The 56,534-nt window shown below is 59.9% G+C and carries 52 protein-coding genes, 1 tRNA gene and 2 pseudogenes; 34 read left to right on the forward strand and 21 right to left on the reverse strand.

Features of this window, described 5'->3' with window-relative positions; translation table 11 throughout:
- Window positions 1–245: 245 nt before the first annotated feature.
- Window positions 246–605: a PilZ domain-containing protein gene (locus A462_RS25850; RefSeq protein WP_008432342.1), complete on the forward strand. Its 360-nt coding sequence runs from the start codon at window positions 246–248 to the stop codon at window positions 603–605.
- A 16-nt stretch (window positions 606–621) separates the two neighbouring features.
- On the opposite strand, the gene A462_RS25845 is transcribed toward A462_RS25850, so the two are convergent.
- The 6 genes from A462_RS25845 to A462_RS25820 are packed head-to-tail and all read right to left on the reverse strand — an operon-like array spanning window position 622 to window position 7,277.
- Window positions 622–1,953: a DUF58 domain-containing protein gene (locus tag A462_RS25845; RefSeq protein ID WP_008432344.1), complete on the reverse strand. Its 1,332-nt coding sequence runs from the start codon at window positions 1,951–1,953 to the stop codon at window positions 622–624.
- A gap of 7 nt (window positions 1,954–1,960) precedes the next feature.
- The gene (locus A462_RS25840) at window positions 1,961–2,941 is read right to left on the reverse strand and encodes an AAA family ATPase (RefSeq protein ID WP_008432346.1); all 981 of its coding nucleotides are present in this window, start codon (window positions 2,939–2,941) and stop codon (window positions 1,961–1,963) included.
- A complete protein-coding gene (locus A462_RS25835) occupies window positions 2,938–4,095 on the reverse strand; it encodes a DUF4350 domain-containing protein (protein ID WP_008432348.1) in 1,158 nt (385 codons plus the stop codon). Before A462_RS25835 ends, A462_RS25840 begins: the two co-directional genes overlap by 4 nt.
- Window positions 4,092–5,621 carry a DUF4129 domain-containing protein gene (locus A462_RS25830; protein WP_008432350.1) on the reverse strand — a complete coding sequence of 510 codons (1,530 nt, stop codon included), beginning with the start codon at window positions 5,619–5,621 and terminating at the stop codon, window positions 4,092–4,094. Before A462_RS25830 ends, A462_RS25835 begins: the two co-directional genes overlap by 4 nt.
- Window positions 5,608–6,588 (reverse strand): stage II sporulation protein M, encoded by a 981-nt coding sequence (locus A462_RS25825; protein ID WP_003214164.1) that lies wholly within the window; start codon window positions 6,586–6,588, stop codon window positions 5,608–5,610. The genes A462_RS25830 and A462_RS25825 overlap by 14 nt, the downstream gene beginning before the upstream one ends.
- The gene (locus tag A462_RS25820) at window positions 6,585–7,277 is read right to left on the reverse strand and encodes an RDD family protein (protein WP_003214165.1); all 693 of its coding nucleotides are present in this window, start codon (window positions 7,275–7,277) and stop codon (window positions 6,585–6,587) included. Before A462_RS25820 ends, A462_RS25825 begins: the two co-directional genes overlap by 4 nt.
- A gap of 189 nt (window positions 7,278–7,466) precedes the next feature.
- Between A462_RS25820 and sbcB the strand changes: the two genes are divergently transcribed.
- Complete coding sequence (gene sbcB, locus A462_RS25815) at window positions 7,467–8,894, forward strand: exodeoxyribonuclease I (protein WP_003214166.1); 1,428 nt, start codon at window positions 7,467–7,469, stop codon at window positions 8,892–8,894.
- Between the two features lie 90 nt (window positions 8,895–8,984).
- On the opposite strand, the gene mvaT is transcribed toward sbcB, so the two are convergent.
- Complete coding sequence (gene mvaT, locus A462_RS25810) at window positions 8,985–9,359, reverse strand: histone-like nucleoid-structuring protein MvaT (protein ID WP_008432352.1); 375 nt, start codon at window positions 9,357–9,359, stop codon at window positions 8,985–8,987.
- A 349-nt stretch (window positions 9,360–9,708) separates the two neighbouring features.
- Between mvaT and purU the strand changes: the two genes are divergently transcribed.
- Together purU and A462_RS0132320 are read left to right on the forward strand one after the other, a co-directional pair.
- Complete coding sequence (gene purU, locus A462_RS25805; RefSeq protein ID WP_003209762.1) at window positions 9,709–10,557, forward strand: formyltetrahydrofolate deformylase; 849 nt, start codon at window positions 9,709–9,711, stop codon at window positions 10,555–10,557.
- Window positions 10,558–10,641: 84 nt separating this feature from the next.
- Window positions 10,642–10,842, forward strand: a complete 201-nt coding sequence (locus A462_RS0132320; protein ID WP_023659227.1) for a hypothetical protein — start codon at window positions 10,642–10,644, stop codon at window positions 10,840–10,842.
- A gap of 10 nt (window positions 10,843–10,852) precedes the next feature.
- Here A462_RS0132320 and A462_RS35175 read toward each other — a convergent pair.
- Window positions 10,853–11,616: pseudogene (locus A462_RS35175) on the reverse strand (methyl-accepting chemotaxis protein).
- 141 nt (window positions 11,617–11,757) lie between these two features.
- Window positions 11,758–12,741: pseudogene (locus A462_RS35180) on the reverse strand (HAMP domain-containing protein); the annotation flags it as partial.
- A gap of 196 nt (window positions 12,742–12,937) precedes the next feature.
- On the opposite strand from A462_RS35180, the gene A462_RS25800 reads away from it, so the two are divergent.
- Window positions 12,938–14,416, forward strand: a complete 1,479-nt coding sequence (locus A462_RS25800; RefSeq protein ID WP_008432355.1) for a helicase HerA-like domain-containing protein — start codon at window positions 12,938–12,940, stop codon at window positions 14,414–14,416.
- A 122-nt stretch (window positions 14,417–14,538) separates the two neighbouring features.
- Here A462_RS25800 and A462_RS25795 read toward each other — a convergent pair whose 3' ends face one another.
- A complete protein-coding gene (locus tag A462_RS25795) occupies window positions 14,539–14,994 on the reverse strand; it encodes a DUF721 domain-containing protein (protein ID WP_008432358.1) in 456 nt (151 codons plus the stop codon).
- A gap of 305 nt (window positions 14,995–15,299) precedes the next feature.
- Between A462_RS25795 and secA the strand changes: the two genes are divergently transcribed.
- From secA to A462_RS25780, 3 genes are all read left to right on the forward strand, one after another.
- Window positions 15,300–18,035: a preprotein translocase subunit SecA gene (secA, locus tag A462_RS25790; protein WP_003209775.1), complete on the forward strand. Its 2,736-nt coding sequence runs from the start codon at window positions 15,300–15,302 to the stop codon at window positions 18,033–18,035.
- Window positions 18,036–18,157: 122 nt separating this feature from the next.
- Window positions 18,158–19,375: a bifunctional glutamate N-acetyltransferase/amino-acid acetyltransferase ArgJ gene (argJ, locus tag A462_RS25785; protein WP_008432361.1), complete on the forward strand. Its 1,218-nt coding sequence runs from the start codon at window positions 18,158–18,160 to the stop codon at window positions 19,373–19,375.
- A gap of 41 nt (window positions 19,376–19,416) precedes the next feature.
- On the forward strand, window positions 19,417–20,361 hold the full coding sequence (locus tag A462_RS25780; RefSeq protein WP_003209779.1) for a Nudix family hydrolase: 945 nt from the start codon (window positions 19,417–19,419) through the stop codon (window positions 20,359–20,361).
- Between the two features lie 148 nt (window positions 20,362–20,509).
- Here A462_RS25780 and A462_RS25775 read toward each other — a convergent pair whose 3' ends face one another.
- From A462_RS25775 to A462_RS25765, 3 genes are read right to left on the reverse strand one after another with little or no spacing between them, the layout of a single operon-like run.
- The gene (locus A462_RS25775; protein WP_008432363.1) at window positions 20,510–21,088 is read right to left on the reverse strand and encodes a cob(I)yrinic acid a,c-diamide adenosyltransferase; all 579 of its coding nucleotides are present in this window, start codon (window positions 21,086–21,088) and stop codon (window positions 20,510–20,512) included.
- Between the two features lie 2 nt (window positions 21,089–21,090).
- Window positions 21,091–23,127, reverse strand: a complete 2,037-nt coding sequence (locus A462_RS25770) for a sensor histidine kinase (protein ID WP_003209782.1) — start codon at window positions 23,125–23,127, stop codon at window positions 21,091–21,093.
- Window positions 23,128–23,173: 46 nt separating this feature from the next.
- Window positions 23,174–24,091 carry a putative 2-dehydropantoate 2-reductase gene (locus tag A462_RS25765; protein WP_008432365.1) on the reverse strand — a complete coding sequence of 306 codons (918 nt, stop codon included), beginning with the start codon at window positions 24,089–24,091 and terminating at the stop codon, window positions 23,174–23,176.
- Window positions 24,092–24,217: 126 nt separating this feature from the next.
- Here A462_RS25765 and A462_RS25760 point away from each other — a divergent pair, with 126 nt between their 5' ends.
- Both A462_RS25760 and A462_RS25755 read left to right on the forward strand, forming a co-directional pair.
- Entirely contained in the window at window positions 24,218–24,703 is a 486-nt protein-coding gene (locus A462_RS25760) for a YajQ family cyclic di-GMP-binding protein (protein WP_003209785.1), read from the forward strand.
- Between the two features lie 135 nt (window positions 24,704–24,838).
- Window positions 24,839–25,681 (forward strand): mechanosensitive ion channel family protein, encoded by an 843-nt coding sequence (locus A462_RS25755; RefSeq protein WP_008432369.1) that lies wholly within the window; start codon window positions 24,839–24,841, stop codon window positions 25,679–25,681.
- Window positions 25,682–25,872: 191 nt separating this feature from the next.
- Here the strand turns inward: A462_RS25755 and A462_RS25750 are convergent, their stop codons facing one another.
- Entirely contained in the window at window positions 25,873–27,144 is a 1,272-nt protein-coding gene (locus A462_RS25750; protein ID WP_003209790.1) for an OprD family porin, read from the reverse strand.
- An 883-nt stretch (window positions 27,145–28,027) separates the two neighbouring features.
- On the opposite strand from A462_RS25750, the gene A462_RS25745 reads away from it, so the two are divergent.
- Together A462_RS25745 and A462_RS25740 are read left to right on the forward strand one after the other, a co-directional pair.
- A complete protein-coding gene (locus A462_RS25745) occupies window positions 28,028–28,453 on the forward strand; it encodes an HIT domain-containing protein (RefSeq protein ID WP_008432371.1) in 426 nt (141 codons plus the stop codon).
- A 3-nt stretch (window positions 28,454–28,456) separates the two neighbouring features.
- Complete coding sequence (locus A462_RS25740; RefSeq protein ID WP_003209796.1) at window positions 28,457–28,663, forward strand: SlyX family protein; 207 nt, start codon at window positions 28,457–28,459, stop codon at window positions 28,661–28,663.
- 85 nt (window positions 28,664–28,748) lie between these two features.
- Here the strand turns inward: A462_RS25740 and A462_RS35045 are convergent, their stop codons facing one another.
- Window positions 28,749–29,351 (reverse strand): cold-shock protein, encoded by a 603-nt coding sequence (locus tag A462_RS35045; protein WP_003209798.1) that lies wholly within the window; start codon window positions 29,349–29,351, stop codon window positions 28,749–28,751.
- Window positions 29,352–29,779: 428 nt separating this feature from the next.
- Here A462_RS35045 and A462_RS25730 point away from each other — a divergent pair, with 428 nt between their 5' ends.
- The 18 genes from A462_RS25730 to A462_RS25645 all read left to right on the forward strand — a co-directional run bounded on the left by A462_RS25730 (window position 29,780) and on the right by A462_RS25645 (window position 43,668).
- The gene (locus A462_RS25730) at window positions 29,780–30,253 is read left to right on the forward strand and encodes a Dps family protein (protein WP_003209800.1); all 474 of its coding nucleotides are present in this window, start codon (window positions 29,780–29,782) and stop codon (window positions 30,251–30,253) included.
- A 209-nt stretch (window positions 30,254–30,462) separates the two neighbouring features.
- Window positions 30,463–30,816, forward strand: coding sequence for a ribbon-helix-helix domain-containing protein (locus A462_RS25725; protein WP_032898965.1), 354 nt, complete (start codon window positions 30,463–30,465; stop codon window positions 30,814–30,816).
- Between the two features lie 218 nt (window positions 30,817–31,034).
- Window positions 31,035–31,256 carry an FmdB family zinc ribbon protein gene (locus A462_RS25720; protein WP_003209804.1) on the forward strand — a complete coding sequence of 74 codons (222 nt, stop codon included), beginning with the start codon at window positions 31,035–31,037 and terminating at the stop codon, window positions 31,254–31,256.
- 108 nt (window positions 31,257–31,364) lie between these two features.
- Complete coding sequence (aspS, locus tag A462_RS25715) at window positions 31,365–33,140, forward strand: aspartate--tRNA ligase (RefSeq protein WP_003209808.1); 1,776 nt, start codon at window positions 31,365–31,367, stop codon at window positions 33,138–33,140.
- A gap of 151 nt (window positions 33,141–33,291) precedes the next feature.
- Entirely contained in the window at window positions 33,292–34,038 is a 747-nt protein-coding gene (locus tag A462_RS25710) for a YebC/PmpR family DNA-binding transcriptional regulator (RefSeq protein WP_003209810.1), read from the forward strand.
- Window positions 34,039–34,193: 155 nt separating this feature from the next.
- The gene (gene ruvC / locus A462_RS25705; protein ID WP_003209812.1) at window positions 34,194–34,718 is read left to right on the forward strand and encodes a crossover junction endodeoxyribonuclease RuvC; all 525 of its coding nucleotides are present in this window, start codon (window positions 34,194–34,196) and stop codon (window positions 34,716–34,718) included.
- Between the two features lie 115 nt (window positions 34,719–34,833).
- On the forward strand, window positions 34,834–35,445 hold the full coding sequence (gene ruvA, locus A462_RS25700; protein ID WP_003209814.1) for a Holliday junction branch migration protein RuvA: 612 nt from the start codon (window positions 34,834–34,836) through the stop codon (window positions 35,443–35,445).
- Window positions 35,446–36,504, forward strand: a complete 1,059-nt coding sequence (ruvB, locus tag A462_RS25695) for a Holliday junction branch migration DNA helicase RuvB (protein WP_003209815.1) — start codon at window positions 35,446–35,448, stop codon at window positions 36,502–36,504. It begins immediately after the preceding gene.
- Between the two features lie 138 nt (window positions 36,505–36,642).
- Window positions 36,643–37,098 (forward strand): tol-pal system-associated acyl-CoA thioesterase, encoded by a 456-nt coding sequence (ybgC, locus tag A462_RS25690; protein ID WP_008432379.1) that lies wholly within the window; start codon window positions 36,643–36,645, stop codon window positions 37,096–37,098.
- A 1-nt stretch (window position 37,099) separates the two neighbouring features.
- Complete coding sequence (gene tolQ, locus A462_RS25685) at window positions 37,100–37,795, forward strand: protein TolQ (RefSeq protein ID WP_003209819.1); 696 nt, start codon at window positions 37,100–37,102, stop codon at window positions 37,793–37,795.
- 23 nt (window positions 37,796–37,818) lie between these two features.
- A complete protein-coding gene (tolR, locus tag A462_RS25680; RefSeq protein ID WP_161635741.1) occupies window positions 37,819–38,271 on the forward strand; it encodes a protein TolR in 453 nt (150 codons plus the stop codon).
- The gene (tolA, locus tag A462_RS25675) at window positions 38,271–39,344 is read left to right on the forward strand and encodes a cell envelope integrity protein TolA (RefSeq protein WP_003209823.1); all 1,074 of its coding nucleotides are present in this window, start codon (window positions 38,271–38,273) and stop codon (window positions 39,342–39,344) included. Before tolR ends, tolA begins: the two co-directional genes overlap by 1 nt.
- 17 nt (window positions 39,345–39,361) lie before the next feature.
- On the forward strand, window positions 39,362–40,642 hold the full coding sequence (gene tolB / locus A462_RS25670; RefSeq protein ID WP_032868196.1) for a Tol-Pal system beta propeller repeat protein TolB: 1,281 nt from the start codon (window positions 39,362–39,364) through the stop codon (window positions 40,640–40,642).
- A gap of 55 nt (window positions 40,643–40,697) precedes the next feature.
- Window positions 40,698–41,198: a peptidoglycan-associated lipoprotein Pal gene (gene pal, locus A462_RS25665; RefSeq protein WP_003209827.1), complete on the forward strand. Its 501-nt coding sequence runs from the start codon at window positions 40,698–40,700 to the stop codon at window positions 41,196–41,198.
- Between the two features lie 6 nt (window positions 41,199–41,204).
- Window positions 41,205–42,038, forward strand: a complete 834-nt coding sequence (gene ybgF, locus A462_RS25660; protein ID WP_023659229.1) for a tol-pal system protein YbgF — start codon at window positions 41,205–41,207, stop codon at window positions 42,036–42,038.
- Window positions 42,039–42,202: 164 nt separating this feature from the next.
- Window positions 42,203–42,850 carry a 7-carboxy-7-deazaguanine synthase QueE gene (gene queE / locus A462_RS25655; RefSeq protein ID WP_003209831.1) on the forward strand — a complete coding sequence of 216 codons (648 nt, stop codon included), beginning with the start codon at window positions 42,203–42,205 and terminating at the stop codon, window positions 42,848–42,850.
- Window position 42,851: 1 nt separating this feature from the next.
- Window positions 42,852–43,529 carry a 7-cyano-7-deazaguanine synthase QueC gene (queC, locus tag A462_RS25650; protein WP_008432387.1) on the forward strand — a complete coding sequence of 226 codons (678 nt, stop codon included), beginning with the start codon at window positions 42,852–42,854 and terminating at the stop codon, window positions 43,527–43,529.
- Window positions 43,530–43,592: 63 nt separating this feature from the next.
- Window positions 43,593–43,668: transfer RNA gene (locus tag A462_RS25645), tRNA-Lys, on the forward strand.
- A gap of 118 nt (window positions 43,669–43,786) precedes the next feature.
- Here A462_RS25645 and pstB read toward each other — a convergent pair.
- The 5 genes from pstB to lldD form a co-directional block, all read right to left on the reverse strand.
- Window positions 43,787–44,566, reverse strand: coding sequence for a phosphate ABC transporter ATP-binding protein PstB (gene pstB / locus A462_RS25640; protein WP_003209835.1), 780 nt, complete (start codon window positions 44,564–44,566; stop codon window positions 43,787–43,789).
- Window positions 44,566–45,438 (reverse strand): phosphate ABC transporter permease PstA, encoded by an 873-nt coding sequence (pstA, locus tag A462_RS25635; protein ID WP_003209837.1) that lies wholly within the window; start codon window positions 45,436–45,438, stop codon window positions 44,566–44,568. Before pstA ends, pstB begins: the two co-directional genes overlap by 1 nt.
- The gene (gene pstC / locus A462_RS25630) at window positions 45,435–46,430 is read right to left on the reverse strand and encodes a phosphate ABC transporter permease subunit PstC (RefSeq protein ID WP_003209839.1); all 996 of its coding nucleotides are present in this window, start codon (window positions 46,428–46,430) and stop codon (window positions 45,435–45,437) included. Before pstC ends, pstA begins: the two co-directional genes overlap by 4 nt.
- A gap of 66 nt (window positions 46,431–46,496) precedes the next feature.
- A complete protein-coding gene (gene pstS, locus A462_RS25625; RefSeq protein ID WP_003209841.1) occupies window positions 46,497–47,513 on the reverse strand; it encodes a phosphate ABC transporter substrate-binding protein PstS in 1,017 nt (338 codons plus the stop codon).
- 169 nt (window positions 47,514–47,682) lie between these two features.
- Window positions 47,683–48,825 carry an FMN-dependent L-lactate dehydrogenase LldD gene (lldD, locus tag A462_RS25620; RefSeq protein ID WP_003209842.1) on the reverse strand — a complete coding sequence of 381 codons (1,143 nt, stop codon included), beginning with the start codon at window positions 48,823–48,825 and terminating at the stop codon, window positions 47,683–47,685.
- A 107-nt stretch (window positions 48,826–48,932) separates the two neighbouring features.
- On the opposite strand from lldD, the gene A462_RS25615 reads away from it, so the two are divergent.
- Complete coding sequence (locus tag A462_RS25615; protein WP_003209844.1) at window positions 48,933–49,838, forward strand: LysR family transcriptional regulator; 906 nt, start codon at window positions 48,933–48,935, stop codon at window positions 49,836–49,838.
- On the opposite strand, the gene A462_RS25610 is transcribed toward A462_RS25615, so the two are convergent.
- Entirely contained in the window at window positions 49,835–51,793 is a 1,959-nt protein-coding gene (locus A462_RS25610; RefSeq protein WP_008432392.1) for a hybrid sensor histidine kinase/response regulator, read from the reverse strand. The genes A462_RS25615 and A462_RS25610 overlap by 4 nt on opposite strands.
- 359 nt (window positions 51,794–52,152) lie before the next feature.
- Between A462_RS25610 and A462_RS25605 the strand changes: the two genes are divergently transcribed.
- From A462_RS25605 to nadA, 3 genes are all read left to right on the forward strand, one after another.
- Window positions 52,153–53,439, forward strand: a complete 1,287-nt coding sequence (locus A462_RS25605) for an OmpP1/FadL family transporter (RefSeq protein ID WP_008432395.1) — start codon at window positions 52,153–52,155, stop codon at window positions 53,437–53,439.
- Between the two features lie 128 nt (window positions 53,440–53,567).
- Window positions 53,568–55,139 carry a lactate dehydrogenase gene (locus tag A462_RS25600; RefSeq protein WP_238544215.1) on the forward strand — a complete coding sequence of 524 codons (1,572 nt, stop codon included), beginning with the start codon at window positions 53,568–53,570 and terminating at the stop codon, window positions 55,137–55,139.
- Window positions 55,140–55,358: 219 nt separating this feature from the next.
- Window positions 55,359–56,417, forward strand: coding sequence for a quinolinate synthase NadA (gene nadA / locus A462_RS25595; RefSeq protein WP_003209852.1), 1,059 nt, complete (start codon window positions 55,359–55,361; stop codon window positions 56,415–56,417).
- Window positions 56,418–56,534 lie beyond the last annotated feature (117 nt).

A 56,534-nucleotide genomic window follows, 5' to 3' on the forward strand; every position in this document is an offset into this window, starting at 1 on the left:
TCGAGGTCATGACCGAGCTGATGGCCAAGCATCACGAGGCTCCCGCCTCAATCCAGTAACTGTGTTGCACTCAGCTCCTGCAACCGCCGTTTCTATTCAAACGGATGGCGTTCCCGGATTTGGCAGCTGTAAAAGTGGCAACCCGTTTGCGGTTGTCGCACCGATATCCGGGGAGAGCGGGCCTTCAGGCTCGTTTCGAATCACTGGAGCGGCCACATATATGGCCATTGGATGGCGACCTCATCATGTTTACTCACCGACGGATCGAGCGGCATCAGTTACCTTGCTTCCTTCAAGTGTTCAATCGCCTGACGGACAAGCCAATCGGCTATCTGGGCAATGTTTCCGAGCAGGGCCTGATGTTGATCAGCCAGTTACCCATGATGGTCGATGTGGAGTTCGAGCTGCGCTTGAAGATCCCCGGGCCTGAGGGTGAGGTGCAGGCGGTAGACCTCACGGCCACCTGCCTGTGGTGTCATGAGGATATAAACCCCCAGCATTACGATTCCGGGTTCAGCATATCCCAGGCCCCTGCCGAATATGGGGAGGTGATCAGCGCGCTGCTGGATTACTTCAGCTTTGATCCGTTGCAGGCCTCTGCCTAGGTGCTGCATCCGGCGTTCATAGCGCGCCGGCTTTTTTCCAGCCCAGGTAGCGGGTCACCAGGGCGGCACCCAGGTCCGAAGGCAGTGTGTCCAGTACCGACAGCCCGTGGGCGTTCAAGCGGTCGTGGAGCTCGTCCCGGGTATTGAGATAGTTGATCGTGCCGCAGTAGGCCAGGGCTTCGGGCAGGGTTTGCACGGGAGCCTGGCGTAACTGGTCAAGGACCTCCTCCCGCAGGCTTGCGACCATTACCCGGTGCTGGCGGCTGATGCGCTTTACGGCGCTGAGTAACTCTTCATCTTCCTCATCCCGCAAATTGGTCACTACGATCACCAGCGAGCGACGTTTCTGCCGGGCCAGCAGTTGGCTGGCGGCCGCCTGGTAATCGGCCGTACGCCGGGACGTGTCCAGGTCATACACCGCATTCAGCAACAGGTTGAGCTGGCCACTGCCCTTGACCGGCGCCAGGTAGCGCGGCTGGTCGCAGGCAAATGTGCACAGCCCTACGGCATCGCCCTGGCGCAAGGCTACATAACTGAGCAGCAGGCAGGCGTTGAGCGCGTGGTCGAAGTGCGACAGTTCGGCGTCCTGGCTGCGCATACGGCGGCCACAATCGAGCATGAACATGATCTGCTGGTCGCGCTCGTCCTGGTACTCCCTGGCAATGGGCGTGCGTTGCCGGGCGGTGGCTTTCCAGTCGATCTGGCGCAGGCTGTCACCTTCGCGAAACTCACGCAGCTGGTGAAACTCCAGGCCCAGCCCACGCCGTTGCCGCTGGCGTACGCCCAGCTGGTTGAGCCAGTTGTCCACCGCCAGCAACTGCGCGCCATACAGGCGTGCGAAGTCCGGGTAGACCCGGGTGGCGTCGCTGACGTCGATCAGGCGCCGGGCCGACCATAGCCCCAGGGCGCTGGGCAGATGCACTTCACAGCGGGTAAAGCTGAAATGCCCGCGCCTTTGGGGCCTTAGCCGATAACCCAGTTCACTGTGCTCGCCGGGCCGCAGTTCGATGGACTGCGGCAGGTCCTCCACCGCCAGGCCGTCAGGCACATGATCGAATACCTGGACCACCAACGGCTGGGGATAGTTGTGCTCCAGGGTTACCCGCACTTCCCCCCAGCGCCCCAGTGCCAGGCTGCCGGGCATCTGCCTTCGCACGCGCGGGGACGGCCGGCGGCGCAGGCGGCTGGCATCCAGCAGGGCCAGCAGCAACAGGGCCAGCAGCAGGCCCCACGTCACTGAGTGCAGGGCGTCTGGCACCTTGACCTGTAGCGCCACCAGTGCGCCGAGCAGGATACTCAGGCCCAGCAGTACACCGAGCCAGGTCAACAGCAGGCGGGTTGGTCTCATGGGCGTCTCATTGGCGTGGCGCCGGGACTTGGTCCAGCAATTGCCGGAGCACCTGGTCGACTTCCAACCCGTCGATATCCAGCTCCGGGGCAATACGCACCCGATGGCGCAACACTGCCAGGGCGCAGCCCTTGATGTCGTCCGGGGTCACGAACTCGCCCCCGCGCAGCAAGGCCCGCGCCCGTGCACCGCGAACCAGGGCGATGGAGGCCCGGGGCCCGGCGCCGATGGTCAGGCCCGGCCAACTGCGCGTAGTGCGGGCCAGGCGCACGGCGTAGTCGAGCACCTGCTCATCCAGCGCCAACTCGCTGGCAATCTGTTGCAACAGCAGCACGTCTTCGGCTTGCAGCACCGTGCGCAGCGGCTGTACGTCGAGCATGTCGGCTCGGGACGAGCGGGTGACTTCGCGCACCATGTCCAGTTCCTGCTGTGCCTCGGGATAGTCCATGCGCACCTTGAGCATGAAACGGTCCAGTTCGGCTTCGGGCAACGGGTAAGTACCTTCCTGCTCGATGGGGTTCTGGGTGGCCAGTACCATGAACGGCTGGCCGATGGGCAGCGCCTCGCCTTCAAGGGTTACCTGGCGTTCCTGCATGGCTTCCAGCAACGCTGCCTGGGTTTTCGCCGGGGCACGGTTGATCTCGTCAGCCAACAGCAGGTTGGTGAACAACGGTCCCTTGCGCAGCTTGAACTGTTCGGTATGCAGGTCGTATACGGCATGGCCGGTCACGTCGCTGGGCATCAGGTCCGGGGTGAACTGGATGCGCGCGAACTCGCCTCCAAAACAGCGTGCCAGCGCGCGTACCAGCAAGGTCTTGCCCAGGCCGGGAACCCCTTCAAGCAACACATGGCCGCCCGCGATCAACGCCGTGAGCACGTCATCGATCACCGGGTCCTGACCGATAACCGCCTTGCGCAGTTCGACGCGCAAGGCCTGGGCCAGTTGGCTGGCGCGCTGAATCGGGTCAGTGGCGGGAAATTCGCTCATAGGGCATTCCTGAGGGTTTGCAGGCAGGCCACCTGGCGGCTGAAATCGGCGCTGGAGAGCCGTTTCGTCGCAGGTGGGCCAAGGGCCTGGCTGATAACAAGGGAGGGTTGGCGGGTCAGGCGTTCAAGCACCCGCAATTGTTCGGCTGTATCGAGGTGTTCGAACCCGGGATGACGGCGCCGAGCGGTGCGCTGGATGTCGCGCTGCAAAGCTTGCAGCAAGCTGTCTTGCCCGCTGCGGCGCAACAGGAAGTCGGCACTGGCGTTCAAGTGTTCCTGCAATTGCCGCCGTGCCTTGGGCGCCGGTTGCCGGATCGGACCCTGGCGCAGGCTGGCGTGCCAGAGGCCCAGGGCGATCAGTGCGGCAAGTGCCACCAGTGCCTGGGGGAAGTAGCGCAACAACAGGCTGAACAGGTCCTCGACATCAGTGTTGAACAGCAGTGTGACCTGGGTGCCCTGGCTCAGGTACCAGAGCAGCCACGCGTTATCGTGCAGGCCGATGCCCGGGTTTTTCCACAGGTCGCTGTCGGTGACCACGGTCACACGCCCTTGCCCGAGGTTGACCTGCATCAGGTGCGTCGACCGGGCGCTGTTGGCCGAGAATTGTGCCAGGTGCCTGGGGTCGGTGAGGTTGAAGTCGGTGTCGAAGCTGAAATAGGCCGGCGCTGTTTCGTTGTCCACATAGAGTTTGGTCAGGTCCGGCGTTGTCTTTTTACGCGCGGGTGCCGGAGCGTCGAATTCTTCACTGAAGGATTGGTGTATCTGCACACGATCCAGCAACAGGTCGCCACTTTCACCGGTGTCCTCATCCCACAGCGCTTCGGCTACCAGCAGTAGATGGCCGCCAGCCCGGGTCCACTGCAGCAATTGATCAATCTGGGGCGGGCTCATGTTGCTGCGCTCGCCCAGCAACAGCAGGCTGTTGCCCTTGGGCGAAAGGCTGGCCAGCCGTTCGAGGCTGTTGGCATGTTCCACCACCAGGCCCTGCTGGCGCAGAAAGTGTTCAGCTGCCAGGTAGGGGTTGGCCAGGGCTTCGGGTGAAGGGCCGCGATCGACCACTTCCTGATAAGGAATCGCCGTGTGCCAGGCATAAAAACCGCCTGCTGCCAGCAAGCCCGCGACCAGCAGCCCGACCCACAGCAACGGCCGGTTCATTGCGCCGCTCCCGAGCCGAACAGGGTTCGCCAATCGCTGCATAGCTGTTGTTGCGCCAAGGCAGGCGGCAGGCGATGGCCATAGGCAAGGTTTTGCCAGTAACGGGTCAGCTCACCGCTGAATGCCAGTAGCTGCGGTTGTTGCAGTTGGCGGATACGTTCCAGGACTTCACCTTCCGTGTCGGCACTTTTCAGCGGCAGGTTGAAGTCGTGCAGCAAGCGGCTGAGCAACCCACGGTAGAGCAGGCCGAGGGCTTCCCGGGGCTGTGTTGCCCACAGCTGTTCGGCGGCGTCTGCGATGTCTTCGGGCAAGGTGTCAGCCCCCAGTTCAAGGCCGAACAGCTGCGAAGGCACGGGTTTGGCAGCCTTGGGTTTGCGCGGGCTGCGGCGGCTGACAAAGGCATGCAGCCAGTCGCGGTAGCGCCAGATCACCAGTGCCAGGCCACCTGCCAGCAATCCCCAGAGCAGTACTTCAAGGCCCTTGGCGATGTGCTTGAACGAATCACTGTTGAGGTTTTTCAGCAATGCTTCCAGCCAGGCTGGCAGCTTGGCATCACCTGCCGCTTTGTTTTTGTCGGCTGCTTTATCCTCGCCGAAGCGGTAGCGAGTGAGCGTTTCCGGGTTCTTGAACGGTGGCTGCTCCAACAGCGTCTTGATCGAGTGACTGGCCGATTGTGTAGTCAGCGGCGTTTGGGGAACCGGTTCATCAGCCCATGCCGATGGGATCGGCGGAATCAGCGTCAGCCCGGCCACCAGCAACAGCAGCGACGCCACACCGCTCAGGCGCTGGCGCATTCGGCGGAACACCAGTTCCAGGTCCCAGGCTTCCAGCACCGTGCGGCGGTTCAGGTAAAGGCTGAAGCCACAGGCGACATAGATCGGCTCCCAGAACACCAGGATCAAGGCGTAGAACATGTTGGTCAGGTGCTCCAGCCAACGCCAGTCGTGGCCGGCGGTGAGCGCCAGTTGCTGCCAATCCCAGTCGCGTTCGACCTCTTGCGGCAGGAAGAAATAGAACACGGCCATCAACCCGAACCACAGGGCGATTTCCAGGTGCACCCCGATCAGGGTCAGCCAGCGCGCGGCGCCTGCGTTGCGCTGCTGCAACACCCCGAGACGTTGTTGGCGCGCCTGGCCTTGCAGCCCTTCGAGCTGGACCACCGGCATCTCGAAGCTACGGCTGAGGCTGAAGCGCCGCCAGGTCAGGCTGGCCAGCAGTTGGCCCTTGAGCAGCCGCGGCGATTGGCGCAGCGCTTGTTTCAGGCTGGGTGTTTCGCCGAACAGGGCCTTGGACAGGATATACAGTGGCAGGCGGTCGAATGCCGGTTTCAACCACCAGAACAGCAACAGCGCGGTGGTGGGGTGATTCCACAGGAGCACGCTGAACAGGGCGAAGACCGGCAAGGTCACGATGGCCCAACTGCTCATCAACAGCAGCCGGTGTTCCCGGGCCAGCAGGATGCCGAGGTCCATGGCCTCCCAGGAGGTACGCGGGCGGATCACGACGCTGGCATCACTCAGGCGCATGGCGATTCCGTCCGGCAAACAGCAGGTAGGCCGCCATCAGCAACCACAGGGCGGTGCCGACCAGGTACTTGACCCACGGCGCCACGGCATTGGTGGACGACCAGTACGCCTCGATAAACGCGGCGATCAGCAGGAACACCATCACACCACAAATCATTTGCACACTTTTGCGCGCGGCCAGGCGCAGGGATTCGCCTCTGGTGAGGGGCCCCGGTGCAATCAGCGCCCAGCCCAGTTGCAGGCCAGCCGCGCCAGCCAGGGCAATTGCGCTGAGCTCGAAGGCGCCATGGCCGATGACAAATGACCAGAACGTTTGCCCGTAGCCGATTTGCGTCAGGTGCCCGGCAACGGCGCCAATGATCAGGCCATTGAAGAACAGGAAAAATACGCTGCCCAGGCCGAACAGCAGCCCGGCGGCAAAGGTCTGGAAGGCGATACCGATGTTGTGCATCACGTAGTAGCCGAACATCATCCAGTCTTCGCTGGAAGCGCGTTCGGCTGCCCGGCCCAGGCGGCTGGCATCGGGGTTGTACATGGCCTGCATCTCGGCCACCTGCCGAGGGCTGACGATGCTGTAGATCAAGTCCGGAAACAGGTACACCAGCAAGGCAATGCCGAGCAGGCTGCCAAAGAACAGCAGGCCGGCAGCCAGCACAAATGGCCATTGCGCGCGAACCAGCCTGGGGAAATCGGCCAGCAGGAAGCTCAGCACGTTTGCCCCCATCCGGCTGCGATGACGATACAACTGTTGATGGCCGCGCAAGGCAAGCTGCTGCAACGGGTCCACCAGGTAGCTGCTGTAGCCGCGCTCCTGGGCCAGGGCCAGGTGCTGGCACAACTGCCGGTATTGATGAGGGAAGTCGACGAAGTCGGCGCCTTTGGCTTTGCCTTTCTCCAACTGCGTCAATTGCTCGGCAAAGGCTTGCCATTGTGGCTGATGGCGGCTTTCGAAAAGACTCTGTTTCATGCTGGCCCCAACAATCCGCGGGCCACACCGTTGAGTTCTGCCACGGCGCGGGCAGGGGAGACCTGCAGGGGCGTGGCCAGGATAGCGGCCAGTTCGTTGACCCGTTCGGCCGACAGTTCGCCCTGGCGTTCGGCGAAGCTGAGAATCGCCCGTTGTTCGTTCAGCTCAAGGGCGAACGGCAGGCGCAGCGCCGGGGCCTGGGGCACTTGCGGGCGGGAAAGCGGTTGTTCGCGGTAGATCACCAGAGTCCCGGCCGCCAGGTCGCCCAGGCGCTTGAAGTTGGGGTGTTGCAGGCAACTGATGGCGCCGAGGAAATAGCCGAAGGGCAGCATGTCGACAAAGCGCAACAGGTTACGGATCAGCGAGGCGGACCAGCCGATGGGCGTGCCATCGTCCTGTACCACCCGCAGGCCCATGACCTGTTTGCCGGGCGAGCAGCCCTGGTTGAGCACTTCGAAAAGCACCATGTACCACCAACTGACGAGGAACAGCAGCAGCGAACCCAGGCCAATGCCCAGGTTGCCGAGAAAGGCCAATGCGATAAACAGGATGCCGAGAATCAGGCCGCGCAAACCCAGGTCGAAGGCAAAGGCCAGTGAGCGTACCAGCAGGCCGGCCGGGCGCAGGGGCAGGTCGATACCCTCCGGGGTCTCGATCTGGTAGCGGGTATCCAGTGGCGCAGGTGGCATCGCGGTCCTTGGCAGTGCGGCGCTGGCGCCTGGGCGGCAGCGGCGGGGTTGGAAAGACCGATGCTAGCAGTGTCGACGGTGGAAGCAACCACTCAACGATTTACTGAATATTTGTACAGGCAACACAGCGCTGGCCCCCGATGCCTGCAAGCGCCTAGACTTTGCCGGTCTTCAGCACAGGAATAGCCCGTGACCACCATTTTCTGGTACGACTATGAAACCACCGGCATCAATCCGCGTACCGACCGCCCGCTGCAGGTAGCCGGTATTCGCACCGACCTCGAGCTTAACGAGGTCGGGCCGCCGGTCAATCTCTACTGCCACCCCAGCGACGATATCCTGCCGCATCCGGCAGCGTGCGCGATCACTGGCATCACTCCCGGCGTGCTGGCGGAAAAAGGCCTGGCCGAAGCCGACTTCATGACCCGGGTGCACGCCGAGCTGGCCACCCCGGGCACTTGCGGGGCCGGCTACAACACCTTGCGTTTTGACGATGAGATGACGCGCTACAGCTTGTACCGCAATTTCTTCGATCCCTATGCCCGGGAATGGCAAGGCGGCAACAGCCGCTGGGACCTGATCGACGTGGTGCGCACTGCCTACGCCCTGCGCCCTGACGGGATCGTCTGGCCGGAACAGGACGGGCGCGTCACCCTCAAGCTTGAGCGGTTGACGGCCGCCAACGGCATCGACCACGGCCAGGCCCACGACGCCTTGTCCGATGTGCGCGCCACCATCGCCCTGGCCCGGTTGATCCGCGAGAAGCAACCCAAGCTCTATGACTGGCTGTTTCAACTGCGCAGCAAACAACGGGTCATGGACCAGGTGCGGTTGTTGCAGCCGATGGTGCATATTTCCGGTCGTTTTTCTGCCGAGCGTCATTACCTGGGGGTGGTGCTGCCGCTGGCGTGGCACCCGCGCAATCGCAATGCATTGATCGTCTGCGACCTGGGGCTCGATCCGCAAGGGCTGTTGGACGAGGACGCCGATACCTTGCGCCGGCGCTTATATACCCGCCGCGACGAACTGGCCGAAGGTGAGTTGCCGGTACCGCTCAAGTTGCTGCACATCAATCGTTGCCCGGTGGTCGCACCGTTGAGCGTGCTTCGGCCGCAAGACCGCGAGCGTTTGCAGCTGGATATGGATGAGTGTGATGCGCGGGCCCTGCGGCTAAGCGACGCACAGGAACTATGGCGCGATAAACTGGCGGCGATTTACGCCGAGGAAGATTTTGCGCCAAGCGCCGATCCCGAGCAGCAGCTATACGATGGTTTTATCGGGGATCGTGATCGACGTTTATGTGAGCAAGTGAGAGTCGCCGAGCCGGCGCAACTAGCGCGCCAGCAATGGCCTTTCGATGATGAACGTTTGCCTGAATTATTATTTCGCTATCGTGCACGCAACTTTCCAGACACCTTGAATAGTGAAGAGCAACAACGCTGGAGAGTTTTCTGTCAGCAACGTTTGTCAGACCCTCAATGGGGCGCGCCAAACACCCTTGAGGGTTTTAAGCAGGCGTGTCTTGAGTTGGCTGTTAGTGCCACACCGTTTCAGCGCCAGGTGCTTGATGAATGGCAGGAGTATGTTGATGCCTTAGCGACTCGAATGAGTCTGTAATCAGCTTCCCGGTAAAATACGGACAATAAAAAACGCCAGCAAGCTGGCGTTTTTTATTGCGTTGCGTATCACGCAGCGTCCTGGCGAGGCTTAGCCCAGCAGGGTAGCCCAGCCTTCAACCACGTCGCCGCCCCACTTGGCTTTCCACTCTTTCAGAGTCTTGTGGTTGCCACCTTTGGTTTCAATCACTTCGCCGTTGTGCGGGTTTTTGTATTGTTTAACCTTGCGTGCACGCTTGGTGCCGGTAGTTTTTACGGCGCCACGTGGAGCCTTAACTTTCGAATCCGGATCCAGCAGCGCGATGATGTCACGCAGGGATTTGGAGTATTCGCCCATCAGGGTGCGCAATTTGCCTTCGAATTCCAGCTCGGTTTGCAGTTTGTCGTCTTGGGACAGGTTCTTCAAACGGGCTTGCAGCTCTTTGATAGCTTCTTCGGTGGCGCGATATTCGTTGATCAGGGACATGGGGACTACCTTATGCAGGGCGCTGGGTGAAAGGGGATAGTGGCTCAATAATAGTCAGACAGTTTGCCCAAGTAAACATTTAAGGCCGCATTTATGTAATTTACTTTGGTTGTTTGTGGCAAAAGCGTGGAATTGAGTTAATTAGTAAGGGGGATGGCCTAAAGATACTCTGGTTAAGTCTTGGCGTACTGCCGGAGTCCACGCGTTTGCACACATAGTGGGGAAAAACCTTACGCTATTAAGGGGCAGGGTTGACGCAGCCGATCAGAATAAGCGTTGAGGAATACTGCAGTTTTTCTGCGCAATCGCTAGAATGGCGGCCTTTGCGAAGTTCTGGAGTTTCCCCCTAATGCGCACTTTTCGGCTGGTGATTGCTTGCCCGGACCGGGTTGGCATCGTTGCCAAGGTCAGTAACTTTCTGGCTTCCCACAACGGTTGGATCACCGAAGCGAGCCATCACTCGGACAATCTCAGCGGCTGGTTTTTCATGCGTCACGAAATTCGTGCCGATACGCTGCCCTTTGGTCTAGAGGCATTTCGCGAGGCATTTGCGCCGATCGCTGAAGAGTTCTCGATGACCTGGCGCATCACCGACACGGAACAGAAAAAACGCGTGGTCCTGATGGCCAGTCGTGAGTCCCACTGCCTGGCAGACCTGCTGCACCGCTGGCACAGCGATGAACTGGACTGCGAGATCTCCTGCGTGATCTCCAACCACGACGACCTGCGCAGCATGGTCGAGTGGCATGGCATTCCGTACTACCACGTCCCGGTCAACCCGCAGGACAAGGAGCCGGCCTTTGCCGAGGTCTCGCGCCTGGTCAAGCAGCACGATGCGGACGTCGTGGTACTGGCGCGCTACATGCAGATTCTGCCGCCGGAGTTGTGCAGTGAATACGCTGGCAAGGTGATCAATATTCACCACAGTTTCCTGCCATCGTTTGTGGGTGCCAAGCCGTATCACCAGGCATCCCTGCGTGGCGTGAAGCTGATCGGTGCAACGTGCCACTACGTCACCGAAGAGTTGGACGCCGGTCCCATCATCGAGCAGGACGTGGTGCGTGTCAGCCATAGCGACAGCATCGAAGACATGGTCCGTTTTGGCCGTGACGTCGAGAAGATGGTGCTGGCTCGCGGCCTGCGCTATCACCTGGAAGACCGGGTGCTGGTGCACGGCAACAAGACTGTCGTGTTCTGATTGAAGTGTTTTGATTGAAGAATGAAGGGCCTGGGCGTTAAATCGCTACAGGCCCTTTTTTTGAGCGCGGGTGAGGACTGGAGCATGAGCGATCCACTGGACAAGGCGACTTCCAAAGCCCCCGCGACGCTGGGAGAGGGTTGTTTGAGTCGATATGACCCGGATGACCTGAGCAGTGAGGACGGCACCGAGTTTCCAGGCGCCGCCGAGTTGTGGGAACAATTGCAGGACACATCCGAATTGCCTGAAGAAAAGGCGTCAGCGGCTGTGCAAGGCAGCCGCTGACCCGGCGGGATCAAATCCGGAAACTACCCACCAGTTGTTTCAAGCGCGCCGCTTGCTGTTCCAGGTCGGAACAGGCCCGCAAGGTTGATTGCAGGTTTTCCACACCTTCCTGATTGAGGGTGTTGATCTCGGTGATGTCCATGTTGATTGACTCCACCACCGAGGTCTGTTCCTCGGTAGCGGTGGCTACCGACTGGTTCATCCCGTCAATTTCGCCGATACGCTGGGTCACGCTGTTCAGACGCTCGCCCGCCAGGTTGGCGATTTCCACACTGTCCTGGCTGTGCCGCTGGCTTTCGCTCATGGTGCTGACCGAATCCCGGGCGCCGACTTGCAGCTCCTCGATCATCTTCTGCACCTGCTGCGCCGACTCCTGGGTGCGGTGCGCCAGGTTGCGCACTTCATCGGCCACCACCGCAAAGCCGCGCCCGGCTTCCCCGGCCCGTGCGGCTTCAATCGCCCGTTGAGGGCCAGCAGGTTGGTTTGCTGGGAAATGCTGGTGATCACTTCCAGAATCTGCCCGATGTTCACTGTCTTGCTGTTAAGCGCTTCGATATTGGTGCTGGAGGCGCTGATCATCTGCGACAACTGGTTCATCGCCTTGATATTGCGTTCCACCACTTGCTGACCGTCTTCGGCCAAGTGCCGGGCATCGCTGGCCTGGTTGGAGGCCTGTGCGGCGTTGCGGGCGATTTCCTGGGCGGCGGCCCCCAGCTCGTTGATCGCGGCCGCGACGCTGTTGGTCCGGTTGGCCTGCTCGTCGGAATTGACCATCGAGGAATTGGAGGCGCTGACCACCCGCAGGGCCACTTCATTGACCTGCTCGGTGGCCGAGGAAACTTCGCGAATCGAGGTGTGAATCCGCTCCACGAAACGATTGAAAGCGCTGCCAAGCACGCCGAATTCGTCGTGGTTCTGGATGGTCAGGCGGCGGGTCAGGTCGCCTTCACCGTCGGCGATGTCTTCCATGGCGCGGGTCATGACGTGCAGTGGCTGCAGGAGGATGCGAATCAGCATGCCCAGCAGGGCGATGATGATGACCACGGCGATGATCGTGGCGATGATCGCCGAGGTGCGGAATTCGCTGAGCATGGCGAAGGATTTATCTTTATCCACCGACAGGCCGAGGTACCAGTTCACCGAGGGCAGGCCCTTGATCGGGGTAAAGGTGACGATACGTGTCTTGCCGTTTACCTCGACTTCACTGAAGTCGCTGCTGATCCTGGGGGTGTTGTTCGGATAGACGTCGGCCAGGGTTTTCATCACCAGGCCCTTGTCCGGGTGTACCAGCACTTTGCCGTCGGCACTGACCAGGAAGGCATAACCCATGCCGCCGAAGTTCAGGGCACCGATGTTGTCTACCAGGGTTTGCAGGCTCAGGTCGCCGCCCACCACGCCGACACTCTGGCCGGCCTTGGTGCTGGGGGTGGCGATGGAGATGATCAACTGGCCGGTGGCCGCGTCAATGTAGGGTTCGGTCAGGGTTGAGCCGTTGCTGCCCTGCGCGCCCTTGTACCAGGGGCGTACCCGTGGGTCGAAGCCGTCGGGCATCTTGGTATCGGGGCGGATGACGAAGCCGCCCTTGCTGTCGCCAAGGTATGTGGCCATGAACGAGGACGTCAGGGCCTTCTGTTCCAGGAGGCTGGCGACGCTGGTTGAATCCGGGTTGATGGCGATGTTCTGTGCGGCGCTTTCTATCAGCACAATGCGCCCGGTAAGCCAGGTCTGGATGTTGCTGGCAGTGACATCGCCCATTTCATGCAGGTAGTTGTTCAGGTCGTCGCGAATCGCATTACGCTGCAAGTAGTCGTTGTAGAGGGTAAACAACGCAAAGGCGGCAATGACGACAAGAGCGGCGGCAAGCAGGATTTTATGGCTGAAACGCAGATTTTTATTCATGGCTTGTGGGGTCCGCTATGGTCTTAATATCCGATGCACGTCCTTCTGGGGCGCGCGGAATGGCTGCGTCAAAAAAAGTGTGATATTTCCATCTGCTCCTGCAGGAATTATCCGGCCTGTTTTTCCAAGACTTTTTGGGTCTCTCGCTTTATCTGTATCGACCATTCAGCGCCAAAGATTAACCATGGGTGACAAAATGCCTGACTCCTCGCAACTCATTATTGGTGCAGATCTTCAGGGCCAGCCGATTGCCCAGTCGATGCGCCTGGCCAACCGCCACGGCCTGATCGCAGGCGCCACCGGCACCGGCAAGACCGTGACCTTGCAGCGCCTGGCGGAAGCCTTCAGCGACGCCGGCGTCGCGGTATTTGCCGCCGATATCAAGGGTGACCTGTGTGGCCTGGGCGCTGCGGCCAACCCTCAGGGCAAGGTCGCCGAGCGCATAGCCGGCATGCCTTTCCTTAATTACACGCCCAAGGCGTATCCGGTGACGTTGTGGGATATCCACGGCCAGTCCGGTCATCCGTTGCGCACCACCATGAGTGAAATGGGCCCGCTGTTGCTCGGCAGCCTGTTGGAGCTCACCGACAGCCAGCAATCGGCCCTCTACGCAGCCTTCAAGGTGGCCGATCGTGAAGGCCTGTTGTTGCTGGACCTCAAGGACCTCAAGGCGCTGCTGAACCATTTGCGCTATCACCCGGAGTTGCTCGGGGAAGACGCGGCCTTGATGACCACCGGTTCCAGCCAGGCGCTGTTGCGGCGCCTGGCGGTGCTGGAGCAGCAGGGTGCCGAAGCGTTGTTCGGCGAGCCGGCGCTGCAACTCGAAGACATCCTGCAACCGGCCAGTGACGGCCGCGGGCGTATTCATCTATTGGACGCCAGCCGGCTGGTGCATGAGGCGCCGAAGGTCTACGCGACCTTCCTGCTTTGGCTGTTGGCCGAACTGTTCGAGCAACTGCCGGAACGTGGCGATGCCGACAAGCCGCTGCTGGCGCTGTTTTTCGATGAGGCGCATCTGTTGTTTGCCGACACCCCCAAGGCCCTGCAGGATCGCCTGGAGCAAGTGGTGCGGCTGATTCGCTCGAAAGGCGTCGGTGTGTATTTCGTCACCCAGTCTCCCGGGGACTTGCCGGACACCGTGCTGGCGCAACTCGGCTTGCGCATCCAGCACGGGCTGCGGGCGTTCACCACCAAGGAGCAGAAGTCCCTGCGGGCGGTGGCCGATGGTTTCCGGCCCAATCCGGCATTTGATGCGCTGGCGGTGCTGACCGAGTTGGGTACAGGTGAGGCATTGGTGGGAACCTTGCAGGAAAAGGGGACGCCTGAAGTAGTCCAACGCGTACTGGTAGCACCGCCGCAATCGCGGATCGGGCCACTGAGCGAAGCTGAGCGGGCAGCACTGATTGCCAGTTCGCCATTGCAGGGGCGTTATGACAAGCCGATTGACCGTGAGTCGGCGTACGAAGTGCTGATGGCGCGCAAGGACTTGGGCCCGCAAGAGGATTCGACGCCCGCCGCTGAAGAGCCAAGCTTTACCGACAAGGCCGGTGCGTTCCTCGGTACTACGGCAGGCAAGGCACTGAAATCGGCGATGCAACAGGCGGCCAATCAGATGGGCCGGCAGTTGGTGCGCGGGTTACTGGGGTCTTTGTTAGGCGGCAGCAAACGTAAATAACGATGGGATCAAATGTGGGAGCGGGCTTGCTCGCGAAAGCGGTGGATCAGTCAATATATCCAGTGACTGACACGCCACCTTCGCGAGCAAGCCCGCTCCCACACTTGGTTCTGCGCCGGGTCTCAGGTTTTGGGTTTGGCGTGAGCGGCCAGCCGCTCCAGCGCAGCGCGTAAGTTCGGATCGGTAATCCCGTCTGCCGTGGCCTGAATGGTTTCGGCGGCGATTTCCGACAAATCCATCGTATGCCCCACCGCACCTTGCGGCACGGTCGGCGGTTGCACCTTGAACTGGATGCGCGTCAGGCTGGCGAATTCGTCGAAGGCCATCAATTGGCGCTGCAAACGTTTCTGCTGGTAGCGCAGGCGCGTCGCCCAATGGCCGTCGGTGACGATCAGCAGCAGATTGCCTTCGCGCCACGAGGCCACATGGCAGTGTTCGCGGGCGGCGGGCTGCAGTTGGCTTTCTACCAGGCGTTGCAGATGACCAAGGCGTTGCGCATGGCCGAAGATGGCTTTTAAAGGCTTGGCTTCGCGAAGCAACACGGCGGGAGCTCGGGCCGTAAGAGGGCGAAATGCCATGACTAGACACCTTAAGTAACAGAGAGGCCATGGTAGCAGAAAGCGTCTGCGACACCGCCGCCATTGCATTACCGGCAGTTTATCCATTAAATCAACGAGTAACTTATTGCCCGAATGGGTTGAAGTTCAGCAAAAAGCCCTTATTTTAAACAAGCCCTCTGAGAGCGCCGTGCCTGCATCGTGGAATAACGCCACTTTCCTCACCCACGTTTCCGGGTAGAATGCTCGTTCGCATGCGGCCGTGAGGGCTGCTCGGGCGACTCACGGGGCGCCCTCCATCCCTATGTGTGGAAGAACCTGCCGATATGTTTGCGCCTTTGTTAAAGAAACTTTTTGGAAGCAAGAATGAGCGCGAAGTCAAACGCATGCTCAAGACGGTGCAGCTGGTCAATGCCTTCGAAGAGCAGATGGTTGCCCTTTCGGACGAGCAATTGCGCGCCAAGACCGAAGAGTTCAAGGCCCGCATAGCCAAAGGTGAAACCCTCGACAAGCTGCTTCCCGAAGCCTTTGCGGTCGCCCGTGAAGCCGGTAAGCGTGTCATGGGCATGCGCCACTTCGACGTCCAGTTGATCGGCGGCATGACCTTGCATGAAGGCATGATTGCCGAAATGCGTACCGGTGAAGGCAAGACCCTGGTAGCTACCCTGGGCGTTTACCTCAACGCATTGTCCGGCAAGGGCGTGCACGTTGTGACAGTGAACGACTACCTCGCCCGCCGGGATGCCAACTGGATGCGTCCGCTGTACGAATTCCTCGGCCTGACGGTCGGCGTTGTCACGCCGTTCCAGCCGCCGGAAGAGAAGCGCGCCGCCTACGCTGCCGACATCACCTACGGTACCAACAACGAATTCGGTTTCGACTACCTGCGCGACAACATGGCGTTCAGCATGGAAGAAAAATTCCAGCGCGAACTCAATTTTGCCGTGATCGACGAAGTCGACTCCATCCTGATCGACGAAGCCCGTACCCCGCTGATCATCTCCGGTCAGGCAGAGGACAGCTCGCGCCTGTACACCGAGATCAACAAGCTGATCCCGCGCCTTGAGCAACACATCGAGGAAGTGGAAGGCGTGGTGACCAAAGAAGGTCACTTCACCATCGACGAGAAGACCCGCCAGGTCGAACTCAACGAAGCCGGTCACCAGTTCGTCGAAGACATGCTGACCCAGATCGGCCTGCTGGCCGAAGGCGAGAGCCTGTACTCGGCGCACAACCTGGGTCTGTTGACCCACGTGTATGCCGGCCTGCGCGCCCACAAGCTGTTCCATCGCAACGTTGAATACATCGTGCAGGACGGCCAGGTCGTACTGGTCGACGAACACACCGGTCGTACCATGCCGGGTCGCCGTTTGTCGGAAGGCCTGCACCAGGCGATCGAAGCCAAGGAAGCCCTGAACATCCAGGCTGAAAGCCAGACCCTGGCCTCGACCACCTTCCAGAACTACTTCCGTCTGTACAACAAACTGTCCGGCATGACCGGTACAGCCGACACCGAAGCGTTCGAATTCCACCAGATCTACGGTCTGTCGGTGATGGTTATCCCGCCGAACAAGCCGCTGGCGCGTAAAGACTTCAACGACCTGGTGTTCCTGACCGCCGACGAGAAATACGCTGCAATCGTCGCCGACATCAAGGAATGCATGGCCCAGGGCCGTCCAGTGCTGGTGGGTACTGCCACCATCGAAACTTCCGAGCACATGTCCAGCTTGCTGGCCAAGGAAGGCATCGAGCACAAGGTCCTCAACGCCAAGTTCCACGAAAAAGAAGCCGAGATCATTGCCCAGGCCGGTCGCCCGGGCGCACTGACCATCGCCACCAACATGGCCGGTCGTGGTACCGACATCCTGTTGGGCGGTAACTGGGAAGTGGAAGTTGCGTCCCTGGACAACCCGACCCCTGAGCAGATCGCGCAGATCAAGGCCGACTGGCAGAAGCGCCACCAGCAAGTGCTGGAGTCCGGCGGCTTGCAGGTGATCGCGTCCGAGCGTCACGAATCGCGCCGTATCGACAACCAGCTGCGTGGTCGTGCCGGTCGTCAGGGTGACGCCGGTTCCAGCCGTTTCTACCTGTCCCTGGAAGACAGCCTGATGCGCATCTTCGCCTCGGATCGGGTGAAGAACTTCATGAAAGCCCTGGGCATGCAGTCCGGTGAAGCGATTGAACACCGCATGGTGACCAACGCCATCGAGAAAGCCCAGCGCAAGGTAGAAGGCCGTAACTTCGACATTCGTAAGCAACTGCTCGAGTTCGATGACGTCAACAACGAACAGCGTAAAGTGATTTATCACATGCGTAACAGTTTGTTGGCCGCCACCAACATCGGCGAGACCATTGCCGATTTCCGCCAGGACGTGCTCAACGCCACCGTCAGCGCCCATATCCCGCCACAGTCCCTGCCTGAGCAGTGGGATGTTGCCGGCCTGGAAGCTGCGTTGAAGAGCGACTTCGGTGTCGACTTGCCGGTCCAGCAATGGCTCGACGAAGACGACCACCTGTACGAAGAAACCCTGCGCGAGAAGCTCATGACCGAGCTGCTGGCCGCGTACAACGAGAAAGAAGAGCAGGCGAGTGCCGAAGCACTGCGCACCTTCGAGAAGCAAATCGTACTGCGTGTGCTGGACGACCTGTGGAAAGACCACCTGTCGACCATGGACCACCTGCGTCACGGCATCCACTTGCGTGGCTACGCCCAGAAGAACCCGAAGCAGGAGTACAAGCGCGAGTCGTTTACGCTGTTCTCCGAACTGCTGGATTCGATCAAGCGCGATTCGATTCGTGTGCTGTCCCACGTTCAGGTGCGTCGCGAAGACCCGATCGAGGAAGAAGCCCGCCTGCGTCAGGAAGCCGAGGCACTGGCTGCGCGTATGCAGTTCCAGCACGACGAAGCGCCTGGTCTTGAGGCTCCGGAAGTATTGGGCGAAGAGGTCGATGTGGCCCTGGCCCAGGCCCCGGTGCGCAACGAACAGAAGCTGGGCCGCAACGAACTGTGCTGGTGCGGTTCGGGCAAGAAGTTCAAGCACTGCCACGGCGAAATCAACTAAGATTTTCGCCTGACGCTGCAACACCCCCGCGCCGCGACCGGCATCAGCCGTCGCGGCGTTTTGCCATTTCGTCACCGTCGATAGCGACGGGGTACACACCCAATATTTTTAGGAGCGCATTCATGGCTGTTGGTCTTGGTCCTTTGCCCACGTTGCACCCGGTTGCCGGTTTTGAACTCGGTATCGCTTCGGCGGGCATCAAGCGCCCGGGGCGCAAGGATGTGGTGGTGATGCGCTGTGCCGAAGGCTCGACCGTCGCGGGTGTGTTCACCCTGAACGCGTTTTGCGCCGCGCCCGTGATTCTGGCCAAGCAGCGTGTCGAAGGCCCGGTGCGTTACCTGTTGACCAACACCGGCAATGCCAACGCCGGGACCGGCGAGCCTGGCCTGGCCGCCGCTGCCCGCACCTGCGCCAAGCTGGCGGAGCTGACCGGCGTGGAGGCCAGCCAGGTGCTGCCGTACTCCACCGGCGTGATCGGTGAGCCGCTGCCGGTAGAGAAAATCGAAGGCGCGCTGCAAGCAGCGCTGGATGACCTGTCGGTGGATAACTGGGCGGCTGCGGCTACCGGGATCATGACCACCGACACCCTGCCAAAAGGCGCCAGCCGTCAGTTTGTGCACGAAGGCGTGACCGTTACCGTCACGGGCATCAGCAAAGGCGCCGGCATGATTCGCCCGAACATGGCGACCATGCTGGGCTATATCGCCACCGACGCCAAAGTCTCCCGTGACGTGCTGCAAAACCTGATGCTCGACGGCGCCAACAAGTCCTTCAACCGCATCACCATCGACGGCGACACCTCGACCAACGATTGCTGCATGTTGATCGCCACCGGCCAGGCTGACCTGCCGGAAATCACCTCGTCCAACGGCGCGTATTTCGCCGCGTTGAAGCAGGCGGTGTTCGAAGTGTGCATGGACGTGGCCCAGGCCATCGTGCGCGACGGCGAAGGCGCCACCAAGTTTGTGACGGTTGAAGTCAACGGCGGCGGTAACCACCAGGAATGCCTGGATGTCGGTTACACCGTGGCTCACTCGCCGCTGATCAAGACCGCGCTGTTTGCCTCCGACCCGAACTGGGGCCGTATCCTGGCCGCTGTGGGCCGTGCCGGCGTGCCGAACCTGGACGTGAGCAAGATCGACGTGTTCCTCGGCGAAGTGTGCATCGCCAGCCGTGGCGCCCGGGCCGAGACGTACACCGAAGCCCAGGGTTCGGCGGTGATGCAGCAGGAAGAAATCACCATCCGTATCGAATTGGGTCGCGGTGAGTGCAGCGAAACCATCTGGACCACCGACCTGTCCCACGAGTACGTGAAGATCAACGCGGAATACCGCACCTGATACCAGGTAGGTCTTCAAACCGATTCAGAGGAAATAGTGCGGTGAAACGAGTTCATGTAGCAGCAGCGGTCATCCGGGGTGTCGACGGCAGGATTCTGCTGGCGCGCCGCGCCGATACCCAGCATCAGGGCGGCCTCTGGGAGTTTCCCGGTGGCAAGGTGGAGGCCGATGAGTCGGTCGCTACCGCGCTGTCCCGTGAATTGCAGGAGGAGCTGGGCATCCAGGTCACGGCGGCTCGCCCGTTGATCAAGGTGCAGCATGATTACCCGGACAAACAGGTGTTGCTGGATGTCTGGGAAGTCTCGGCCTTTACCGGCGAGCCCCACGGTGCCGAAGGCCAACCCCTTGAGTGGGTGGCCCAGCGGGACCTGCCGAACTATGAGTTTCCGGCAGCCAATGCGCCGATCGTTGCGGCGGCGCGTTTACCGGCTGACTACTTGATCACTCCGGGCGAGCTGGAGACACCCGTCCTGCTGCGCGGTATTCAAAAAGCCATCGCTGGTGGCATCAAGCTGGTTCAGCTGCGTGCCCCCAACGGTTACGACCCCAAGTACCGTGACCTGGCGGTGGATGCCGTGGGCCTGTGTGCGGGCAAGGCGCAACTGATGCTCAAGGGGCCGTTTGAATGGCTGGGGGATTTTCCCGCGGCCGGCTGGCATATGACCTCGGCGCAACTGCGCAAGTACGCCAGCAAGGGACGTCCTTTGCCGAAGGATCGCTGGTTGGCGGCGTCTTGCCACAATGCTGAGGAATTAGCCTTGGCGGAGTTGATGGACGTGGATTTCGTCACCTTGTCGCCGGTGCAGCCCACCCTGACTCATCCTGATGCCGAGCCGTTGGGCTGGGAGCAGGCGCAGCAGTTGATCAGTGGGTTCAGCAAACCGGTGTTCTTGCTCGGTGGGGTGGGTCCTGCTGAGCGGGAAAAGGCCTGGGAGGCTGGTGCTCAAGGTGTGGCGGGGATTCGGGCGTTCTGGCCTGAGGTTTAGGCATAACCCTGGCGAGTGGCCAGGGGAGCTGTTGTGGCGAGGGAGCTTGCTCCCGCTGGAGTGCGCAGCGCTCCCGCTTTTTTGGGGCCGCTACGCAGCCCAGCGGGAGCAAGTTCCCTCGCCACAGGTTGCAATCGGTCAGTAAGCGTCAGTGCGGCTTTGCCGCCGCCTGCCACAAGATCTCTGCAACGCCCTGGCGCTTGGCAATCACCCTGGCTGCCACAAAGAGCAAGTCCGACAGCCGGTTGATGTACGCCAACCCGACGCCTTCCAGCGGTTCCTCTGCATTCAGGTGCTGACACCGGCGCTCCGCACTGCGAGCCAGGCTTCGGCATACATGGGCCTGGGCAATCAACGCCGAACCACCCGGCAGAATGAAGTTCTCCAGCGGCCCGACCTCTTCATTCCAGCGATCGATCGCCGCCTCAAGCCGGTCGACTTCCGCCGCGTTCAGCGCCTTGTACACCGGCATCGCCAATTCGCCGCCCAGGTCAAACAGACGATGCTGGCAAGGTGTCAGCACCTCGATCACATCCTTCAACGCTGGATGCTGCCCGCTTTGTTCCTCCAATCCCGCCAGCAACAAACCCAACTGGCTGTTCAGCGCATCCACCTCGCCAATCGCCTCCACCCGTGGATGGTCCTTGGGCACGCGGCGGCCGTCGCCCAGGCCGGTTTCGCCCTTGTCGCCGGTACGGGTGTAAATTTTCGACAGGCGAAAGCCCATGGTTAGCGCTCCAGTTGAGTGAGTTCGTTGGGTGGCAATTGGCTGCCCGCCAGGGGCAGGCGCAAGGTGAAGCAGGTACCCTGGCCAAGGGTCGAATGCACTTCCATCTGCCCCTTGTGATTGTTGGTGATGATGAAATACGAAACCGACAACCCAAGCCCGGTGCCCTGGCCGATTTCCTTGGTGGTGAAGAACGGCTCAAACGTGCGTTTGCGCACGTTCTCGCTCATACCGATGCCGTTGTCTTCCACCTGGATTTCTGCCCACGGCGGGTTGAGCCGGGTGCGCAGGATGATCCGGCCGGGCTCGCTGCCGTCTTCGCGCTGATGAATCGCCTGGGCGGCGTTTTTCAGCAGGTTGAGCAGTACTTGCTCCAGTTCGTTGGCGGTGCCGGGTACCGGGCCCAGTTGCGGGTCGAACTGGCGGATGATCGCCTGGCCCTTGAAGTCGAAGCCGACGGTGAGGTCGAAGTCGTTGCCGGCAATTTCCACGGCCTGGTCGATCAAGGCCGGCAAGTCGCACGGCGCCATCTGCCGGTTGCTGCGGCGGCTGAAGCTGAGCATGTGGGTGACGATTTTCGCCGCCCGGGCGCCAGCCTGCTGGATGCCGTCGAGCAACTGTGGCACTTCGCGGCTTTGCAGGTAGCGGTTGACCGAGTCCAGGTCGATACCCGCCTGTTCGGCGTGCTCGAGGTTTTTCGGCAGTTCGTTGGACAACCGGCGGCGAATGTTCTGCACGTTATGCAGGATCGCTCCCAGCGGGTTGTTGATTTCGTGCGCCATGCCGGCGGCCAGGCCACCGACCGAGAGCATTTTCTCTGACTGCACCATCATTTCTTCCAGGGACAAGCGCTGGGTGATGTCGTCGATCCGGATCACCACGCCGCGCCCGGCACCGCCCATCAACGGGTAGAAGGTCAGGGCGTAGTGCTTGGGTTCGTCATCCTTGACCCAGGTAACGCGCTCGATCCGCTCTACGGTGTGTTGCTCTACCGTGGCCTTGATCTGCGGCAGGAACGGCTTGAGCGGCTGGAAGGCGAGGAAGATCGGCTGGTTCAGTGCCTCGTCCAGGCGGGTCCCGGAAAGTGCGCTGGCTTCCTGGTTCCACTGGGTGACGTAGAGTTGTTCGTCGAGGGCGATCAGCGCCGAGGGCATCGAGTCGATGATGCTGTTGAGGTAGTTCTGGAAGCCGGTGAGCTTTTTCTCGATCTTGCTGCGCACCTGGACTTCCAGTTCCAGCTTGCGATTGGTGTGGCGGGTTTCTTCCGCCAAGCCCTGGGCTTGATCGTAGGCGGCCTGGGAATCGTCTCGCGCGCGCTTGAGTTGCTGCTCACGGGCTTCAATGCGCGAAAGCATGGTGTTGAAAGCTTCGGCGAGGCTGCCGATTTCATCATGATTGCCGCGCCCGGCGCGCAGGGCGTAGTTCTCTTCCCGGGTGACCTGGCGCGACAATTCTTCCAGTTCATGGATCGGCCGGGTAATCAGGCGCTTGATCTGCCGGGCGATCACCAGCCACAGCAGCACGCTGAAGATCAGGATACCCAGGCTGGCGGTGAAGGTACCGGTATAGAAAGCCACCGGCAGTTCGCTGCTGGCCACCAGCAGCAAGTGCCCGGACGGTTTGCCGGCACGGGGCAGGGTGATCACCTGGTTGCTGCGAAATTCGGTGGTACGCCAGGTTTCAATGTCCCGGAAATTATCTGGCAGGTGCAGGCGATTGGCATGTTGCAGCTGGGCCAGGCGCGTGCCATCTCCGTCGTATAAGGCCGCGGCCCGCAATGGCGAGTAGCTGGTCAGTTCATCCAGCAGGGTTTGCGCCTTGAGCGGTGAGTCCAGGGACTCGGCGGCGAGCGAGGGGTTGGACACCAGCCGACCGATGGCCTGCAAGGCCTGGGGCGCCATGCTTTCCTGGGAGATCCAGTAGGCGGCGCTGATAAAGGTCAGGTTGGCCACCAGCAAGACGGTGGTCAACAAAACCAGCAGGGCCGCCAGCAGTTTCTGCCCAACCGGTAGATTTTCGAGACGCTGGCGCAGTGGCATCAAGGTTTTCGCTGCAAAGGAACAAGCAGGCAGGGTAGCGCGTGCTTCAGTCGCTGGGCAATCCGCGTGCAGACAGTTGCCGTACCAGGCGCGCCTGGAGTTGTTGCAGGTGCGGCAAGCTCAGTTGGTGGCGGGCGGCCGCCTGGCAGGCATAGCCCAGCAAATAGCTGATTTCGGTGCGTCGGGCACTGGCCACGTCCTGGTACATCGAGGAGTAATTGGCCGCCGTGGCCTGGATTACCCGTTCCACTTCGCTGTGCAAATCCTCTGCGGCAGCGGGTTGGCCGCAGCATTCCAGCAGGTCGGCGAGTTCGGCGCACAGGGTGGCCACTTCGCACTGATGGTCTTGCAGCTCGCCATTGCGACATTGGTAAAGCACGGTCAGCGGGTTGATGGCGCAGTTCAGGGCCAGTTTGCGCCACAGGCGGGTGAGGATGTCGGTGCTCCACTCATGGGGAATGCCGGCGGCTTGCAGGTCATCCAGCCACAGCGGCGGAGTAGGGTGCCGAGCATCCCCCAGCCAGGTGTAGCCATGGCCGGCAAACACTACTCGCCAGTCACTCTCGCGAAACGCGCCTTCGGTGCTGGAGGCGAAGATGCAGCGTGCCTGGGGCAGTTGGGCGGCGACTGCGTCCTGGCTGCCCAGCCCGTTTTGCAACAGGATCAGTTCGGCGTCCGGCACCAGTCGATGTTCCAGCTGTGCGACGGCTTCCTGGGCGTCGTAGGCCTTGCATGCCACCAGCAGGCGATGAATTTGCCCAGGGCTGTCGGAGGTTTCGCCGACGACCGGGTAGGTGTGAGCCACGCCTTGCTCGACCAGGGTCAGGCCATTGGCCGTCTGATAGCTCGCCAACCGCCTGTGATCCCGCAGGATCAGGCGCACGGGCAGCCCGGCGCGGGCCAGGCGGGCGGCCCACAGTGTTCCGAGGCTGCCGGCGCCGAGGACGTGCCAGGTGGTCGACATCAGTTTTTACTCCGTAAGGCTGCCCGCAGTGAACGAGGCGAAAGAACCGCTATAATGCCCGGGCATTTTAGCCCGGGCGTGCTCCATCTCTACTGAGCCGCGCCCCTTTTTTATTGGAGAAATTACATGCCGTCGTTCGACGTGGTATCCGAACTGGACAAACATGAAGTCACCAACGCCGTCGAGAACGCCGTCAAGGAGCTGGATCGCCGCTATGACTTGAAGGGCAAGGGCAGCTTCGAGTTCAAGGAAAAGGAGCTGACCGTCAACCTGACCGCGGAAGCCGACTTCCAGCTGGAAGCGATGATTGAGATCCTCAAGCTGTCTCTGGTCAAGCGCAAGATCGACGCGCAATGCCTCGAAATCAAGGATGCCTATGCGTCCGGCAAGCTGATGAAGCAGGAAGCCGTGCTCAAGGAAGGCATCGACAAGGAGCTGGCGAAGAAAATCGTCGCCCACGTCAAGGACGCCAAGCTCAAGGTCCAGGCCGCCATCCAGGGCGAGCAGGTACGTATCACCGGTAAGAAGCGTGACGACTTGCAAGAGGCCATTGCTGCCCTGCGCGCCAAGACCTTCGACATGCCGCTGCAGTTCAATAACTTCCGCGACTGATAGCACTTTGGGGAACCTGTGGGCGTTTTTGACGTCCCACGCCCCAGAACCTGCGCCCACCATTGAGCCCTACGGGGCTCAATTGTATTTAGGGCCAACCAATAGGCCGAGCATCCGGTAAACAGGAGAATGTAGATGGACTTGAACGCTGAAGTGGATCACCTGATCAAGAGCTCGGAGTCATGGTTACCGATGATCATGGAATACGGCAGCCGATTTTTGCTGGCGGTGGTCACCCTGGCCATCGGTTGGTGGCTGATCAACGTCTTGACCCACCGAGTGGGGCGTTTGCTGGCACTGCGTAATGCGGACCTGGCGCTGCAACACTTCATTACCAGCCTTGCGAACATTGCGCTCAAGGTCATGCTGGTGGTCAACGTGGCCTCGATGATCGGCGTCGCAACTACCTCGTTCGTTGCCGCGATCGGCGCCGCCACCCTGGCCATCGGCCTGGCATTGCAAGGCAGCCTGGCGAACTTCGCCGGCGGCGTGCTGATTCTGTTGTTCCGTCCGTTCCGCATTGGTGACTGGATCGAAGCCCAGGGCACTTCCGGTACCGTCGACAGCATCCAGATCTTTCACACCGTGTTGCGCACCGGCGACAACAAGACGGTGATCATCCCGAACGGCAGCCTGTCCAACGGCCTCATCACCAACACCAACCGTCAGCCGACCCGTAAAGTGGTATTTGATGTGGGTGTCGACTACGAAGCCGACCTGCAGAAAGCGCGCGAAGTGCTGTTGGAACTGGCCAAGGACCCACGGGTACTGGCTGATCCTGCGCCGGCAGCCGTGGTTTCGACCCTGGGCGACAGTTCAATCACTGTATCCCTGCGAGTCTGGACCAAGACCTCGGATTATTGGGATGTGATGTTCATGTTCAATGAACTGGCACGTGACCGTTTGAAAGCGGCGGGGATTGATATTCCGTTTCCACAACGGGTTATTCGCGTCATGCAGGAAAGTGCTGGGAAGTAATAGTGTGACTGGATGATTAAACCTGGCCGATGTGTCAGGTTTGTTACGCAGGATTAAACTAGATAGTTAGCTTGCTAGTTATCGGGTTGTTGAGATTAAGTTGCAATAAAAAAGCCGCTCACTTGCGAACAAGTGAGCGGCTTTTTAGTTAGGGCCGAAACCCTAAGTCATCGTTGTAATCAAACTGCCAATTACAAGATGTTCAGCGGGTATTGCGCGATCAGACGCAGTTCGTCGATGGACGCCGAACCGTAGTACACACCATCGCTGGAGCGATAAGTGGCTTGACGCACGCGCAGGCTCAGGTCTTTTGCCGGGCCGCTCTGGATCACGTACTTGGCTTCGATGTCACGTTCCCACTCTTTGCCGTTCGAGGTGTCGGCGGTGTTGGCGCCGGTACCTTTGACGTAACGAGTCATGAAGCTCAGGCCTGGTACGCCGAAAGTCGCCATGTTCAGGTCGTAGCGAGCCTGGAACGACTTCTCGTCTTCAGCGTTGAAGTCGGAACGAGCGATGGAGTTGGCAAGGAAGATCGTGCCGCCGCCGTCTACGCCGTAGCCGTAGTCACCGTCACCGCTGACCTTCTGGTAGGCCAGGGTAAAGGTGTGAGCCTGGATGGTGTACGCGCCTTGCAAGCTGTAGGCACGGTTGTCCAGTTTGGTGGTGCCGTCTTTCTCAGCCCGTTGCAGGCCAGCGCCATCACTTTTGGTGCTGTAGATGTTGAAGTCGACCGCCAGGGACTGCTCATTGCTGAGCGCATGGGTCCAGTTCAGGTTGGCGTAGGTTTTTTTCCAGTAGTCTTCGGTCTTCGCGTAGTAGAGGCTGGCGCTGACTTCTGGAGTCAGGGCGTAGACACCACCGATGAAGTCGGTTTTTGTCAGGCCCAGGCTGTCGCGGTAGGTCTGGGCTTGTGCCACGCTCGAAGTGAAGTGACCGCCTTCAAGTTTCAGGCCTTTGATCTCGTTGCTGGTCAGCGAGATACCCTGTGGCAATTCAGGCAGCAGACGGCTGTCATCGGAAGCGAATACAGGCGCGGTGGTGTACTGGTCGCCGATTTTCAGGACCGTATCGGAGATACGGAACTTAACTGCGCCGCCGCCCTTGGAGTAATCATCCTGAGCGCGACCGTCGGAGCCAGTTGGAAACAGGCCAGTGCCGGAACGACCCTTGCCGCTGTCCAGTTTGACGCCCAACAGACCGATGACGTCGACACCCACACCGATGGTGCCTTGGGTGAAGCCCGACTGGTACAGGCCGTTGAAGCCCAGACCGGTTTCGTCGACGCGGCTCTTGCCGGTGTCATTGTTACGGAAGTCGCGGCTAAAGTTCAGGAGGCGAGTGTTGATGCTGAAAGTGCTGTCTTCAACAAAGCCCTTGGAATCGTCCTGGGAGGACGCCATTGCGAACTGCGAGGTGCCTGCTGAAACAGCCAGGGCGATCATGCTCCACTTCATCACGCGCATCGTGATTTGCTCCTTTGGTTTTAGGAAGAGTACTGCCGTCCCACCTATATTTTTGTCTGGGCGGCTCTTTCTTTTTTGTGTCGGCGCAAAGTTATATCACGCAGACATTATTGACGATACTTGCACATCTATCCTTTCAGCTTCTTTACGGGCCTGTCGTAAATTGCTAGCTCCATGTCGCAAATTCACAGTCCACTTGTAACCGGACTGACAACTTCAATGCTGTTTTAAAACCTTGGAAGCGGGGTGGAAAAGTCACCCCTGAAAGTTTCAACTCATCCCTGCCAGGCATTGAACCGCTGTTATTTTCCGTCGCGAAACACCTGCTTCCCGCCGGTGCCGTTGTCGACGATATGGGTGTGAATGCAACAAGCGTGCACAAACCCGTAACCGAATGTGATTTTTTCGTGAAAAGTGTCAACGGCCTGTAAAAACCGCATAAGCACGGGCTTTTTACGCCGTTTGGTTTGGCCTTGACGCGCCTGCCGCACTCCGGTTCGGTGGCGCATAAAACCTTTACCAGAGCAAAACGTTACCGGTTCACCCCGTTCGGTGGGTAGTTGGCGGATCCCTTTGAAGCACAAATGGGTCATTTTGGTGCAGTGCTTCACTGGCTGCGTTTCTGCTCCCGTTCAGCCTTCGCCTTTTGAAAGCCGTCTGGCTCAAGGTCTTGAAGCATGTTCCGCGTCCCGACTTTGACCAGAATTGGATACATTGGTCATTTAGCGTAGCTGAAATATTGGCCTGTCTCGAAATGGTGCGCTTTTTTTCGTGGCGTCCTGTTTGGGCGCGTATTCGGCCACGCGCATTCGCCGTGAAGCGACTGGCATTCGCAGGTATGCTGGGCGCCTGAAACCTGACCCGCCGAACGGGAGTGACTGCTGTGTTCGCCTTAGATCCACGTCTTCAACAAGACACCTTGCCTATCGGGGATTTCCCCCTGTGTCGGCTGCTGCTTTCCAATGACTCGAATTACCCCTGGTTCATCCTGGTGCCGCGCATTGACGGTATCAGCGAAGTGTTTCAACTGGATGTCGCCGACCAGCAGCGGGTGTGGCAGGAAAGCACGGCACTGGCACAGTGGCTGAACGAAGGGTTCGGCGCCGACAAAATGAATATCGGTGCCTTGGGTAATGTGGTCAGCCAGCTGCACGTGCATGTGATCGTACGCAAGCGCGACGACGCGGCCTGGCCTGCGCCGGTCTGGGGCAAGCACCCGGCGAGGCCCTACAGTGACGAGCAAGTGGTGGCAATTCGTACGCGCCTGCGCGAGATCCTGCCGGCCGACTTCACGTTCCTGGAGGCTTGAGCCATGGATCTTCAAGCCCGCGTGACCGACCTGGAAAGCCGCCTGGCCTTTCAGGACGACACCATCGAGACCCTGAATGACATCCTGGTCACCCAGCAGCGTGCCGTGGAACGCCTGCAGTTGCAGATGACTGCGTTGCTCAAGCGCCAGGAAGAAATGGGCGGCCAGTTCGAGTCGTCCGAGGAAGAGGCGCCGCCGCCTCATTATTAATAAGGCAGGGGTTGAACCCCCGGGCATAAAAAAACCGCGATGCAGCCAGGCTGCATCGCGGTTTCTTTTTTTCGGGGTGCTGGAATCAGCGACGCGGCAATGCGGCGATCACATCTTCAGCTTGCAGCCCCTTGTCACGGTTCATGACGGAGAACTCCACGCGCTGGCCTTCCACCAGTACGCGATGGCCTTCGCCGCGAATCGCCCGGAAGTGGACGAAGATATCGTCGCCCGAATCCCGGGAAATAAAGCCGAAGCCCTTGGAGGTGTTGAACCACTTGACGGTCCCGGTATCCCGGTTGGTCATGTCGTAGCTTTGCGACGCAGCGGCCGGGGAGGAGCGGTAAAAACTGATGGCCAGATGAAGAACGATGGCTACCAGTGCTATTGCCAGGCTGAGCAGGACGGCCGGGTGGCCACCCACTTCAGGCATAGGCGCCAGCAGGGTGAGGGTTTGCACGACAACAGCCAGGACCAGCAGGGCGCTGACCAGGTTTTGCAGTTGATGACGCGGGCCTTTGTTCCAGTATGGAATGACTGGAGCCAGTGTCAGGTTAAGAAGACCAAAGAAGGTCAGGTAGAGAGCGTCAGGTTGCTGCAGGTAAGGCAGGGTCTCTGATCGCAGGCTGGGGATAAAGGACAGCAGCAAAGCTGCAGCGCCCGTTAGCAGGTGGACGATTTTCAACATTTTGATTAACTCACGTTAAGACGGATCACAAGGAAGAGCTGACGGGCACGGTTCGCTTCTGAACAATGGGAGGCGTTGGGCACGTGCACGGGTATCAGCCTATGCCGCTTGCCGCGAAAAATATCGGCGGCGACACGCTGCCTATTTAACAGCAAAGCCTGTGCCTACTCAAATCAAGCATTTCAGGCTGTTACAAGGGGCGCGGCATTTCTGCGTCAAACACTTGTCCTAGACAGGTGCAGGCTTTTTCGCAGGTGCTGGGTAATTTTTCCGGTAGCTGTTGAAGCCTTGCCTGTCGGGCAAGCCCGCTCTGCAAGGGGCGATTTGCCGCACCTTGAAAGGGTCAGCCAGGCTGCGCACGGCCGGCACTCTTGCTAGAGTGGTCCTGCACCTGATCAATGAATTTTTATCAATTGAAGGGGAAACACATGGCAATCGATATTGGTATCAGTGAAGAAGACCGTAAATCAATCGTTGATGGACTTTCGCGACTGCTTTCCGATACCTATGTACTTTACCTGAAGACCCACAACTTCCATTGGAACGTAACGGGGCCCATGTTTCGTACACTGCACTTGATGTTTGAAGAGCAGTACAACGAACTGGCGCTGGCGGTGGATTCAATCGCAGAGCGTATTCGTGCCCTGGGCTTTCCCGCGCCGGGTGCCTACTCGGTGTATGCGCGACTTTCTTCGATCAAGGAAGAAGAGGGTGTGCCAAGCGCTGAAGACATGATCAAGCAACTGGTCGAAGGCCAGGAAGCGGTGACTCGCACAGCCCGGGGGATCTTCCCGTTGTTGGATAAAGTCAGTGATGAACCGACGGCGGACTTGCTGACCCAGCGTATGCAAGTGCATGAAAAGACCGCATGGATGTTGCGTTCCCTGCTCGAAAACAAATAACACCGGTGGCGGGAGGGCGTCGAGCTGACGCCCCTCGCATGCCTGCTTTCCGGCGATTTCCGCGATTCCGCGAGCTTCCTGATACGCGCGTTGGCTTGTCCTACGGTGATCGGCTCCCTGTCTTCTGGCTGCACTTGTCGTCTTGATGTTTTATAGCTCAACGGCCAACGAGAACATGAGTGGCCGTCAGGCAATGGAGTGTCAAGTGTATGTCACGCGGAGCAGGTAATGGAGTTATGGAAACGTGCGGATTGCACAAGATAAAGGTAGATCTCTTTGCCAAGGGGTTCGATATGAACTTGGCCAGGCCATTGTCCCGATCGGTTCGGCTTAATGGTTTTTCGACGTGTTTGCGGCTCGAAGAGGTGTATTGGAATATCCTCGCGGAGATCGCCAGGATCAATACGTGTTCGGTCAGTGCGCTGCTGTCTTACGTGGACCGGGAAGTGCACTTGCGTTATGGCGGTGTAAAGAACTTCAGCGGTCTGGTCAGGGTGGTTTGCGTGGTGCATGTATTGAAAGGGCGGCTTGTCGCGCCCAGTGTCCAGCCGGACCCTGCATGAACCTTGTGCCGGGCGCCCGTCCCGGGATTGCCCCGGGTCGGGCGCCCGGCAGAAGCCTGCTGCAGTCATCTATATAAAGAGCAGCGCGCCGCTACGGCTGCACAGCCTCGATTTACCAGATATAATCCCGGGCTTTGCTGCGCATGCCGGGACTTTCCCACAGGATAGAGCCAGGGCAGGGCGTGGCGCAGTAATGATCTGATCGCCGAGACATCTCCATGCCCATGTACGACTATCAATGCGCTTCCTGTGGTCATCAGTTGGAAGCCATTCAAAAGATCAGCGCAGCGCCGCTGGTCGATTGCCCTGCCTGCCAGGCACCGGAGCTCAAGAAGATGTTGTCCATGCCGGGCTTTCGCCTGAGTGGCAACGGTTGGTACGAGACCGACTTCAAGACCGGTTCGAAGAAGAATCTGGCCGGCGGCGACAAAGCAGACTGAGTTGAACTCTACGCGCAGGCTCCTGCATTATCCGTCACCTGACTTAGCTGTACGGTGATGAGGCGGGCCTCCACCGAATTTCGAATTACGAGAAGCGAAACCACTATCATGATGCGCAGCCACTATTGCGGCCAACTGAACGAGACCCTGGAAGGTCAGGAAATCACCCTTTGCGGATGGGTTCACCGTCGCCGCGACCACGGCGGGGTGATCTTCCTCGATATCCGTGATCGTGATGGTCTGGCCCAGGTGGTGTTCGATCCGGACCGCGCCGAGAGCTTCGCCGCCGCCGATCGCGTGCGCAGCGAGTACGTCGTGAAGATCACCGGCAAGGTTCGCCTGCGTCCGGCCGGTGCCACCAACGCCAACATGGCGTCGGGCATGATCGAAGTGCTGGGTTACGAACTGGAAGTGCTGAACGAGTCGGAAACTCCGCCGTTCCCGCTGAACGAGTTCTCTGACGTTGGCGAAGAAACCCGCCTGCGTTATCGCTTCCTGGACCTGCGTCGCCCGGAAATGGCCGAGAAGCTGCGCCTGCGTTCGCGCATGACCACCAGCATCCGTCGCTTCCTCGACGAGAACGGCTTCCTCGACGTCGAGACGCCGATCCTGACCCGTGCTACCCCGGAAGGCGCCCGCGACTACCTGGTGCCGAGCCGTACCCACGCCGGTTCCTTCTTCGCCTTGCCACAATCGCCACAGCTGTTCAAGCAACTGCTGATGGTCGCCGGCTTCGACCGTTACTACCAGATCGCCAAGTGCTTCCGTGACGAAGACCTGCGGGCCGACCGCCAGCCGGAATTCACCCAGATCGACATCGAGACCAGTTTCCTCGATGAAAAAGAGATCATGGGCATCACCGAGCAGATGATCCGCAACCTGTTCAAGGAAGTGCTGAACCTGGAGTTCGGCGAATTCCCGCACATGACCTTCGAAGAAGCCATGCGCCGTTACGGTTCCGACAAGCCAGACCTGCGTAACCCGCTGGAACTGGTTGACGTTGAAGACCAACTGAAAGATGTCGACTTCAAGGTGTTCAGCGGCCCGGCCAACGACCCGAAATGCCGTATCGCCGCACTGCGCGTGCCTGGCGCTGCGAGCATGCCGCGCAAGCAGATCGACGACTACACCAAGTTCGTTGGCATCTACGGTGCCAAGGGCCTGGCGTACATCAAGGTCAACGAGCGCGCCAAGGGCGTTGAAGGCCTGCAGTCGCCAATCGTCAAGAACATCCCTGAAGCCAACCTCAATGTGATCCTGGATCGTGTTGGCGCAGTTGACGGCGACATCGTGTTCTTCGGTGCCGACAAGTCGAAGATCGTCAGCGAAGCGCTGGGTGCACTGCGGATCAAGGTCGGCAACGACCTGAACCTGCTGACCTGCCAGTGGGCGCCGATGTGGGTTGTCGACTTCCCGATGTTCGAAGAAAACGACGACGGCAGCTTCAGCGCACTGCACCACCCGTTCACCGCGCCGAAGTGCACGCCGCAAGAGCTGGAAGCCAACCCGGCTGGCGCTCTGTCCCGTGCCTACGACATGGTGCTCAACGGCACCGAGCTGGGTGGCGGTTCGATCCGTATCCACCGCAAGGAAATGCAGCAATCGGTCTTCCGCCTGCTGGGCATCAACGAAGATGAGCAGCAAGAGAAGTTCGGCTTCCTGCTCGACGCCCTGAAATACGGCGCGCCACCCCATGGCGGCCTGGCCTTCGGCCTGGACCGTCTGGTGATGCTGATGACCGGTGCCCAGTCGATCCGTGAAGTGATTGCCTTCCCGAAAACCCAAAGTGCTGCCGACGTCATGACGCAAGCGCCGGGTGTGGTGGATGCCAAGGCACTGCGCGAGCTGCATATCCGTCTGCGCGAGACACCAAAGGCTGAGTAAGGCCGCAGCGTGAAAGCGCGATAAGGTTTTACATTGTCAGCTAAGGGCGCATCTTCGGATGCGCCTTTGCGTTACAAGGGCTGCACGTTAAAGAGGGAAGTCCCGCCTGGGGCGGGATCGACAGGTTTCTACAGAATTTCGGAGTTGTGTTATGGCTGGCCATTCCAAGTGGGCGAACATCAAGCACCGCAAAGAGCGTCAGGATGCCAAGAAAGGCAAGATCTTCACCAAGTGGATTCGCGAGCTGACCGTTGCCGCGCGCCAGGGTGGCGGTGACCCGGGTTCCAACCCGCGCCTGCGCCTGGCCCTGGACAAAGCCCTCGGCGCCAACATGAGCCGCGACATCATCGACCGCGCCGTGGCCCGTGGTGCCGGTGCGGCCGATACCGACGACATGGTCGAGTTGAGCTACGAAGGCTACGGCCCGGGTGGCGTGGCGGTGATGGTCGAGTGCATGACCGACAACCGCAACCGTACCGCGGCTGCCGTGCGCCATGCGTTCAGCAAATGTGGCGGCAACCTCGGCACTGACGGTTCGGTAGCCTACCTGTTTGAGCGCAAGGGGCAGATTTCCTTCGCGCCTGGCGTGGATGAAGATGCGCTGATTGAGGCGGCAATGGAGGCCGATGCCGACGACGTGGTGACCAACGAAGACGGTTCCATCGACGTGTTCACCTCGTTCGCGGGCTTCTATTCGGTGCGTAACGCCCTGGAAGCGGCTGGTTTCAAAGGCACCGACGCGGAAATCGTGATGCTGCCGACCACCAGCGCCGAGCTGGACCTGGACGGGGCGCAGAAGGTACTCAAGATGCTCGACATGCTTGAAGACCTGGATGACGTGCAGAACGTCTATTCCAATGCCGATATTCCGGAATCGGTGGCTGAACAGCTAGGCTGAAGGATGATGCAGATCTAATGTGGGAGCGGGCTTGCTCGCGAAGGCGGCGTGTCAGTCAGTCAATACGGTGACTGATACACCGCCTTCGGGAGCAAGCCCGCTCCCACATTTTGATCTTGGCTATATCAAGAATTTTTTATCCAACTGCAGGCGTTATGACTCTAATCCTTGGTATCGACCCCGGTTCGCGAATCACCGGCTTTGGCGTGGTCCAACAGACCCCGCGAGGCTGCGTGTACGTGGCGTCGGGCTGTATCCGTACCGGCGCCGGCGAGTTGGCCGAGCGCTTGCAGATCGTGTATCGCGGCGTGCGTGAAGTGATCCAGACCTATGGGCCGGTGACCATGGGCATCGAAAAAGTGTTCATGGCGAAAAACGCCGACTCCGCCCTGAAGCTCGGCCAGGCCCGCGGTGCGGCCATTGTGGCCGGAGCCGAGGAGGGCATGGAGATCGCTGAATACACCGCGACCCAGGTCAAGCAAGCCGTGGTCGGTACCGGTGCTGCCAATAAAGAGCAGGTGATGATGATGGTCATGCACATGCTCAAACTCACCGCCAAACCGCAAATCGATGCCTCCGACGCCCTGGCCATTGCCATTTGCCATGCCCATACCCGTTCCAGCCTGATGCCCCATGGCTTGGGGACCGCACGCAGTCGTGGCGGCCGGCTGCGTCTCTGATAGCATCAGCGCATTCATTCTGCGTGGGGTGCATGAACGGCCTGTGCTGTCGGCCGGCATGCCCGCGTTATTACCGGCCAGGCCTTGATTTGAGCCGATTCTTAAGGATTCGAACGTGATTGGACGCTTGCGCGGCACCCTGGCTGAGAAACAGCCACCGCACCTGATTCTGGATGTAAACGGGCTGGGTTATGAGCTTGAAGTGCCCATGACCACCCTCTACCGCTTACCGTCGGTCGGTGAACCGCTGACCCTGCACACTCACCTGGTGGTGCGCGAAGACGCGCAATTGCTCTATGGGTTCGTTGGCAAGCGTGACCGGGATTTTTTCCGTGAGCTGATCCGCCTCAACGGCGTGGGGCCGAAGCTGGCGCTGGCGCTGATGTCGAGCCTGGAAGTGGATGAATTGGTGCGCTGTGTGTCGGCCCAGGACACGTCCGCGCTGACCAAGGTACCGGGCGTTGGCAAGAAAACCGCCGAGCGCCTGCTGGTGGAGCTCAAAGACCGCTTCAAGGCCTGGGAGGTTGTGCCGAGCATGTTTGCCCTGGTGCCCAACCAGCCTGATGCGCCGGGTGTGCCGGTGGCCAGCGCTGAAAGCGATGCGGTCAGCGCGCTGATCTCCCTGGGCTACAAGCCGCAAGAGGCGAGCAAGGCCGTGTCAGCCATCAAGGACAAGAACCTGAGCAGCGAAGACATGATCCGCCGCGCCCTGAAGGGAATGATTTAAGTGATTGAAGCTGATCGTCTGATCGCGGCCACCGGGCCTCGTGATCGTGAAGAAATCCAGGACCGGGCGATTCGCCCCCTGAGCCTTGCCGAATACATCGGCCAGCCCACCGTGCGCGAGCAGATGGAGCTGTTCATCCAGGCCGCGCGCGGGCGCAGCGAGTCCCTGGACCACACGTTGATCTTCGGCCCGCCCGGGCTCGGCAAGACCACCCTGGCCAACATCATCGCCCAGGAAATGGGCGTGTCGATCAAGTCCACCTCCGGCCCCGTGCTGGAGCGCCCGGGCGACCTGGCGGCGCTGCTGACCAACCTGGAGCCCCACGACGTACTGTTTATCGACGAGATCCACCGGCTTTCGCCCATCGTCGAGGAAGTACTGTACCCGGCCATGGAAGACTTCCAGCTGGACATCATGATCGGTGAAGGCCCGGCGGCGCGCTCGATCAAGCTCGACCTGCCACCGTTCACGCTGGTGGGTGCGACCACCCGTGCGGGCATGCTGACCAACCCGCTGCGAGACCGTTTCGGGATTGTTCAACGTCTAGAGTTCTATAGCACGGCGGATCTGGCCACCATCGTCAGCCGTTCGGCGAGCATCCTTGGCTTGCCCCTGGACCCGGAAGGCGCCTTTGAAATCGCCCGCCGCGCCCGTGGTACCCCGCGGATTGCCAACCGTCTGCTGCGCCGGGTGCGCGACTTTGCCGAAGTGCGGGCCAAGGGGCATATCACCAAGCCCGTGGCAGACCTGGCGCTGAACCTGCTGGATGTGGATGAGCATGGCTTTGATCACCAGGACCGGCGCCTGCTGTTGACCATGATCGAGAAGTTCGATGGCGGCCCGGTGGGCGTGGACAGCCTCGCCGCCGCCATCAGCGAAGAGCGGCATACGATTGAGGATGTACTGGAGCCGTATCTGATTCAGCAGGGCTACATCATGCGCACGCCAAGGGGGCGTGTGGTCACCCGGCATGCGTATCTGCACTTTGGGTTAAACATTCCGTCACGATTGGGCGAGATGCCCGTAGTAGACGAATTCCTCGATGCAGTAGACGATTAAAAACGCTTGGCGATTCGATTTATTCGGAGTTTGTGCTGTCCTAGTGGCTGGCGTCGTCATTCTTTCGTTAGAAATGTGCCACAGAATGAAAAACAGTTGCCTGGCCGGATTGGCAACCTGAGGAGTAAGCACTAGAGTATGCGCGCGCAAAACGGGGATCAGTCGTTCGCACATCGCTGTCGCGTTTATTACGAGGACACCGATGCTGGCGGCATCGTTTATTACGTCAATTACCTAAAGTTCATGGAGCGGGCTCGAACCGAGCGGCTACGGGAGCTGGGCTTTGCCCAATCCCAGCTGGCAGGGGAGGACCTGTTGTTTGTCGTGCATTCCAGCGAGGCGCGTTACCACGCGCCGGCGCGACTGGACGATGAACTGCTGGTCAGCGCAGAAATAACCGAATTGAACCGTGCCAGCCTGCGCTTTAAACAGCAGGTCAGGCGGGCTACGGATGCAACGCTGCTCTGTGAGGGGCAGTTCCTGGTGGCCTGTGTTCGCACCAATAGTTTGAAACCCCGGGCCATTCCCGAAACTCTACGCGCGGCCTTTGCCGGCGTGAGCGGCGCGGGTAAACATTCAGAGCAGGAGATTTAGCGTGGAACCTACCGTCGTCGACCATTCCTCCATGTGGAGCCTGGTCAGCAATGCCAGTGTCGTGGTTCAACTGGTGATGCTGGTCCTGGTAGCCGCATCGGTTACCTCTTGGGTCATGATTTTTCAGCGCAGCAACCTGCTGCGTGCTGGTCGACGTGCCCTGGAGAGCTTCGAAGAGCGCTTCTGGTCGGGTATCGACCTGTCCAAGCTGTACCGCCAGGCGGGCAGCAACCCGGACCCGGATTCGGGCGTCGAGCAGATCTTCCGCGCCGGCTTCAAGGAATTCTCCCGTCTGCGCCAGCAGCCAGGCGTTGACCCGGAAGCGGTCATGGAAGGCGTGGCCCGTGCCATGCGCGTCGCCATCTCCCGCGAAGAAGAAAAGCTTGAGCAAAGCCTGCCGTTCCTCGCCACCGTAGGTTCCGTCAGCCCGTATATCGGCCTGTTCGGTACCGTATGGGGGATCATGAACTCCTTCCGCGGCCTGGCCCAGGCCCAGCAAGCGACCCTGGCCACCGTGGCCCCGGGTATCGCCGAAGCGCTGATCGCCACCGCCATCGGCCTGTTCGCAGCTATTCCCGCAGTAATCGCCTACAACCGTTTTGCCGCTCGTGGCGAAACCTTGATCAGCCGTTACTACACCTTCGCCGATGAATTCCAGGCGATCCTGCACCGTAAAGTGCACACCAGCGAAGAATAAGCAGGTAATTCCCAATGGCTTTAATCGCTCGAGCTCGCAAAAAGCGCAAGCCGGTCGCCGAGATGAACGTAGTGCCTTACATCGACGTGATGCTGGTGCTGCTGGTTATCTTCATGGTGACCGCGCCGATGCTCAATCAGGGCGTGAAGGTTGATCTGCCCAAGGTTTCCAGCGAAGCCTTGCCGCAGGACAACAACACCCAGGTCCTGACCATTTCGATCAAGGCTGACAAGACCTATTACTGGAATCTTGGCAGCGAAGTCGACACTCAGAAACAGCAGGACAAGGCCATGACCTTGCCGCAGATGACTGATGCCGTGACCAAGATCATTCGCGCCGGCAACGAAGGTGGCAAGCACACCCAGGTGTTCATTCGCGGCGACAAGGTCGTCGACTACGGCTCCGTCATGGGCGCCATGGGCGGGCTGCAGAAGGCCGGGGTCGGTAATGTTGGCTTGATTACCGAGGCGCCCTGATGCACCAACAGCGAGAGCCGTCCGCCTCGGAAAGCTACTTCTGGCCTAGCGTCTGGGCAATTGCCCTGCACGTCCTGGTGTTTGGCATGCTGTTCGTCAGCTTTGCCATGACCCCGGACCTGCCGCCAGCCAAGCCGATCGTGCAGGCGACCCTGTATCAGCTGAAATCGAAAAGCCAGGCCACCACCCAGACCAATCAGAAGATTGCGGGTGAGGCCCAGAAGTCGGCTGCGCGCCAGACTGAAGTCGAGCAGATGGAACAGAAGAAGGTCGAGCAGGAAGCGGTGAAGGCTGCTGCGGAACAAAAGAAAGAAGAGGCGGCTCAAAAGGCCGAGGAATCGAAAAAGGCTGACGAGGCGAAGAAAGCTGCAGAGGCGCAAAAGGCTGATGAAGCCAAGAAAGCCGATAAAGCTGCCGAAGCCAAGAAGGCTGAAGAGAAACAATTGGCTGATATAGCCAAGAAGAAATCTGAAGAAGAAGCCAAGAAGGCTGCCGAAGAAGAGGCCAAGAAAAAGGCCGCTGAAGACGCGAAGAAAAAGATAGTCGAAGACGCGAAGAAGAAAGCCGCGGACGACGCCAAGAAGAAAGCTGAAGCTGACGAGGCGAAGAAGAAGATCGCCGACGATGCGAAGAAGAAAGCTGCCGCCGATGCCTCCAAGAAAAAGGCCCAGGAAGCAGCGCGTAAATCGACCGAAGACAAAAAGGCCCAGGCCTTGGCCGATTTGCTTTCCGACACGCCGCAGCGCCAGCAAGCCTTGGCCGATGAACGTGGTGATGAAGTCGCGGGCAGTTTCGACGACCTGATTCGTTCACGGGCAGCGGAAGGGTGGACCCGTCCTCCTTCGGCACGTAAAGGCATGACAGTAGTGCTGCAGATCGGCATGTTGCCGGACGGTACGGTGACTTCGGTCAGCGTGGCCAAGTCCAGTGGCGACGGTTCGTTCGACAGTTCGGCGGTAGCAGCGGTCAAGAACATTGGCCGGTTGACCGAGATGCAGGGAATGAAACCAAGCGACTTCGCTCCCTACCGTTCATTCAAGATGACATTCACACCTGAGGATCTAGCCTTGTGAGAAACCTTCTTCGAGGAATGCTTGTCGTTATTTGCTGCATGGCAGGGATAGCGGCGGCGGATGAAAAGAACATCCTGGTCACCAGCGGTAGCGATCGGGCCACCCCGATCGCCGTTGTGCCGTTTGGCTGGCAGGGCGGCAGCGTGCTGCCGGACGACATGTCGCAGATCATCAGCGATGACCTGCGCAACTCCGGCTACTACGCACCGATCGACAAAGGCAACATGATCAGCCAGCCGACCCAGGCCAGCGAAGTCATCTTCCGTGACTGGAAAGCGCTGAACGCCCAGTACCTGATGGTGGGCAGCATCACGCCCGCCGGCGGTCGCCTGCAGATCCAGTACACCCTGTTCAATGTCGCGACCGAGCAGCAAGTGCTGACCGGCAGCGTGTCGGGCACCACGGATCAGCTGCGGGACATGGCGCACTACATCTCCGACCAGTCGTTTGAAAAACTGACCGGGATCAAGGGTGCCTTCTCCACGCGCTTGCTCTATGTAACGGCCGAGCGTTTTTCGGTAGACAACACTCGTTACACTTTGCAGCGCTCCGACTATGACGGCGCTCGTGCAGTGACGCTGCTGCAATCCCGTGAGCCGATCCTGTCGCCGCGTTTCGCGCCAGATGGCAAGCGTATCGCCTACGTGTCCTTTGAACAGAAGCGTCCACGGATCTTCGTCCAGCACATCGATACCGGTCGCCGTGAGCAGATCACCAACTTCGAAGGCCTGAATGGCGCGCCAGCCTGGTCGCCGGATGGTTCACGCCTGGCATTCGTGCTGTCCAAAGATGGCAACCCGGACATCTACGTGATGAACATGGCTTCGCGCCAACTGAGCCGTGTTACCAGCGGCCCGGGCATCAACACCGAACCGTTCTGGGGCAAGGATGGCTCGACCATCTACTTCACCTCCGACCGTGGCGGCAAGCCGCAAGTCTACAAAACCAGCGTCAACGGCGGCGGCGCCGAACGAGTGACCTTTATTGGTAACTACAACGCTGCACCGAAGCTTTCGGCTGATGAAAAGACGTTGGTGATGATTCACCGTCAGGATGGTTTCACTAATTTCCGGGTTGCGGCCCAGGATTTGCAGCGTGGAACCGTAAAAATCCTTACAGATACCAACCTTGATGAGTCAGCTACTGTTGCGCCCAACGGCACCATGGTAATCTACGCCACCCGCCAGCAGGGCCGGGGAGTCTTGATGCTCGTGTCCATTAATGGACGCGTAAGGCTCCCGCTTCCTACCGCTCAAGGCGAAGTCAGAGAACCGTCCTGGTCCCCTTACCTGAACTGACGCGGCGCTACAAAAAGAAGTACTTAACACACTGGGGTTCATTAGGAGTTTCACGATGGAAATGCTGAAGTTTGGTAAGTTTGCTGCTCTGGCTCTGGCTCTGTCCGTAGCCGTTGGTTGCTCGTCTAAAGGCGGCGACAATGCCGGTGAAGGCGCAGCTGTTGATCCAAACGCTGGTTACGGCGCTAACACTGGTGCAGTTGACGGCTCCCTGAGCGAAGAAGCTGCTCTGCGCGCTATCACCACTTTCTACTTCGAATACGACAGTTCGGACCTGAAACCAGAAGCCATGCGCGCTCTGGACGTTCACGCGAAGGACCTGAAAGCTAACGGCGCTCGCGTTGTTCTGGAAGGTAACACCGACGAACGTGGTACTCGTGAGTACAACATGGCACTGGGCGAGCGTCGTGCGAAAGCCGTTCAGCGCTACCTGGTTCTGCAAGGTGTTGCTCCAGGCCAACTGGAACTGGTTTCCTACGGTAAAGAGCGTCCAGTTGCTACTGGCCACGACGAGCAGTCCTGGGCTCAAAACCGTCGCGTCGAACTGCGTAAGTAATTCGTCATGCGAACGTGCCGTCGTGCTCTAACTGTATTGGCTCTCAGCCTGGCACCGCTTGCGGTGTGGGCTGCGGTTCCTGTGGAAGATAGCAACTCTGGCTATAACAATAGCGGGAGCAGTTATCCGCCAGCGGGTTATGGCACGAACGGCGCCTATGCCGGGGGCGCGGCAACTGCCGCGCCTTCGGCACAGGGCGAACTGTTCAACCAGCTGCAACGCATGCAGGATCAATTGTCGCAGCAACAAGGCACGATTGAGGTTCTGCAGAATCAAGTGAACCAGCTGAAGCAAGAAGGCCTGGAGCGTTACCAGGATCTTGATCGACGCATTGGAGCCGGCGTTACACCAGCCGCTACTCCTGATAATTCTTCTGCCGGTGGCGCCGCAAGCGCCGCCGGTGGTGCAGCAGCAGGGGCCGCGGCTGCCAGCCAAGCCCCTGCCGCCAGCAGCGAACCGGGTGATCCGGCGAAGGAAAAGCTGTATTACGATGCAGCCTTCGACCTGATCAAAGCCAAGGATTTCGATAAGGCCAGCCAGGCTTTTACCGCATTCCTGCGCAAATACCCGAACAGCCAGTACGCGGGCAACGCCCAGTACTGGTTGGGTGAGGTGAACCTGGCCAAGGGTGATCTGCAGGGCGCAGGCCAGGCATTTGCCAAGGTCAGCCAGCTGTACCCCAAGCACGCCAAGGTGCCGGATTCGCTGTACAAACTGGCTGACGTAGAACGCCGCCTGGGTCATACCGACAAGGTCAAAGGCATTCTGCAGCAGGTGGTGGCCCAATATCCGGGTACCTCTGCGGCCCAGTTGGCTCAGCGGGATCTGCAACGCATGTAAGCGTCGCAACCCGTTCAGAAGAAACCCGCGCCCTGCGCGGGTTTTTTCGTTAGAATCCACGCCCTTTTATGAAACACGCTTCCTGGGGTTTACGCGTTGGCGGAATTCCTCGAAGTGCCTGACGGAGGCGGACAGCCTGTTTAGCTGTTACGCCCGTGGCGACTATGCAAGACACATTACGTATCACCGAAGTTTTTTACTCGTTGCAGGGTGAAACGCGCACCGCCGGGCTGCCCACTGTATTTGTGCGCCTCACCGGTTGCCCGCTGCGTTGCCAGTACTGCGACAGCGCCTACGCCTTCAGCGGCGGCACCGTGCGCACCCTTGAAGACATCCTTGAGCAGGTGGCCGGTTACCGGCCGCGTTATGTCTGCGTCACGGGTGGCGAGCCCCTGGCACAGCCCAATGCCATTCCCTTGCTCAAGCAGTTGTGCGATGCCGGCTACGAGGTGTCCCTGGAAACCAGCGGCGCCCTCGATATCTCTGCAGTCGACCCTCGGGTCAGCCGAGTCGTCGACCTCAAGACCCCAGGCTCCAAGGAAGTGCACCGCAACCGCTACGAGAACATTGAGCTGCTGACGGCCAACGATCAGGTCAAGTTCGTCATCTGTTCCCGTGAAGACTACGACTGGGCGACCTCCAAGCTGATCCAATATGGCCTGGACCGCCGGGCCGGCGAAGTGCTGTTTTCCCCCAGCCATCATGACCTGAATGCTCGCGACCTGGCCGACTGGGTCGTTGCAGACAACCTTCCGGTGCGTCTGCAACTGCAGCTGCACAAGTACCTGTGGAACGACGAGCCGGGGCGCTGAGATGACTGATCAAAAGCGTGCGGTGATCCTGCTGTCCGGCGGCCTCGACTCCGCGACCGTGGTCGCCATGGCCCGTGCAGAAGGCTACAGCTGCTACACCATGAGCTTCGACTACGGCCAGCGTCACCGTGCCGAACTGAACGCTGCCGCCCGTGTCGCCCGAGACCTGGGCGCGGTGGAGCACAAGGTGATCGGCCTGAATCTCGACGGCATGGGTGGCTCGGCGCTGACCGACAGCTCCATCGACGTGCCGCAAGGCCCCAGCGAAGGCATTCCGGTGACGTACGTGCCGGCACGCAACACGGTCTTCCTGTCCCTGGCCCTCGGCTGGGCCGAGGTGCTCAATGCCCGCGACATCTTCATCGGCGTCAACGCCCTGGACTACGCCGGATACCCGGACTGCCGTCCCGAGTACATCGAGTCGTTCGAGCGCATGGCCAACCTGGCGACCAAGGCCGGTGTAGAAGGGCAGGGCTTTCGCATCCTGGCGCCGCTGCAGAACCGCAGCAAGGCCGATATCGTGAAGGCAGGCGTAGGACTTGGCGTTGATTACTCGCTGACTGTTTCCTGGTATCAGGCAGACACTGATGGTCGCGCTTGTGGGAAATGCGACAGCTGCAGACTGCGTGCAGAGGGCTTCCAAGCGGCCGGAATTACTGACCCAACGCGTTATTTCTGATTTATTTTAAATAAGGTGTTGAATAATCCTTAGAAATCAGTATTATACGCGCCACCACACAGCGGGTCGTTAGCTCAGTTGGTAGAGCAGTTGGCTTTTAACCAATTGGTCGTAGGTTCGAATCCCACACGACCCACCATTTTTGGCGGTTTAGAAAATCCGGAAGGCCCACGCAAGTGAGGATTTCCGGGTTTTTTTTTGCCCAGTAAAAAGCCGATCACTCTCGCGACAGAGAGTAATCGGCTTTTTTGTTAAAGCTAGCCAAACCGCCCGGTGATGTAGTCCTCGGTCTGTTTCATCTTCGGCTTGGTGAAGATCTCATCCGTATTGCCATGCTCAATCAGTTCGCCCATGAACATGAACGCCGTGCTGTCCGACACCCGGGCGGCCTGCTGCATGTTGTGGGTCACGATGATCACCGTGTATTGCTCTTTCAGCTCGGTGATCAACTGCTCGATGCGCCCGGTGGAAATCGGGTCGAGCGCCGAGGTCGGTTCATCCAGCAACAATACCTGCGGGCGCAGCGCAATGGTGCGGGCGATGCACAGGCGTTGCTGTTGTCCGCCGGAAAGACTCTGGGCGCTTTGTTTGAGTTTGTCCTTCACCTCATCCCACAGCGCGCCGCCGCGCAAGGCTTGCTCGACTCGATCATCCATTTCCCGGCGCGACAGCTTTTCGTGGTGACGCACGGCATAGGCGATGTTGTCGTAGATCGACATCGGGAACGGTACCGGCTTCTGGAAGACCATTCCGACGTGGCTGCGCAGGCGGTTCATCGAATAGCCGGGGGCGAGGATGTTTTCGCCATTGAGCAGCACTTCACCGCGGGCTTCCTGCTTCGGGTACATCGAGTAGATACGGTTGAACACCCGCAGCAAGGTCGACTTGCCGCAGCCCGATGGGCCGATGATCGCGGTGATGCGTTTTTCCGGAATGTCGATGTCGATGGATTTCAGCGAACGTTGGTTGTTGTAGAAAAACTCCAACCCACGGACACGGATTTTGGTTTTTTCAGGATCAAGGCGGGTCGATTGCATCAGTGGGACCTATTGCGCAAAAGAATCAGGCGAGACAGCAAGCTCAGCACCAGCACGAACATCGTCAGTACCAAGGCGCCTGCCCATGCGAGGGAGTGCCAGTCATCGAAGGGGCTCATGGCGTACTGGAAAATAACCACCGGCACGCTGGCAATCGGCTTGAGCAGGTTGCTGCTCCAGAACTGGTTGCCGAAGGCGGTGAACAGCAGCGGCGCGGTTTCCCCGGTAATCCGCGCCAGCGCCAGCAGGATGCCGGTCACCACGCCGGCCTTGGCCGCTCTCAACACGATCTGCAACGTCAGTTTCCACTGGGGTACACCCAGGGCCAGGGCCGCCTCGCGCATGGTGGAAGGTTGCAGTTGGAGCATCTCGTCGGTCGTGCGCACCACCACCGGAATCACCAGCAAGGCCAGCGCCAGGGCACCGGCAATGGCGGAGAAACCTACCTGGTGATTGGTCAGCAGGTTCAGCGGCAGGATCACCCCGGTGTAGATGAACAGGCCCAGCACGATCGACGGCGCGGACAGCAGGATGTCGTTGATGAAACGCACCGTGGTACCCAGGCGCGAGTGCCGTGCGAATTCCGCCAGCCAGATACCGGCCATCAGTCCGATGGGCGTGCCAATCAGCAGCGCAATCCCGGACATCAGGGCGCTGCCATAAAACGCGTTGGCCAGGCCGCCGTCTGTTCCGGGTGGCGGCGTCATCTCGGTAAACAGGCGCAGGTTGAGCGCCTGAAAGCCGTTGATGATGGTGGTCAGCAGAATCCACGCCAGCCACAGCAGGCCAAAGACTGTCGCGCCACAACTGAGCAGCATGGCCACCCGGTTCTTCAAGGCACGCTTGCGGTACAGGCGTTCGTTGCTGCTCATAGGCCCTCCTTGCGGGACAGGCGCATGAGCATCAGCCGCGCCAGTGCCAGCACCACGAATGTCACGATAAACAGCAGGAAGCCCAGGGCGATCAGCGCCGAACGATGCAGGTCGGTGTACGCCTCGCTGAACTCGTTGGCGATGACGGACGCGATGGAACTGCTGGGCATCAGCAACGAGGCGGAGAACTGTTGCGCGTTGCCCAGCACGAAGGTCACGGCCATGGTTTCACCCAGGGCGCGACCGAGGCCGAGAAAGATCCCGCCGACCACTGCCGAACGGGTGTAGGGCAGGACGATGTCCCACACCACTTCCCAGGTAGTACTGCCCAGTGCGTAGGCCGACTCCTTCAATTGAGTCGGCACACTGCGGAAAACCTCATGCATCACCGACGTGATGAACGGCGTGATCATGATCGCCAGCACGATGCCGGCGGTCAGCATCCCGATGCCCAGCGGTGGCCCCTGGAACAGCGATCCAATAAACGGAAGCGCACCCAGGTAATCGTTGATCCAGGGTGACAAGTGTTCAGCCATAAAGGGCCCGAAAACAAACAGGCCCCACATGCCATAGATAATCGAGGGAATGCCCGCGAGCAATTCAACGGCGGAGGCGACCGGCATTCTGAGCCAGGGCGGCGCCACTTCGGTGAGGAAAATCGCGATGCCGAAACTCACCGGCACCGCAATCAGCAACGCCAGCAACGAGGTGACCAAGGTGCCGTAGATCGGTACCAGGGCGCCAAAGTGGTTGTTGACCGCATCCCACTCGGTGCTGGTGATGAAACCGAAACCGAAGGTCTTGAAGGCCAGGCCACCGCCCCACAGGGTGGAGGCGGCGATGCTTGCCAAGAGCAGCAGCACCAGCATCGCGGCTCCGAACATCGAGCGTTTGAACCACAGATCGTGGCGCTGATCGCGAGCGGCGCGGCTATCACCCGACACGTCGCTTGCGTGAGTAGTCATAACCAGGGGTTGCACGGTGTCGTTCATATCAGAAGTGCTCACCCGCCTCCATCAAGCATGCACATGCTTGAGGAAGGGGGCTATAGAGGCGGATCAGTGGGCGAAGTCAGACTTCCAGTAACCTTCGATCCGGGTCACGAGGGAATCGGGCAACGCTACGTAGTCCAATGCCGCAGCCTGCTGCTGACCTTTCTCCAACGACCATTTGAAGAAGTTGAAAGCGGCCTGGCTTTGCTCGGCGTTTTTTGCCTGCTTGTACATGATGATCCAGGTGGTCGCCGTGATCGGCCACGCGTTCTCGCCCGGTGCGTTGGTCATGATCAGGTTGAAGTCATGGGCGTTGGCCCAATCGGCAGTATCAGCCGCTGCCTGGAAGGCCTTGGCGTTGGGCTCGACGAATTTGCCGGACGCGTTCTTCAGTGAGGCGTAGGTCATCTTGTTTTGCAGGGCGTAGGCGTATTCAACAAAGCCGATGGAGTTCTTGATCTGCTTCACGTAGGCCGAAACACCTTCGTTACCCTTGCCGCCCACACCGACCGGCCACGGCACGGTGGTGCCGAAACCGATTTTGGTTTTCCAGCCATCACTGACCTTGGAGAGATAGTTGGTGAAGTTGTACGAGGTGCCCGAGCCGTCCGAGCGGTGGACCACGGTGATATTCGCGCCCGGCAGTTTCAAGCCGGGGTTGAGGGCGGCAATCGCCGGGTCGTTCCAGGCCTTGATGTCACCGAGGAAGATCTTCGCCAGCACATCACCATCGAGTTTCAGCTGGCCAGCTGCAACGCCCTCGACGTTCATCACCGGCACGATGCCGCCAATCACGCTTGGGAATTGGCCGAGGCCGCCGGCCTTCAGTTCATCCGCCGACAGCGGCGCGTCGGACGCACCGAAGTCCACGGTAGCCGCCTTGATCTGGGCGATACCACCACCGGAGCCGATGGACTGGTAGTTGATCCGGTCACTGGAGCTTTTGCTGTATTCCTGGGACCACTTGGACAGCACCGGGTAGACGAAACTGGAGCCTGCGCCCGTGACGTCAGTGGCGTGAGCGACACCACTCAGGCACAGGGCAGTGAACAACACTGACAGACTCTTTTTGGTCAGCAACATCACGACGACACCTCAAAGGAAGGGGGCAGGTGGAGGACTCCACCTGCCTGGGACGTGACGATTTAATTCCTGAAATGTGTCTGTTTAATGACGGTTTGGCTTTATGAAGAAACATTTAGAAATATCTGTGGGCGACCCCGGAATGGATGCTCCGAGGTCGCTGCACTGATCAACCCTGGCTGCGCACCAGGATCGACTCATCGATCTGGGCGATCGACGTGACTCCGGTCAACGTCATGGCCACGCGCATTTCCTTGGCGAAGATATCCAGCAGGTTCTCCACGCCACGCTGCCCGTCGGCGGCCAGTGCGTAAGCCTGTGCACGGCCCAGCAGAACGCCCTTGGCGCCCAGCGCGAGCATGCGCACCACGTCCAGCCCCGAGCGTACGCCGGAGTCCACCAGCACCGTCAGATCGCTGCCCACGGCTTGTACGATAGGCGCCAGTGCCTTGGCTGTGGACAGCACGCCATCCAACTGGCGCCCGCCGTGGTTGGATACGACGATGCCGTCGGCACCAAAGCTCACCGCGTCCTTGGCATCCTGTGGGTCGAGGATGCCTTTGATGATCATCGGGCCTTTCCAGAATTCGCGGATCCACTCCAGGTCTTTCCAACTGATGGAAGGGTCGAAGTTGTTGGCCAGCCAGCCGATGTAGTCCTTCAGTTGGGTGGGCTTGCCCAGGTACTTGGAGATGTTGCCCAGGTCGTGGGGGCGACCCAGCAGGCCCACATCGAAGGCCCAGGCCGGTTTGGTCATGGCCTGCAGGATTTGGCGTTGCGGCCCGTAGGCACCGGACATACCCGAATGGGCGTCGCGATAACGCGCGCCGGGGGTGGGCATGTCGACCGTGAACACGAGGTTTTTCACCCCGGCGGCCTGGGCGCGCTCCAGGGCGTTTTTCATGAAGCCGCGGTCTTTCAGCACATACAGCTGAAACCAGATCGATTGCGGGCTCTGGGACGCCACTTCCTCGATCGGGCACACGGAAACGGTCGACAGGCAAAACGGAATGCCCTTGTTCGCTGCCGCCTTCGCCGCCTGGACTTCACCACGCCGGGCAAACATGCCGGTCAGGCCCACCGGGCTGAGGACCACCGGCATCGCCAATGGCTGGTCGAACAACGTGGTTTCAAGGCTCAGGCTTTCGACGTTGCGCAGGATGCGCTGGCGCAGGCTGATATCCGACAGGTCGGAGCTGTTGGCCCTGAGGGTGTGTTCGGCGTAGGCGCCGCCGTCGATGTAGTCGAACAGGAAACGCGGCAGTTTGCGGCGGGCGGCTTCGCGGTAATCCGATGCAGACGAAATGATCATGAACAGTGATGCCCCGAGTGAAGAAAACGGTGGGGTGAGGATAGACAAAGGCCTTTCATGGTAAAAACAACTTTTCCAACTTGAATCAAGTCGCAAACGGAATACTCATGAACCTTCGTACGTTGCTGGCCTTTGTCGAAGTAGTTCGCCAGGGCAGCTTCTCACAAGCAGCCGAGGTGGTTTCGCTCACCCAGTCTACCGTCAGCAAGGCGGTCAAGACTCTGGAAGATGAATTGGGCACGCCGCTGTTCAATCGCATCGGCCACAAGAGCGAGCTCACGGCCGCCGGCGAAATTGCCTACCGCCGAGCGCTGGTGTTGCTGGCGGAGCGCAGTGACCTGGTGGCCGAGATCAACGACTTGCTGGGGCTCAAGCGCGGTGTATTGCGCATCGGCTTGCCGCCGGTGGGCAGTGGGGTGCTGTTTGCGGCGATGTTTGCCTTGTATCGACAGCGTTATCCGGAAATCGAGATCGAGCTGATCGAGCATGGCAGCAAGAAGTTGGGCGAATGCCTGGAGGCCGGGGAGGTGGACCTGGCCGCGTTGCTGGTACCGGTGGCGGGAGAATTTGAATATCAGGATGTGCGCGTCGAGCCACTGATGGTGGTGATGCCGATCGACCATCCTTTGGCCGGGCGTAAAAGCGTCGATTTTTCCGACCTGGCTGACTCGCCCTTTATTCTGTTCGAGGCCGGGTTTGCGCTTAACCGGATCATTCTCACAGCCTGCGAGCGCAGAGGCGTAGTCCCGCGTATCACCGCCCGCAGTGCGCAGATCGACTTTATCGTCGACCTGGTTGCCGCAGGCCTGGGTGTCGCGTTTCTACCGAGCATGCTGGCTTACAAACACCTGCACGCCGGCATCGCCCTGATCCAGCTGGACGAGCCCCAGACTGATTGGCACATCGCCCTGGCTTGGCGGCGACAGGCGCACTTGCCACCGGCGGCGCGGGCCTGGCTGGATCTGGCCCTGGAGATGGGGAATGTTCCGGACACGACCCGGCCTGCGGTCTAGCCTTGTGCGACCAGGGGCAGGCGGCTCTTGACGACTTTTTGCAGCAGCAGGGCCAGCACCTCGGTGGAATACGGCTTTTGCAGCAAGACAAAACGGCTGGCTTCTTCCTGGGCGATACGCGCGTATTCGTCGTTGTAGCCGGTGGTGAGCACCACCGGCAGCCATGGGTACAAGGCTTCGATTGCGTCCAGCAACTCCAGGCCACTCATGCCGGGCATGGAGATATCGGAGAACACCACCTGGAAGCTTTCCGGGTTGGGGGCCAGGGCTTCCAGCGCGCTGTTCGCATCCGGCACCCACAGCACGTGAAAGCCCATCTGTTCCAGGGTTTGCGAGGTGTACAGGCCCACATCGGCGTTGTCCTCGACCATCAGCACGCACAAGCCTGAGATGATGGGCGAAGCGCTGGTGTCTTGAGGTACCGGCATGGCACTTGGCTCGACCTTGGGCAGGTACAGCGTAAATTGGCTACCCCTGCCGCACTCGCTCTGTACCAGGATTTCCCCGCCTGATTGCTTGGCGAAGCCGTACACCTGGGACAAGCCCAGGCCGGTGCCCTGGCCGATACCCTTGGTGGTGTAGAAGGGCTCAAAGATCGCGTCGAGTTTTTCCGGCGGGATACCCGAGCCGGTGTCCGCCAGTTCGATGGTCACGTAATCGGCGACGCGTACCGGGTGAGCGCGAACCGAGGGTAGCCAGCTTGCCGTCGAAACGGTGATGGTCAAATGCCCGTTGCCGGCCATGGCATCCCTGGCGTTCACCACCATGTTGACCAGCGCGGTATCGAACTGGCTTTCGTCGGCGTTGATAAAGCAGGCGTCGTCAGGCACCTGGATGCTTACCTTGACCCGTGAACCGGTCAGGCTGTCCATCATCTCGCCCACCCGCTTTACACTTTCGCCGACGTTGAACACCTCGGGTCGCAAAGCCTGGCGGCGGGCGAATGTGAGCAACTGGGCCGTCAGGCGGGCCGCGCGATCGACCGTGCTGGCGATGGCTTCCACGTATTTCACGCGGCGTGCTTCGCTCAGGGCAGGTGGCTTGAGCAAGTCGGCACAGGACTTGATCACCGTCAGCAGGTTATTGAAATCATGTGCGACACCGCCAGTGAGCTGGCCGATGGCTTCCAGTTTCTGTGACTGACGCAGGGCGTCTTCCGACAGTCGCAGGGCTTCCTTGGCTTCTTCCTCAGCCTGGATGTCGCGGCCCACGGCGTGGATGTAGTCGCTGTCGGGCACGGCCGTCCAGGCGATCATGCGGTAGCTGCCGTCCTGGTGGCGGTAACGGTTCTTGAAATTGGGGAAGTTCTTGCCATCGCCCAAACGGCTGACCGCCGAGGATGAGACGGCCAGGTCGTCGGGGTGAACCAGGGCCAGCAACTGGCTGCCCACCAGGTCGTTTTCGGCGTGGCCGAGCATGCGCGTCCAGGCCGGGTTCACGGCGGAGATCACACCGTCGAGTTGTGCCACCAGCATCAGGTCCGGCGACAGACGCCAGATACGGTCGCGATCGCGAGTGCGTTCGACCACCCGCTGTTCCAGGGACTCGTTGAGTTTGCGCAGGGACTCTTCGGCTTCGCGCAGGGGCGTGATGTCCCGGGACACGCAGAGGATTTTCTCCGGCAGGCCGTCACTGCCCATGATCGGGCTGACGTTCACGTGCCACCATTTAAGGTTGCCGGCCAGGGTGTGGGCAGCGCCGACAAAGCTGGCATTGCTACCGGCCTTGGCGGCCTCAACGGCGGCCTTGGCATCGAGATTGCCCTGGTCGTGCCAGAAGTCGGGCCAGGGGCAGCCGCGGATCGCATTGAAGTCGCTGACTTCCATGATCTGCTTGCCGCCTTCGCTCATGAAGGTCAGGCGGGCGTCGAGGTCCAGCACCTTGATGCAATCGTTGATGCTGGCAAGCACGCGTTCGGTGAAGGCTTCGCTGTGGTTGAGGCCCGCGGCGGACAAATCACTCTCGCCAGATTCAGGTGGGCTGTTTGTCTCAGGCCCCGTCCCGATAGTGCTATTCATTTGAGTGCTGCCACGCGTGTTAAATGGCCGTCATCATGTCATTGCGACACTTATATCACCAGCGCCTTCACGCTTATTCGATGGCAGGCAATCCGGCCTGCTGCAAGCGTGACGGCGAGATTAAAACCCGTCAGTCATATTCAGGTTCCGGGGTCTGAATAAGTGCTGGAAAAACCGTCGAAGTCTTTGAAAGAAATAGGATTGTCGGACAATTTTGCGCATGAAAAACTCTTCATAATTTGCCCGCTCGAAGATTGGTAGCTTCCCCTCGCTGCCCAATAATTCGAGTTCTAATAATGAATAAAAAACTCTTCAAGAGCGCTTTGGCGCTGTCGATTTCCCTTGCCTCCACTTCCTTGTTTGCCGGTGGTTTTGCCCTCAACGAACAAAGCATCAGTTCAATGGGGACCGGTTACGCCGGGCGTTCCTCCTCCGCGGATGACGCCAGCACGGTGTTTGGCAACCCGGCGGGCATGTCTCGCCTCAAGCAGAATGAAGTGAGCATCGGGGCGACCTACCTGGATGCCAAGTCGAACATCAAGGACGCCAGTTCCAGCCAAGGTGGCGTGGACAACCCCGGCACCAACAAAGGCGATATGGTCCCCGGCATCGCCGTACCGATGGGCTACCTGGTGACGCCGATTGATGAACACTGGGCGTTTGGCCTGGGAATCTACGCGCCGTTCGGCCTCGTGACCGACTATGAACACAGCTTCCAGGGCAATGGCTTTGGCAACAAAAGCAAGGTTCAAGTCATCACGGTGCAGCCAACCGTCAGCTATGCCTTCAACGACAAGGTTTCGGTGGGCTTCGGTCCGACCTTCAACCGTATCAGTGGCGAACTGGACTCCAAGGTCCCGGCATTTGGCCTCGGCACGGAAAGCGTAAAGGTCAAGGGCGACGACACCGCCACCGGTTTCAACGCCGGTATCCTGGTGCAGCCGATTGAAAGCACGCGCATTGGTGTGACCTACCACTCGCAGGTTGTGTATCACCTGTCGGGCAAAACCAACGCCTCGGGGGTGCTCACCGACCTGGTGGATGGCGGCCCGCAGCGGTATGACGCCAAGCTGGATGTCACCACGCCGTCGTCCGTGGACTTCTCGGTCACCCATAAACTCAACGATGACTGGACCCTGTACGTCGGCAGCACCTACACCCGCTGGAGCCAGTTGAAGAAGATTACGATCAACAACAGTGGCGTCTCTGACCTCGCCACCGAACTGGCCGGCCTGAACTCCATCACCGAAGAACAGCACTGGCATGACACCTGGTCTCACGCCATCGGCCTGTCGTACCAGTTGAACAAGCAACTGGTGCTGCGTACCGGCTTTTCGGTGGACCAGACGCCCACCAACAACACCGACCGGTCCGTACGTATTCCTACGGGCGATCGCACGGTGTTCAGCTTGGGCGCCGGCTGGACGCCAGTGGATAACCTGACCTTCGACGTCGCTTATTCCTACCTGAAAGAAGAGCCGATCAAGGTCCGCGACAATAATCCGCAACTGGCGCTGACCTACGACGCCAAGTATGAAAACAGCGCCAACGGTTTCGGCGGTTCGGTGACTTACCGCTTCTGATGCACCGGAAGAGGGCAAAGAGTCAGTTTTCTGACATGGCTCTTTGCTAGCAATTGTATCAATCGTGCTACCAAACCTTCCCTGTCTTGGTTAAATTGGCTGCAATCCAGTTCAAGACAGGGATCGTCATGACTAGGCTTTCGCCGATCAGCTCCGCCATCGCCCTTACCAATCGACCCGCCGTTAACCCGCCAGCTACGCAGGCGCCAGAAACGGACGCCGCTGCCGTGCGACCTTCCTCGGTGGTCAGCCTTGGCAATGTCACGGTAGACGTTCAAGCCGAGACGTATTCCCGCAACGGCCAATTGCCCGGCCATGGGCCGATCAATGCCTGGGAAAGTGGCAGCGACGATGCGGTTACCAAAGCGATCAGCACGAATTTCCCTGCACTGCCCAGAGGCACAGGCTTCAGCGGCCTGGGCGCTACCCTGATCGAGCAATTTGCGAAGAGCGGTACCGACATTTCCCAGTCGGCGCTGAGCACCAGCTCTTCCAGGACCCAAAGCCCCGCCGAACTCAAGGTTCAACAGGCGCTGCTGCACAGCAAGGCCGACAACCTGGTCAGCCTGACCGTCAAGACGGCCAGCGGCAAGACCGTCACCTTCAGCCTGGCCAGCCAGTTCGGAGGCTTGGCCGCGCAGGCGAAGGTGGACGGTGGCGCCCTCAGCGCCGCCGAACTCAAGGAAGTCGCCAAGTTGGGCGAAGCCTTCCAGGACGCGATCGACGGCCTGGCCGCCCAGCCGCCGAAACTCGAGCTGAGCAAGCTGACGCAGTTTGATTCCAGCGTATTGGCTTCGGTGGACCTCAGCGGCAAATTGAAAGTGAGCAATACTGACGACCTCACGCTTGCATTCCATGCGGACAGCCAGGGCCGCACCACGCGCATGAGTAGCCCGGCGGGGGAAGTGAATCTCTCGGTCGACCTGAAGAACGCCGGCATCCTCGGCAACGCCAAGCAACAGGCAATCGCGCTGAAAAGCTACCTGGCCCAGTTCGACAAGGCCCAGGCGCGGGGCAAGGCCAATGCTGACCTGATGGCGATGTTCAAGGATGCGTTTACCGCCATGAACAGCAACTACCCGCAGAGCGCCAAAGCGCCTGCGCCGCTGACCCGCAGCGCGGCAGATCAAGGCCTGCTGACGGGCCTGGCGGATTTCAAGGCCTCCATCAGCCAGGCGGCCAGCTCCCCCAACCCGGCGCGCCCAGGGGAAACCGATACGTTTGCCTATGGGATTTCCCAGAAAACGCGCATCGGCGGCAATGACCTCTCCAATCGCACGATCGATCAGGTCCAGCGATCAAGCCTCAAGGCCAGTTTCCATCAGGGCCTGGATGGCGGGAAGCCGCCGGCTTTCGATACCAGGCGCGAGTCGCAGAACTACCTCTATGTGCAGGTCGACGACAAGGCCAGCAGTGCGGCGAACATCACCTACAAGGATGGCTTCCTGACCAACGCCTCCGTGGACCAAAGCGCCAGCCAGAACACCCGCACCCAGCGATACGAGATGGCTCGACTGGTTAAAGACAGCGTGGTACCGAACGAGGCCACCAGCCATCGCGACTACCTGGTACTGCTGGAATATGCGGCGCGGGAAGGCAAGAGTGCCAAGGGCGCCGATGAAACCATCCTGAAGGATGCCCTGGCGAACATGCATCAGTGGGCGTTGCTGCAAGACGATCCGTCCGCTTTGCCCGGTTAAACCGGTCGTTGTAAAAAAGGGAAACCCCTGGCCTGGTTTCCCTTTTTCATGCCTGGCCGAATCCCAGATTAGGCTTTTGAAACCATTCGATATTCTGTAGCCTTGCGCAGCTTCACCGTGCTTGATGAACACAATCACTTCGTCCGGCGGCGCCCGAAAGGCTCCAGAGCCGGTGGTACACTCGACTTTCGCGCAACTGCGCCTGCAGGTCTTGCGAACATGACGCAAATTTCCGAACGCCTTCTGGTCCAAGCCCACCTCGACGCCAAGCAGCCCAAGGTGCTGAGCGCCGAAGAAGAGGCGGGCTACCGCGCCGCCATCGCCGCCGAGCTCAAGGCTCAGGACGCGGTGCTGGTGGCACACTTCTACTGCGACCCGGTGATTCAGGCCCTGGCCGAAGAAACCGGTGGTTGTGTGTCCGACTCCCTGGAAATGGCCCGCTTCGGCGCGGCGCACCCGGCCAAGACCGTATTGGTGGCGGGCGTGCGATTCATGGGGGAGACGGCCAAGATCCTCACGCCTGAAAAACGCATCCTGATGCCGACACTGGAAGCCACGTGCTCTCTGGACCTTGGCTGCCCGGTGGATGAGTTCTCGGCATTCTGTGATCAGCACCCTGAGCGCACGGTGGTGGTATATGCCAACACGTCGGCGGCGGTGAAAGCCCGTGCTGATTGGGTGGTGACTTCCAGTTGTGCGCTGGAGATTGTCGAAAGCCTGATGGATAACGGCGAGACGATTATCTGGGGGCCGGACAAGCACCTGGGCACCTATATCCAGCGTCAGACGGGTGCAGACATGTTGCTGTGGGATGGTGCGTGCATCGTGCACGAGGAGTTCAAGTCCAAGCAGTTGGAGGACATGAAGGCGTTGTACCCGGACGCGGCGATTCTGGTGCACCCGGAGTCGCCGACGTCGGTGATCGAGTTGGCGGATGCGGTGGGGTCTACCAGCCAGTTGATTGCGGCGGCGCAGCGGTTGCCGAACAAGACGTTTATCGTGGCTACTGATCGGGGCATCTTCTACAAGATGCAGCAGTTGTGCCCGGACAAGGTGTTTGTCGAGGCGCCGACGGCCGGGAATGGGGCGGCGTGTCGCAGTTGTGCGCATTGCCCGTGGATGGCGATGAATACCCTGGAACGTACGCTGCAGTGCTTGCGTGAGGGGAGTAATGAGATTTTTGTTGAGCCTTCGGTGATTCCGCAGGCGGTTAGACCGCTGAAGCGGATGTTGGATTTTACTCAGGCGGCTCGGTTGAGGTTGGCGGGGAATGCTTGATCTTGTTTGAGTACATATCCGTTATTTAGGTAACGGCCGCTTATGGTTCCGCTCTTACAGCGGGTCACTTTTGGCAAACGCCCCAAAAGTAACCAAAAGGTCTTTGCCCCACCACTC

The sequence above is a fragment of the Pseudomonas sp. Ag1 genome (assembly GCF_000278565.1).
Classification (GTDB): Bacteria; Pseudomonadota; Gammaproteobacteria; order Pseudomonadales; family Pseudomonadaceae; genus Aquipseudomonas.

Excerpts from the sequence above, each read along its gene's own strand:
- A462_RS25740 (WP_003209796.1), top strand. The coding sequence starts at position 28,457 with ATGGATCTTCAAGCCCGCGTGACCGACCTGGAAAGCCGCCTGGCCTTT.
- A462_RS25730 (WP_003209800.1), top strand. The coding sequence starts at position 29,780 with ATGGCAATCGATATTGGTATCAGTGAAGAAGACCGTAAATCAATCGTT.
- pstB (WP_003209835.1), bottom strand. The coding sequence starts at position 44,566 with ATGCAATCGACCCGCCTTGATCCTGAAAAAACCAAAATCCGTGTCCGT.
- A462_RS25615 (WP_003209844.1), top strand. The coding sequence starts at position 48,933 with ATGAACCTTCGTACGTTGCTGGCCTTTGTCGAAGTAGTTCGCCAGGGC.
- A462_RS25600 (WP_238544215.1), top strand. The coding sequence starts at position 53,568 with ATGACTAGGCTTTCGCCGATCAGCTCCGCCATCGCCCTTACCAATCGA.
- A462_RS25725 (WP_032898965.1), top strand. The coding sequence starts at position 30,463 with ATGTCACGCGGAGCAGGTAATGGAGTTATGGAAACGTGCGGATTGCAC.
- A462_RS25720 (WP_003209804.1), top strand. The coding sequence starts at position 31,035 with ATGCCCATGTACGACTATCAATGCGCTTCCTGTGGTCATCAGTTGGAA.
- A462_RS25750 (WP_003209790.1), bottom strand. The coding sequence starts at position 27,144 with ATGCGCGTGATGAAGTGGAGCATGATCGCCCTGGCTGTTTCAGCAGGC.
- mvaT (WP_008432352.1), bottom strand. The coding sequence starts at position 9,359 with ATGTCCCTGATCAACGAATATCGCGCCACCGAAGAAGCTATCAAAGAG.
- tolA (WP_003209823.1), top strand. The coding sequence starts at position 38,271 with ATGCACCAACAGCGAGAGCCGTCCGCCTCGGAAAGCTACTTCTGGCCT.
- pstA (WP_003209837.1), bottom strand. The coding sequence starts at position 45,438 with ATGAGCAGCAACGAACGCCTGTACCGCAAGCGTGCCTTGAAGAACCGG.
- A462_RS25605 (WP_008432395.1), top strand. The coding sequence starts at position 52,153 with ATGAATAAAAAACTCTTCAAGAGCGCTTTGGCGCTGTCGATTTCCCTT.
- A462_RS35045 (WP_003209798.1), bottom strand. The coding sequence starts at position 29,351 with ATGTTGAAAATCGTCCACCTGCTAACGGGCGCTGCAGCTTTGCTGCTG.
- A462_RS25800 (WP_008432355.1), top strand. The coding sequence starts at position 12,938 with ATGCCTGACTCCTCGCAACTCATTATTGGTGCAGATCTTCAGGGCCAG.
- A462_RS25840 (WP_008432346.1), bottom strand. The coding sequence starts at position 2,941 with ATGAGCGAATTTCCCGCCACTGACCCGATTCAGCGCGCCAGCCAACTG.
- A462_RS25760 (WP_003209785.1), top strand. The coding sequence starts at position 24,218 with ATGCCGTCGTTCGACGTGGTATCCGAACTGGACAAACATGAAGTCACC.
- pstS (WP_003209841.1), bottom strand. The coding sequence starts at position 47,513 with ATGTTGCTGACCAAAAAGAGTCTGTCAGTGTTGTTCACTGCCCTGTGC.
- queE (WP_003209831.1), top strand. The coding sequence starts at position 42,203 with ATGCAAGACACATTACGTATCACCGAAGTTTTTTACTCGTTGCAGGGT.
- A462_RS25845 (WP_008432344.1), bottom strand. The coding sequence starts at position 1,953 with ATGAGACCAACCCGCCTGCTGTTGACCTGGCTCGGTGTACTGCTGGGC.
- A462_RS25765 (WP_008432365.1), bottom strand. The coding sequence starts at position 24,091 with ATGTCGACCACCTGGCACGTCCTCGGCGCCGGCAGCCTCGGAACACTG.
- ybgC (WP_008432379.1), top strand. The coding sequence starts at position 36,643 with ATGCGCGCGCAAAACGGGGATCAGTCGTTCGCACATCGCTGTCGCGTT.
- argJ (WP_008432361.1), top strand. The coding sequence starts at position 18,158 with ATGGCTGTTGGTCTTGGTCCTTTGCCCACGTTGCACCCGGTTGCCGGT.
- A462_RS25825 (WP_003214164.1), bottom strand. The coding sequence starts at position 6,588 with ATGAAACAGAGTCTTTTCGAAAGCCGCCATCAGCCACAATGGCAAGCC.
- A462_RS25770 (WP_003209782.1), bottom strand. The coding sequence starts at position 23,127 with ATGCCACTGCGCCAGCGTCTCGAAAATCTACCGGTTGGGCAGAAACTG.
- A462_RS25820 (WP_003214165.1), bottom strand. The coding sequence starts at position 7,277 with ATGCCACCTGCGCCACTGGATACCCGCTACCAGATCGAGACCCCGGAG.
- A462_RS25710 (WP_003209810.1), top strand. The coding sequence starts at position 33,292 with ATGGCTGGCCATTCCAAGTGGGCGAACATCAAGCACCGCAAAGAGCGT.
- A462_RS25850 (WP_008432342.1), top strand. The coding sequence starts at position 246 with ATGTTTACTCACCGACGGATCGAGCGGCATCAGTTACCTTGCTTCCTT.
- A462_RS25830 (WP_008432350.1), bottom strand. The coding sequence starts at position 5,621 with ATGCGCCTGAGTGATGCCAGCGTCGTGATCCGCCCGCGTACCTCCTGG.
- pal (WP_003209827.1), top strand. The coding sequence starts at position 40,698 with ATGGAAATGCTGAAGTTTGGTAAGTTTGCTGCTCTGGCTCTGGCTCTG.
- aspS (WP_003209808.1), top strand. The coding sequence starts at position 31,365 with ATGATGCGCAGCCACTATTGCGGCCAACTGAACGAGACCCTGGAAGGT.
- queC (WP_008432387.1), top strand. The coding sequence starts at position 42,852 with ATGACTGATCAAAAGCGTGCGGTGATCCTGCTGTCCGGCGGCCTCGAC.
- A462_RS25755 (WP_008432369.1), top strand. The coding sequence starts at position 24,839 with ATGGACTTGAACGCTGAAGTGGATCACCTGATCAAGAGCTCGGAGTCA.
- A462_RS0132320 (WP_023659227.1), top strand. The coding sequence starts at position 10,642 with ATGAGCGATCCACTGGACAAGGCGACTTCCAAAGCCCCCGCGACGCTG.
- purU (WP_003209762.1), top strand. The coding sequence starts at position 9,709 with ATGCGCACTTTTCGGCTGGTGATTGCTTGCCCGGACCGGGTTGGCATC.
- nadA (WP_003209852.1), top strand. The coding sequence starts at position 55,359 with ATGACGCAAATTTCCGAACGCCTTCTGGTCCAAGCCCACCTCGACGCC.
- pstC (WP_003209839.1), bottom strand. The coding sequence starts at position 46,430 with ATGAACGACACCGTGCAACCCCTGGTTATGACTACTCACGCAAGCGAC.
- ruvC (WP_003209812.1), top strand. The coding sequence starts at position 34,194 with ATGACTCTAATCCTTGGTATCGACCCCGGTTCGCGAATCACCGGCTTT.
- tolB (WP_032868196.1), top strand. The coding sequence starts at position 39,362 with ATGCTTGTCGTTATTTGCTGCATGGCAGGGATAGCGGCGGCGGATGAA.
- secA (WP_003209775.1), top strand. The coding sequence starts at position 15,300 with ATGTTTGCGCCTTTGTTAAAGAAACTTTTTGGAAGCAAGAATGAGCGC.
- lldD (WP_003209842.1), bottom strand. The coding sequence starts at position 48,825 with ATGATCATTTCGTCTGCATCGGATTACCGCGAAGCCGCCCGCCGCAAA.
- A462_RS25775 (WP_008432363.1), bottom strand. The coding sequence starts at position 21,088 with ATGGGCTTTCGCCTGTCGAAAATTTACACCCGTACCGGCGACAAGGGC.
- A462_RS25795 (WP_008432358.1), bottom strand. The coding sequence starts at position 14,994 with ATGGCATTTCGCCCTCTTACGGCCCGAGCTCCCGCCGTGTTGCTTCGC.
- ybgF (WP_023659229.1), top strand. The coding sequence starts at position 41,205 with ATGCGAACGTGCCGTCGTGCTCTAACTGTATTGGCTCTCAGCCTGGCA.
- A462_RS25835 (WP_008432348.1), bottom strand. The coding sequence starts at position 4,095 with ATGAACCGGCCGTTGCTGTGGGTCGGGCTGCTGGTCGCGGGCTTGCTG.